Origin of the sequence: Bartonella sp. PS17NMGDW (assembly GCF_042193555.1) — a bacterium.
In the GTDB taxonomy this organism is placed as follows: Bacteria; Pseudomonadota; Alphaproteobacteria; order Rhizobiales; family Rhizobiaceae; genus Bartonella; species Bartonella grahamii.
Genome location: NZ_JBHILY010000007.1, coordinates 1 through 57,671, shown reverse-complemented (window position 1 = coordinate 57,671; position 57,671 = coordinate 1). Strand labels below are relative to the sequence as shown.

Here is a 57,671-nt window from a genome sequence, read left to right as displayed (position 1 = left end):
ATCTACTGTCAAAAATGCCAGATCAATTATACAATAACATATTGAATTAATTATGTATTTTTATGTTATAAATATTTTATAGTTAAATTGAAAGCATATTTAGATAATCTTGCTTTTTTATCTCGATATTCAAAATGACTAACCGAGAAGTTATGTACACAACCGTAAATCTTACTTCTCTTAAAATCATTTTCTTCTTCGCTATAAAACTTAATAAATAACTCAAATGGACCATTTTCATGAAAGAGGAAATTGGCTTCTTTTTTGGTAATATTGTTATTTAGAATGATATGCAGTTGAAGAATTTGGTGCACCCGACAGAATTCGAATCTGTGACCTCTGCCTTCGGAGGGCAGCGCTCTATCCAGCTGAGCTACGGGTGCTTTAAACTGATTATTAAAATCAGTTATGGTCTTTTAACTAATCATACTCTTAGCTTCAATGCTAAATTATCATTCTAATAAAAAAATTACTTGTTTGTAACTTATCTAACGATGCACTCCTCTTACTTTTCAATGATACTTTACCTTGAAATAACTTCTCTTTATTCAATGCTCTTTTTATTATAAAAAGAGCTTTTGTTACAACTTCAAAACTCTCAAAAATAAGTTACAACATACATTATAAATATCAGGATAATTTTTTAATGACTACATTACCAAGTCGCTTTCATTTTATTTCCGCAGAAACTGAGGACGCTATCAAAGCTACCCATAAATTAATTTCCGTTTATGGTCATTCTTCTCTGGAAGAAACTGATATTGTTGTTGCAATCGGTGGTGATGGGACAATGTTACAAACCGTACGAGACGTCATGAACACAGGCAAACCTATTTATGGCATGAATCAAGGTTCTGTAGGATTTCTTATGAATGAATTTCATGAAAAAAAATTGCCCAATCGTATTGCTGTCGCACATAAAAAAGAAATCCATCCCCTGCGCATGATTGCAAAATCTGAATATCAAGATTCTATCGAGGCGCTTGCAATTAATGAAGTATCCCTCTTTCGGCAATCTTATCAAGCCGCAAAAATTCGCATCACCATTGATAACAACGTACGCATGGAACAATTAAGTTGTGATGGTGTCCTCGTCGCTACACCAGCTGGATCGACCGCCTATAATTTATCAGCGCAAGGACCTATCTTACCTCTTATGGCCCCTCTTATGGCCCTCACTCCCGTTAGCCCTTTTCGCCCTCGGCGTTGGCATGGAGCTTTGCTTCCCAATACAGTAACAGTGCGCTTTGATATGCTTGAACCTGACAAACGCCCTGTCAACGCTGCTGCAGATAATATTGAAGTTAAATCTGTCCATTCAGTTACTATTTCAATGGCAACAGAAGTAACAGCTTCAATCCTTTTTGACTCAAATCATTCATGGGATGAGCGCATTTTATCAGAACAATTTCGCTATTAATGATTGTATTATGCTTTTTATGTGTATATGATTGTTATAGTTAGTTTTTTTGTGAAAACATCTTAACACTATTAAGAGTGTAGAATATTGGTTATAATTATCATTTAGATAGCGCAGTTAAAATCACAGAGCAATTGATAAAAAAATGATACCATCTTTAAACAGTTTTGATGATTTAGGTCTTTCCGCAAAGGTTATTAATGCGGTGAAATCAGCGGGATATACAGCTCCAACACCTATTCAAAGTGAAACAATTCCGCATGTCCTTCAAAGAAAAGACGTTTTAGGAATCGCCCAAACGGGAACAGGTAAAACCGCTTCTTTCGTATTGCCTATGCTCACTCTCCTTGAAAAAGGTCGTGCAAGAGCACGAATGCCCCGTACGCTCATCTTAGAACCAACACGGGAAATTGCAGCTCAAGTTGAAGAAAATTTCGACAAATACGGAATAAATCATCGTTTAAATGTTGCTCTTTTGATTGGTGGAGTTTCTTTTGAACTCCAAGATCGCAAACTTGAACGGGGAGCTGATGTTCTTATAGCAACACCAGGGCGCCTTCTTGATCATTGCGAGCGCGGTAAACTGCTCCTGATGGGCGTTGAAATCCTTGTTATTGATGAAGCTGATCGCATGTTGGATATGGGCTTTATTCCTGATATTGAACGTATTTGTAAGCTAACCCCTTTTACGCGTCAAACTTTGTTCTTTTCTGCAACAATGGCGCCAGAAATTGCAAAACTAACGAAACAATTTTTACATTCTCCTGTTTCTGTTGAAGTTACAAAAGCATCCTCAACCGCAACCACAATTACACAGCGGCTCGTCAAATCGGGAAGTAAGTCATGGGATAAAAGAGCTGTTTTGCGAGAACTTATTCATAATGAAGGTGCAGAACTTCAAAACGCTATTATTTTCTGTAATCGGAAAAGAGATATCTCTGAACTTTTTAGATCTCTCATCAGACATAATTTTAGTGTAGGTGCGCTTCATGGAGATATGGACCAATACTCGCGCATGAGCACATTAGCCGATTTTAAAGACAATAAACTCACACTTCTTGTTGCATCTGATGTTGCCGCCCGTGGACTTGATATCCCCGCCGTAAGCCATGTCTTCAATTATGACGTTCCCACACATGCTGAAGACTATATTCATCGAATTGGTCGTACAGGGCGTGCAAATCGTAGCGGAAAAGCTTTTACAATTGTCACAAAAGCTGATCAAAAATATATCAATGCCATTGAGGAAATGAGTAATGAAAAAATTGAATGGCTCAATGGAGATCTCTCAACTTTAATAGCCGATGATCAAACAGAAGATATTGTTGTAAAGAAAAAATCTTCAAAATCACCAAAGAAAACTGCTCCAAAAGAGCCTGTTGCTCACACTAAAAAATCTGTAGAAGAGAATGAAACAGAATGTATCAAAAATGCAAATGATAAAGAGAAGCCATCTGAGCAACAACGCCCACGAAAAAATAAGAATTACACGCCCCTTGGATTTGGTGATGATATTCCTGCTTTCATGCTTATAAAAACGTGTAAATAAATTCTCTCTTTACTCTCTTTAAGAGTGAAATGAACGAAATGCTTAAAAAAAAAGCCGCTCTTATTTCCTAGAGAGTCTTTCTGCTACCTTTTCACGCCCTAAAAGCTGCAAAATTTTTCCCATTTCAGGTCCATGATCCATGCCTGTAAGTGCTTGACGTAATGGCATAAATAAAGCTTTTCCTTTTCGACCTGTTTTTTCTTTTAATGCTGTTGTCCAAATTTTCCAACTTTCCTCATTCAAAGCACCTTCAGGTAAGAAATCGAGTGATTGACGCACAAATACACGATCCTCTAGTGCCACTGTATCAAAATTCTGTTCATCATGAATGATTTTCCACCACAAAACAGCATCATTGACTTTATTAATATTGTTTCTTATCGCGTTCCAGAAATATTCCGCCTTATCTCCCTCAATAGAAAGTTTTTTAAGGCGCATTTTTACTTCTTCATAGGTTAACTCATGGACAAGATGACTATTCAAAGCAAGAAGATCAGCAATATCAAATTTTGCAACGGATCTTGACGTATCTTGGAGATTAAAATGCTCTAAAAGCGCTGCTTGATTAGGATAGGGATGCACATTTTGCGATGTCCCAATCAAAACGGCAAGGCATTGAACAGCTATAGATTCAAATCCTTCTTCCCTTAGAGAACGAATAGAAAGATCATTATTACGTTTTGAAAATCCTTTTCCTAAAACTGTCGCCAATAAATTGGTATGAGCAAAAACCGGTAATTCTGCATTAAGAGCTTTAAAAATAGCAATTTGAGCGCCTGTATTTGTAATATGATCATCCCCACGAATAATATGCGTAATAGCCATATCTACATCATCAACAATAGAGGGCAATGTATAAAGATAGCTTCCATCTTCACGAATAAGAACAGGATCTGAAAGAGAAGCCAAATCAATCGTCTGCTTTCCCTTTATTGCATCATTCCAGCAAACTTCTGTTCGCTTTGTTTGTAAAGGATCACTTTCAAAATTAGGAAGAAGAAAACGCCAATGGGGTTTACGACCTTGAGATTCAAAGTTTTTTTTCTCTTCTGCTGTCAATTTTAATGCTGCACGGTTATAAATAGGAGGCAATTTGCGTGAAAGCTGGATTTTACGACGTCGCTCTAATTCTTCTGCAGTCTCATAACAGGGATAAAGAAGCCCGCGTTGTTTGAGAATTTCCGCAACTTCATCATATCGATTAAATCGCTTAGATTGGTAATAAATTGAATCTGGTTGAATACCAAGCCATTCAAGGTCAACAGCAATAGCATCGATATATTCTTGTTTAGAACGTTCAACATCTGTATCATCATAGCGCAAGATAAATGCTCCTTTATGCGCTTGCGCATAAAGCCAATTGAAAAGCGCAATACGGATATTGCCAATATGAATATAACCTGTTGGAGAGGGAGCAAAACGAACTTTAACCATAAAATAATACTCAATTTTTATCGCGAAAATGATTGACTATGGGATAGCGACGATCGCGTCCGAAATTCTTGTAACTGATTTTTACACCGGGTGCAGATTGTCGTCTTTTATATTCGGCACCATAAAGAAGCTGTTCAACTTTCTCAACAGTTTCCCGTGAATACCCACGTTTAATAATATCACAAATACTCATGTCATTTTCTATAAGAGATTGCAAGATATCATCTAGAATAGGATAAGGCGGAAGAGAATCTTCATCTTTTTGATTTTCCCGCAGCTCTGCAGAAGGCGTTTTTTCTATAATATTGGATGGAATGACAATTCCTTCTGGTCCTTTCAAATTGTGCAAGTGATTTTTATTGCGCCACTCAGCTAATGCATAAACCTGCATTTTATAAATATCCTTAATAGGATTAAACCCGCCATTCATATCACCATACAGTGTTGCATATCCCACAGCCATTTCCGACTTATTGCCTGTTGTCACTACCATTGAGCCAAATTTATTGGAAAGTGCCATTAAAATAGTCCCACGTACACGGCTTTGAAGATTTTCTTCTGTCACATCAGACGGCAACCCTAAAAAAACTGGCGCCATTGCGTTCAAAAAAGCTTCAACAGGTTGCTCAATCGGTATTATTTCATAATGACATCCTAGAAGTTGTGCACACTCTTTAGCATCTTTTAACGATTCTTGTGAAGTATAATGATAGGGCATCATAATGGTGCGAACTCTCTCAGAGCCAAGAGCATCCACCGCCATTGCCGTACACAGGGCTGAATCAATTCCTCCTGAAAGACCAAGAATAACATCCTTAAAGCGATTTTTATTAACGTAATCTCTCAACCCTAAAACACAAGCTTGATAATCGGCCGCTAATCCATTGAGAAGACTTTCATTAGGACCTGAAATACAGTGCCATCCCGTCGTTATTTTTTGCCAATGGCTCAAAGCAATATGGCTATCAAAGTGCTTCATTTGAAATATCTTTTTTCCTTCTCCATTCAAGGCAAAAGACCCGCCATCAAAAACGAGCTCATCTTGACCACCAACTTGATTAGCATAAATAATTGGTACCCCAGATCGTAGAGCTTGCGTATGAACAACATCTATACGTTTTAAGGTTTTATTACGATAGTAGGGAGATCCGTTAAGGACAAGAATAATTTCCGCTCCTTTATTACCAAGCTCCGCACAAAGTGAAGAATCATTCCAAATATCTTCACAAATCACTATTCCTAGTCCTACCCCACGATAGATAAGAGGCTCAGGTCGTGGGCCTGAAGAAAATAAACGCTTTTCATCAAATTCAGCATAATTAGGTAGATCAAACTTCAAATTTTCGGCAATGACTCGCCCTTCATCAAGAAGCATGACACCGTTGTAAATATTGCCATTGCGTCTTAATGGAAGACCAATGACAATTCCTGGTCCACCTACGGTTATCTTTGCTAATTTCTTAACAGTCTCTTCACATGTTTTTGTAAAAGCAGGTTTTAGAACAAGATCTTCCGGCGGATAAGCGCTTATAAAAAGTTCCGTGAATAAAACAAGATCAGCCCCCTCTTCTTTGGCCTTTTGATGTGCCATGGCAGCTAAAGAAAAATTCCCCTCAATATCACCAACAATAGGATTTAATTGGGCAATTGATACCCGAAAATCATTTTTCATAAGCCTTTGTATCATTTCATCAGTTTAGCAACCACAACTTTATTCTTCATCATCAGGAAATATCACTTTTTTAAAAATTCTCTTCTGCCATAATGACCTAAAAGTATATTAGGCAAATTTTTCCTACCCACCAGCAGCAATTCCTAACGAATCATTCGCACGATTTTTTTTAAGGAGTTCAGCAACAAGAAAAGCCAATTCTAACGCTTGATCTGCATTTAACCGTGGATCACATTGCGTATGATAACGATCAGATAAATCGTCTACAGAAATAGCATGCGCCCCTCCTGTACATTCAGTAACATCACGACCTGTCATCTCAATATGAATACCTCCTGGATAAGTTCCCTCTCCACGATGCACTGCAAAAAAATTCTCTACTTCTTTTAAAACATAATCAAAGGGACGCGTCTTATAACCATTGGCAGTAATTGTATTGCCATGCATTGGATCACATGACCATATAACCGCACGCTTCTCACGTTCAACGGCACGGATGAGTTTAGGCAGATAACTTTCAACTTTATCATAACCAAAGCGCGTAATGAGAGTAAGCCGCCCCAGTTCGTTTTCAGGATTTAAAATATCAATTAATTTTAAAACCTCATCAGGTTCAATGGAAGGACCACATTTTAATCCTATAGGATTTTTAATGCCGCGACAATATTCAACGTGAGCATGGTCAATCTGACGTGTACGGTCACCAATCCATAACATATGACCGGATGTTGCATACCAATTTCCTGAAGTTGAATCAATCCGAGTCAAAGCCTCTTCATAACCAAGCAAAAGTGCTTCATGACTGGTATAAAAAGATGTTTCACGCAATGAAGAATGTGTTTTGGATGTAATCCCTATAGAACGCATAAAATCAATTGATTCAGAAATACGCTCTGCCAATAATTCATAACGTTCCCCCTGCGGACTGTTAGAAACAAAACTCAACATCCATGTGTGAACATTTTCTAAATTAGCATAGCCACCTTGTGAGAAAGCACGCAATAGATTAAGTGTTGCCGCAGATTGGCGATAAGCCATAGACATCCGTTGCGGATCTGGAATACGAGAACCGGCTTCAAATTCAATGCCATTAATAATATCCCCACGATAAGCAGGAAATTCAACTCCCTCTTTGCTTTCGATATCAGAAGAGCGAGGCTTTGCAAATTGACCAGCAATACGACCAATTTTAACAACTGGTTTAGAACTACCAAAGGTTAAAACAATCGCCATTTGCAAAAATACACGAAAAAAATCACGGATATTATCAGCTTCATGTTCTGCAAAGCTTTCGGCACAATCACCACCTTGCAATAAAAAAGCTTGTCCTTTTGCAACGGCTGCTAATTCATTTTTTAAATCACGTGCTTCACCGGCAAAAACTAAAGGAGGATAGCTTCTCAGTTTTCGTTCAACATCTTCTAACATAGACTTATCCGGATAAGTCGGAACTTGTTTAATTGGCCTTGTTCTCCAGGAGTCAGGCGCCCATTCTTTTATCATTACACTCTCGCTAAAGATTAATCTTAAAGATTGGCATATCAAAAGCTTTTTACCGCAATATATGCTGTTTAACTTTCTATTTTCTTCCCATTTTCATATATATAACTTGGTTTATACATCGTTACCAATTCTTCTGCCATCGTTGGATGCACGGCCATCGTTTCATCAAAGATATCCTTCGTCAGCTTTCCTTTGAGAGCTATCCCTATAAGCTGTGCCATCTCACCAGCGTTTTCCCCTAAAATATGAGCACCCACAACAATACGGCTTTCACCATCAACAATGAGTTTCATAAGCATTTTCTCTGAACTCCCAGAAAGAACATTACGCATAGGACGAAAAACTGTACGATAAATTTCAAGACGCTTATAACAACGTACCGCATCTTCTTCTGAAAGACCAACTGTTCCAATCTCTGGCTGAGAAAAAACTGCCGTCGTAATTAAATCATAATCAGGTGTCGTGGGAATATTCTCAAACGCAGTCTTCACGAAACACATTGCATCATGAATCGCTACAGGTGTTAATTGAATATGGCCTGTTACATCACCAACAGCCCAAATATGGGGTATATTTGTTGTCATTCTTTCATCAACAACAACTGCACCAAATTCATCCACTTGAACACCTGCCCGCTCAAGTCTTAAACCCGTTGTATTTGGTACACGCCCCGTAGCCAACATAATCTGATCAGCACTAATCGTTTGCCCATTTGATAAAATAACTTCATAACAATTTTCTGCAGCCTGCACTTTAGAAATTGTTACGCCATAGAGAATAGAAATCCCTTTTTCAATCATTGCATCATTAAGCAATTGCCGCAAATCATGATCAAAACCACGAAGGATTAAATCACCACGATGGAGCAGCGTTGTTTTTACACCTAATTCATGAAAAATATTAGTAAATTCAACACCAATATACCCTCCACCAACAATGACTATTGATTTTGGGAGTTGATCAAGGTCAAAAATCTCATTAGAAGTGAGGCAAAATCCACCGCCTTCTATGGAAGTATTTGGTGCAACTTTTGCCCCTGTTGCAATCAAAATTTTTTCTGCACTTACCCGCTCACCCGTGGCAGAAAGCTCTAATGTGTGATCATCTACAAAAGTAGCACGACTTTCATAAATATGCACATTGTTATTCTCTAATCCCTTACGATACAGCCCTTCTAACCTTGATATTTCTTTATTTTTAGCCGCAACCAACTTTTCCCAACTAAAAATTGGATCCGCATATTCCCACCCAAAACCAATACTTTTCTTAAATTCTTTTACATATTGTGATGCATAAACATAAAGTTTTTTGGGAACACAACCACGAATAACACAAGTGCCCCCTATCCGATATTCCTCTGCTATAGCAACACGCTTACCGAGTCCTCCAGCAAGCCGTGCTGCACGCACTCCACCAGAACCACTTCCAATAACAAATAAATCAAAGTCAAAAGAGCCCACGAATTATTCCTTCTTATGTATCTGCAAGAATAGGCTAAGATCATTTATTATCAAATGAAAGTCTTTTTTTCTTTTGAAGAAGCATTTTTTATAAAGCCGTATTCTAAAAAGACCTACTCTCATTAAAATATTAAAAACGGCGGGAAAACCGCCGCTATTTAAAAAATCAGAAATTGCCCAGTGGTTGTCATGATATTAATCAAGCTATTTTTTATTTTCTGAAGATTCTGATTTTATAGGCATATTTGTAGGCATAGTAGACTTATTCAAATTAAGTATTTCAGACATCTCTTTTTTCACATTTTCTACAAGATCCCGCATAAGCGCAGAACGCCATACATCAAATGCTGAATAAGAATCACGTGCGATATTGGGGACTTCTGTCAAAAACTTTTTACCGGTATCAGAACTGTAGAATGCTGTTATTGCATCAAGCTCTTTTTGAGTAAAATATTTTGCATATACATGAGCAATCTCTTTTTCTAGATCAGAGCGCCTTTTAATTAAAGCAAGCGCCTGCTTATCAACAATATCAGAAATTGCCTCTGCCAAATTTGGATCATCCCTCATCAGTGCAGTTTTAAGATCGTCTACCGCATTTGGTAAAAAACTATCAAACTGATCCGTTGCGTGAATGGCACTTATAGCCTTTCTAGCTGAAGCTAAATGTTGATCGCTCACACCTTGTGCATAAGCCATTCCAATATTCACAATAAAAATAGCAATTGCACCAAAATATACGACAAAACGCTGAAAAGAAAATATTATTCTCATTTAATGATTACCCCGATCGCTAATTATAATTTTAATTCGTTTTCTATCTAAAATCTTTAAGATCTTTTTTTACTGTGCTAACATATCGTCATGAAACTGTCTTCTCTAAAAATCAAAAGATTCTAAAATTTTTGTTTGACCATCAGCCATAGCTACAATTGCACGTGAAGCCAATCCCAAAAAAAGGCCATGCTCAACAACACCAGGAATGGAAAGAAGTGCGTCCGATAATGGTTTTGGTTGCAAAATGCAGCCCCAAAATGCATCAAGAATAAAATGACCACCATCTGTTTCAAAAGGATTTTTTCCATTCATTCGCAATGCAATTTCTCCAGAAAGCCCTAAATCATCAGCGACTTTTTCGATGGCTCTGCATGTTGTATGGATACCAAATGGATTAACTTCAATTGGTAGTGCAAAAGCACCAAGTCGTTTTACCACCTTTGTTTCATCAGCAATGACAAGCATTGCACGAGATGCCGATGCTACAATTTTTTCATACAACAATGCCCCCCCTCCACCTTTAATGAGCATCATCTCAGGACCAATTTCATCTGCTCCGTCAATATCAAGATCCAATTCAGGTATTTGTTCTAAAGTGCTAACAGGCACTCCAAACTTACGACAGAGTTGTTCAGAATATCGTGAAGTAGCAACACCAGTCACTCGCAAACCATCCGCAACACGCTCACCAAGAAGACGAATAAATTCATTGACTGTCGAACCAGATCCAATACCAAGCCGCATATCATCTTCAATAAATTCAAGCGCTTTAATAGCTGCCATTTTTTTTAACTGCTGAACATCCATGAATGACTTTGCCTTTTATCCGTATAAGCAACATTTACCATCCCTATTACCACCGATAATAATGATAATAAAAGATAACCTCTTGACGCAATCTATTTAAATTTACCATCATCTTTTGCTTGAAGAGATGTTACTCGTTATAGAAATATATGATAAGAATAAAATAGAATAATCAACAATTATCTTTTTTATTTCTTTGAGAAAATTTGTTAGCATTTTTCTCATTCAATAAGAATGTTTGATTTATCTTGTGCTATCAATAGGATGCACAAAGATGTGCATCTTAATTTTTTTTGAAAAATTTAAAATGATTAGATATAAAAATCATCTGTTTCTAGAAAACTCTAGATTATTATCCCGTTTTAATGACTTTGATAAACTTACTAATTTAAATACCGCAAAATTTTATCAGAAAAGTCTTCTATTATTTTTTGTTTTGTCATTATCCAAATGTGAAGCAAAATATGATAGATTATATTTTTTTATGAATGCTGTCTGTGCATATTCCATGGTCTATGAAACCCTGGCGAAGACCAAATAATATCTCCACCTTTGGTCATCATAACGCTTCCTCGTGATAACAATTGTTGAGGCGTAAATATTATTTTTGCCTTCCTATAACATGTTGGATTACGCATTACAAATGTCTGAATGAGAATATCTGCCTCTACACACTGATCTGTTTCTCTTTGTAAAACAACTACTTTTAATCCATTCTCTAATAATGACGTACATACATGATAATCACAAATAAATTGTCCGTGCAAAGAAGGACCATATTTTGTTGGTTTAATCGTTTCATTCACACGAAATGACTTTTTCCATATGGATGTCGTGAACTTAGAAATATGGTAACGGTCAATATATAATTTTTTATCATGGATAACGCCCACGAGACGCATATTATCTGCTATAATCAGTTGTATAGGTGAATGCATTACACAAATAGAAATACCAGCCAAAATAAACAAACTAAAAAAGAGCCGGATGGGTGTTTTGCAAAAAGTCAGTCCAACCAAGCCTATACTCAATAAAACCAACGCAGATAACGGCATAAAATCAGGATTCAAATCAGGAGAAATAGCCTTGATCGCAAGCGCAATCTTTATCACAAGATCAACACCAAACCCCATAATTTGAAGGGGGAGCCATTCGAATCCTCCTAACATTGCGAGAACTGCAATTAATCCAAAAGGAATGACGAAAATTGAGATGACAGGCAAAGCAAAAGCATTACTGATAACGCTCAAAGATGCCGTATTAGAAAAATGATAAGCAGCATAAATTCCACTTGCACTCCCTGCAACAAGGGAAGAAGCACATGTTGAAAGTATCGATAAGAAAGCAAAATTTATCACTCCTCCTCCAACATAAGAGGGGGTTGTTTTTCTTTTACGAAAAAATGATCTTCCACTCCACCAATCAAAAAAAGCGATCAAAGCAGCAGTCGCAGAAAAGGACATTTGAAAGCTAGGACCTAATATTTCATGGGGTGTAATCGCCAGAGTTATCAACCCTGCAATAGAAAAATTACGCATTGTTATAGCAGAGCGATTACACAATATAGCAACCAACATAACAGCAATCATCACAAAACTTCTTTGCGCTGATATTGCTAAGCCCGACAATAACAAATAAAAAGCTGTTATCATAAACGCAACGATAGCAGCAAATTTTTTACTGGAATAATAGGAAGAAAAAACTGGAAAAAATGCTAAAAAACTACGGATACTCAAAAGAACTATGCCGCTTAACAACGCCATATGTAAACCTGATATTGATAAAATATGGGCTAATCCAGCCGTACGTAATGCTTCATTTGTCTCATTTGAAATGCCAGCACGCTGCCCTGTTATGAGAGCAGCAGCAACACTCCCCTTTTCTCCTTCAAGGGCCATACGGATTCTTTGTGTCATCTTCGTGCGTAAATTTTCAATTTTCTGTAGAATGATAGCGAATATTCCATCAGGCTGCGAAACCGATATTTTTCTTGGTTTTCCTAAATAAACGCCTTGTGCCCCAATTCTTTTAAAATAATTATGAAAACTAAAATCGTAGCCTCCTGGACGCACTGGCCCAGAAAATGCACGAATCTTAACTTTCCCATATAGTCCATCACCAATTTCTAAGCCAGATGGCAAATATCTTGCCGATAAACGAATACGATGAAGACTATGGCATAATATGGACTTTTCTGTACTCAAAACATCCAAAACTAAACGAAATCCTCCTTTGGCGCCTGACTCAATAGAAACAATTCTTCCCGTCAATGTAGTGACAATGTCACTGCTTAACATGGGTGTTGCAATACGCCACGTTTCTATTTTTGCCGCTAAAGCACCCAATATAATACAAAACAGAAATCCCACGGGAATCCATATTTTTCGATAAAAACGTGCAACATAGAATATTCCCAGAAAAATACTGACCAACGCCCCCAATTGTCCCCAACTTGGTTCCCACTCTAAATGAAAATACAAAATGATTCCTAGGGCAAAAAAGACTAAAATCAGCGAAAAAAGGATACCAAAAGAAACTTCTTTACTAATACAATCTTCTAACCATTTGCGAAAAAAAATGATTACTTCTTTTAAGAATGTCAATAAAAAAAGTTTTTGTTGGTTATAGCTACCGTTCTTTGCATCATCATATCTAGAAAAAACACTCTGCCCTATTTTGCATGGCTTTTTTCTTTCTGTAACAGATTTTTCGGATAAACCCTCTTTACTTTTATAAAACATCAGTCCCCCACTTTAACTCGCAATACGGCTATTGCACACCCCATCACTTATGCTAACATGACTTTTCTATAAAGTTCCATAAGAAATATCTTAGTTTAAAGGAAAATATTCGTGTCTGTTATTACTCGTTTTGCCCCTTCACCCACTGGCTTCCTTCATATTGGTGGTGCTCGTACTGCTCTTTTTAATTGGCTTTATGCAAAACATACCGGTGGAAAAATGCTTTTACGAATTGAAGATACAGACCGAGAGCGCTCAACAGAAGCAGCTGTAAAAGCTATTATAGATGGCTTGCACTGGATGGGGCTTAATTATGATGGCGCCCCTATTTCGCAATTTGAACGTGCTGAACGTCACCGCCAAATCGCCGAACAGTTGGTCAAAAACGGCAAAGCTTACTATTGCTATGCTTCACCTGAGGAGTTAGCTGAAATGCGTGAAAAAGCCCGTGCAGAAGGGCGCCCACCACGTTATGATGGACGTTGGCGCGACCGTGATAGTTCTGAAGCTCCTAAAGGTGTTAAGCCTGTTATTCGCATCAAAGCCCCTCAAGATGGAGAAACGATTGTACATGATCGTGTTCAAGGTGATGTCCGTTTTCCTAATAAAGATCTCGATGACTTCATTATTTTGCGTTCTGATGGTTCGCCTACCTATATGCATGCTGTTGTCGTTGATGATCATGATATGGGTGTAACACATATTATACGCGGTGATGATCATCTTACAAATGCAGCACGCCAAACAATTATCTTCAATGCAATGGGGTGGGACATTCCTGTTATGGCCCATATTCCTCTTATCCATGGTGAAAACGGTGCAAAATTATCAAAGCGACATGGTGCACTCGGTGTTGATGCCTACCGAACAATGGGATATCTTCCTGCTGCTTTGCGTAATTACCTTATCCGTTTAGGTTGGAGTCATGGTGATGACGAACTGATGTCACTGAAAGATATGATTTCTTGGTTTGACATTGAAGATATTAACAAAGGTGCTGCTCGTTTTGATCTCAAAAAGCTCGATTCCATCAACGGACACTATATGCGCATGAGTAATGATCAAGAACTTTTTGATGCCGCTCTTAATATTCTACCAGAAACCGATAGGGGAGCACAAATTATTGAAAGACTTGATGAAAAACGCCGTGTTCAATTTTTAAAAGCAATCCCGCATTTGAAAGAACGTTCAAAAACACTGTGCGAACTGATTGACAATGCCTCCTTCATTTTTACACAACGACCTTTACAACTTGATGAAAAAGCACAAATGCTCTTGGATAAAAATGGACGAACCATTTTAAACGATCTTTATCTTGCCCTGAAAGCTTGCCCCTCTTGGGATACAAAAAACCTAGATGAAACACTTCGCTCTTGTGTACAAACGCAGAATCTCAAGTTTGGATCTATCGCCCAACCACTTCGCGCAGCTCTTACAGGATGTGCAACATCACCAAGTGTTTTGGATGTTCTTATTTTATTAGGACGCGATGAAGCTCTTCATCGCATCAAGGACCAACTTATCACACCAATATGCCCATGATGTGTACTGAGTATATTTCCTCAAATAGGGATCTATAGAGATATCTCAACGCGCCCTAAAAGAGTTTTTTATGTTATATCATTGAAATACATTTTTTATTGAGTAATAATGATCAATGAGGGAATATTTTTAGATTGCATGTACTCACTTTTGGAGGCAATCTACCCTTAATATAAGTAAGAAAAGCTTCAGTTATACATCCCCCACTCTGATGAAGCAGAGTCTTAATTTTTAGAAGTGAAGGATCTGAAAGGAATACCGAATGTCTGAGAGTAACGCATATATTATTGTGAATGATAGAAAAGTAGAGCTTCCCTTGCGTAAAGGTACGATTGGACCTGAGGTCATTGAAATTGCTTCTCTCTACAAAAAAACCGATATTTTTACTTATGATCCTGGTTTTACTTCAACAGCTTCTTGTGAATCAAAAATTACTTATATCGACGGTGATAAAGGCATATTGCTTTATCGTGGTTATCCTATTGATCAATTGGCTGAGAAAGGAGACTTTCTCGAAAGTTGTTATCTTTTACTTTATGGTGAACTTCCAACACAGCAAGAAAAAAATGAATTTGATCGATGTATTATGCAGCATACCATGGTACACGAACAGTTTGCACGCTTCTTCCATGGCTTCCGCCGTGATTCTCATCCTATGGCCGTCATGGTTGCCTGCCTTGGCGCTATGTCTGCGTTCTATCACGACTCTATTGATATTACAGATCCTCACCAGAGAATGATTGCTTCTGTTCGTCTTATCTCAAAAGTTCCAACGCTTGCTGCTATGGCCTATAAATACAGTATCGGACAAGCATTTGTTTATCCACGTAATGATCTTAGTTATGCTGCAAATTTCCTCCGTATGTGCTTTGCTGTTCCTTGTGAGGAATATAAAACAAACCCTGTGCTTGCTCGGGCGATGGATCAAATCTTTATCCTTCATGCAGATCATGAACAAAATGCTTCTACATCTACGGTACGTCTTGCTGGATCCTCGGGTGCTAATCCGTTTGCCTGTATTGCAGCAGGTGTTGCATGCCTTTGGGGACCAGCACATGGTGGTGCCAATGAAGCATGTTTAAAAATGCTACAAGAAATAGGTTCTATTGAAAGAATTCCTGAATTTATTGCACGTGCAAAAGATAAAAATGATCCTTTCCGCCTTATGGGCTTTGGGCACCGTGTCTATAAAAATTATGACCCACGTGCAAAAATCATGCAAAAAACCTGTCATGAAGTTTTAAAAGAACTCAACATTCAAGATGACCCGCTTCTTGATATTGCAATAGAACTTGAAAAAATTGCCTTAAGTGATGAATATTTTATTGAGAAAAAGCTTTATCCCAATGTTGATTTCTATTCCGGCATTACATTAAAAGCTCTAGGCTTTCCAACTGAAATGTTTACTGTTCTTTTTGCATTGGCACGCAGTGTCGGGTGGGTGGCTCAATGGAAAGAAATGATTGAAGACCCTGCACAAAAAATTGGTCGTCCTCGACAACTCTACACAGGCTATGCTATGCGTGACTATGTTCCTATAGATGAACGTGCAAATTAAAAAAAGAAATCAATAAAGCTTTAGTTTACTGAAGCTTTATTGAAAATAATCCAAAAATATCCTTTGAGAATTTTTATAAAACGTGATTTTAAAACTCTTTCTACAGAGGTAACATCATCATAAAAATTAAAATTCTAAGTTTTAAATTGAGAATACTCTTCTGCAAGTTAGCCAAACATTTAGCAAAAAGAAATTGAAAATTTTACCTTATAATTCTCATTATCTTTAATGGAAGTGTATTTCCTGTCATTCCCTCGTGTTTAAAAACCTTATTGCATATTAAAATCTAGCAATGTAACAATTTTACTTTCTATCTTCTCCAGATAAAATTGCAAAAGGCTTACATTAAGTGCTTCTTTAAAATGCCAAAACTTCTTATCTCTCTTCAAGTAGATTAGAATAAAAATACTTTACATTTTGTCCTGTTAAGAGCTGAAATTTTCTTCGTATTTAAGTTAATAGTTTTCCTTTTAAATCTAACTTGTTGATTTTTTAAGTAAAATTATTAAAAATCATTATATAATCAACAAGAGGTGTACTTCTTTCCTGTATTTTTTATTCCCATACTTGATAAAAATAAATCATTTTTTTGATAATGATATCCAGCATAATGATAGCAAAATGAACACAGATAAATTTTTTACATTGCTCCAAAAGAGCTTACAGATTATAAAAATGCATGATGGTTTCATATTTGCCAGCTTATCTAATAGGAGAACATAATGAAATTATTAGCAGGAGCTCTTATAATAAGCGCAACACTGTTTACCCTATCGGCCAATTCTCAAACGCTGAAAATTGCAAGCGATGCCTCTTATCCGCCATTTAGTTATATTGACTCAAATAACGAACTTCAAGGGTTTGATATTGATATATCTTATGCGCTTTGTAAAAAAATGAATGTTGAATGTACTATTGTCACACAAGACTTCGAGGGGATGATTCCTGGTCTTCTTGCAAAAAAATACGATGCTATCGTTTCTTCCCTTTCTCCTACAAAAGAGCGCTTACAAAAAATTGATTTTACAGATCCTTACTACAGTACTGTACTCGCTGTTATCGTTACCAAAAATTCGGGGATTAAAGAAATCTCAACACAAAACTTTAGAGGTAAAAATCTTGGAGTACAATCGAATACAACACAAGCTGCATATGCGGAAGATTATTATGCCTCTGAAGGAGTGAATATCAAACTTTATCCTACAGCAATAGAAGCTAATCGTGATCTTTTAAGCCATCGGCTTGATATCATTATCTTTGATAAATTAAAAGCATTAAATTGGCTTGAAAATGAAGGAAAAGATTGCTGTATCCTCCTAGGAACTCTAGAAGAAACAAATTTTCCTGTTGCAATTGCACTCCGTCAAAATAATAACGATCTTAAAAACAGTTTTAATAAAGCAATAGAAGAAATCCGTGCTGATGGAACCTATGAAAAAATTATGAAAAAATATTTTACTTTCAATATTGATTAGATATCACTATGAGTTAAAATTCAGCCTTTATATTTAAGGAATATTTTAAACTCTTTATTGGGCATGCAAATGTAATTGGGAATTCGGCATTTTTATAAGAAAATTTACATTTATCAAAATAATTTTAATTGTTGCTCGATATCTAAACGTTTTATAGAATATAATGACAACAATAAGATTGTATTTTTATGGTATCAAAATCTAATTTTTTCTTTATGTTCAAATTGAATAGCTTTATTTTCAAGAAAAATCCTCAGTTTTTACTCATGAAATGATTCAAATCAATCATTTCATGAAAATTAAGCTATCATACAAGCAATAAGATATTTATTCTTTTTTTATCAATAAAAAAGATAATTTTTTTGATAATAATGTCCAACATAATGATCTAAAATAAACATCAATAAATTTTTGAATTGCTCCAAAAAAGCTTACAGATTATAAAAACATAGTGATTTCATATTTTCCCGCTTATCCAATAGGAGAACATCATGAAACTATTAGCAAGAGCTCTTATAATAAGCGCCGCACTATTCACCCAATTGGCTGATGCGAAAACATTAAAAATTGCGAGTGAAGGCACCTACCCTCCCTTTAGTTATATTGACTCAAATAATAAATTGCAGGGACTTGATATTGATATATCTTATGCACTTTGTAAAAAAATGAATGTTGAGTGTACTGTTGTCACACAAGATTTCGAGGGAATGATCCCTGGACTTATTGCAAAAAAATATGATGCTATCATTGCCTCCCTTTCTCTCACACAAGAGCGCTTACAAAAAATTGACTTCACAGATCCTTACTACGATACAGCACTGGCTGTTATTGTTACCAAAGCTTCGGGAATTAAAGAAATCTCAACACAAGACTTTAGAGGTAAAAATCTTGGTGTACAATCAAATACAACACAAGCTTTCTATGCAGAAGATCATTATGCTTCTGAAGAGGTGAAAATTAAACTCTACCCTTCCACAATAGAAGTGAATCGTGACCTTTTAAATCATCGACTTGATGTGATTATTGTTGATAAATTACAAGCATTAAATTGGCTTAAAAATGAAGGAAAAGATTGCTGTCTCCTCCTTGGAACTCTAGAAGAAACAAAATTTCCTGTTGCAATTGCACTGCGTCAAAATAATAATGATCTTAAAAATATGTTCAATAAGGCGCTAAAAGAAATCCGTTTAGATGGAACTTATGAGAAAATTATGAGAAAATATTTTACAAGTGATATCTATTAAATATCAATATGATGTTTAAATGAAACCCGCTAGTTATTTCTAAAAAATATTATCTAACTCTTTCATGAGGAACACAAGAATGATTGAAAATTTAGCATTGCTATCATTTAGCAATGGTGGATGGGGAGCGGTTATACTTTCTAGTGCAGGAATGACATTGTCATTGGCATTATGTTGTGGACTTCTAGGACTTCCTCTAGGTCTTCTAAATGCAGTGATGATTCGATCCAATATTAAGATGGCCAAAGCGATGGCACGCCTCTTTTCAACGGTATTTCGTGGACTACCAGAGCTTTTAACTTTGTTTTTAGTTTACTACGGGTTACAAAGCCTTATTCAAAATGTCTTTGACTATTTTAATTTTGAAATCATGTTCAGTATCAATGCTTTTGTTGCTGGTGTTCTTGCGCTTAGTATGGTTCTTGCAGCTTTTTCTTGTGAGGTTTGGCTTGGAGCATTTAATATTTTTGATAAAGGCCAATATGAAGCGGCTAAAGCTTTAGGCCTTTCACAGTCAACCACATTTTTTCGTATTGTCTTCCCTCAGCTCATCCGAAATGCCTTGCCAGGACTTTCTAATAATTGGCTTACTTTACTGAAAGATACATCCCTTGTTTCAACCATCGCACTTATTGACCTCATGCGACAAACGAATTTAGCTGTCGCTGCTACCAATAAACCCATGCTATTTTATTTTGTAGCATGCTTACTCTATTTGTTATTTTCAGCGGTTTTTGCTGCAATCTTACGCCATTTGGAAACATACACTCAAATAGGCTATAAAAAGGTGCTACGTCAATGATTCCTGAGTGGCTTTATTTCCTTTTCAATCCTGATCTTTTAAGTCATTATGGACCAAAATTTATTAATGGCTTTATTGTTACTGTTGAGCTTGTTTCTATTTCTTGTTCTCTTGGTTTTTTTCTTGGTATGCTTATTGCTTTTGCACGTCTATCAAAAAATACATTTTTACAGTATTGTGCAAACGCTTATGTCTATTTTTTCCGTGGCTCTCCTTTATTAGCTCAACTCTTCCTTTTTTATTATGGACTTGGTTCAATGAACGACTTCTGGCAGCAAGTTGGTTTGTGGTGGTTTTTTCAAAACGCGTGGTATTGTTGTCTTTTTATTTTTACTCTCAATTCTGCTGCCTATCAATCTGAGATCTTTAAAGGAAGTTTTCTATCCGTAACAACTGGGCAACGTGAAGCATCAAAAGCTTTAGGTCTAAGTAACTCTGTCACATTTTTTAGAGTTATTCTTCCACAAGCAATGATTGTAGCATTACGCCCCCTAGGAAATGAGTTGATTTTAATGATTAAATCCAGTGCTCTTGCCTCACTTATTACTGTTTATGATTTAATGGGGGTTGCTAAACTCACTTATTCACGGACTTTCGATTTTCAAGTTTACGTTTGGGCTGCTCTTATCTATCTCTTTATCGTTGAACTCATTCATCGTTTTATTGTTTTTATCGAACAACGCCTCACTCGATATTTACGGTAAATAAAAATGATCATAAAAAACTTCACAAACAAAAATGTTGAATTAATCAAGTTATTCATCAATGAAAGAATAAAATAAGATGAATTTGAAAAGTAATAAATCGATCTCTCCCTGTAAAAACCCTGTGATCTCTATTCGAAATCTAAATAAATGGTATGGAAACTTTCAGGTCCTACATGATATCAACTTTAATGTTCAAGCTGGTGAACATATCGTTATTTGTGGACCATCGGGATCAGGAAAATCAACATTAATCCGTTGTATTAATCAATTAGAACAAGCACAAAAAGGTTCAATCTGTATCCATAATGTTGATATCCATACCGCTCCTATACAACAGCAAAAAAATGTTCTTCGTAAGATAGGAATGGTCTTTCAGAACTTTAATTTATTTCCCCACATGAGTGTTATACAAAATTGTATTTTAGCACCTATGACAGTTCAAGGACTTTCCAAACAACAAGCACAAGAACGGGCAATTCGCTACTTAACGCATGTTGGTATTGAAAAACACTGTGAAAAATATCCTTTACAACTTTCTGGTGGGCAACAGCAACGTGTTGCGATTGCCCGTGCACTTTGTATGGAACCTGAAGTCATGCTTTTTGATGAACCAACCTCTGCTCTTGATCCAGAAAGTGTGGGAGAAGTTTTAGACGTGATGGCTCGATTGGCCGATACAGGGATCACAATGCTTTGTGTTACCCATGAAATGGGCTTCGCACGTAAAGTCTCAGAAAGAATACTCTTTCTAGAAAATGGAAAAATTATTGAAGATACAGCCTCTGAAGAATTTTTTACTAATCCTAAAAGCCAACGTGCTTGTAATTTTCTTGCTAAAATTAAATATTAATTATTAACATATTGCTTTATTTATACAATTTTATTCCTGCTTTTTAAAAGAGTGATAATTGTTTGTGCGCCAACAACCCCCGATGGTACTTCAGTTTTCATTTTCTGTTCTACCATCTCAAAGGCATCGAGTTGTGCCTGTCGTATTAAAGGATTAAACAAAAGTTGTTCTACTTGTCTTGCTAACATGCCTGGGCGTAGAAATTCATCAAAATATTCCGGTACAATAGGCTTATCAGAAATAATATTGGGAAGAGCTGCACTCCATAAAATTATTTTAGGGAAAAAAAAGAATTTAGAAAAACGATCAAGTTTATAGCAAAGGACCGTTGGAATTTTAGCTAATGCTAATTCAAGCGAAACCGTTCCAGATGCTGCAAGTGCAACATCTGCTTGTGCAAAAGAACGCCATTTTGCATCTTCACCAACTACAATTTCCACTTTGCTTTTCCAGCCTTGTACAAAATCACGAATTTTATCCGCTAAACGTGGTAAGGTTGGTAAAATAATACGTAAATGAGGAATACGTTGTACAAGAATCTCTACTGTTTCTCGAAAAATAGGCATCAAAGAACGAATTTCTAAATTGCGTGATCCTGGTAAAATAACTAATGTAGGCGATGATGTTTGTGTATCGATCAAATTTCTTTGTTCTAATTGGCATTTTTTTTCTGACTGAACTATCAAAAGGGAAGGATATGTCAAAAGACGATGTCCAACATAAGTCGTGGGAGGACCACCCAAATCTTGCATAATCTTTTCTTCAAAAGGAAAAACCGCTAAAACATGGTCAACAAACTTGCGCATAGCTTTAGCGCGCTCTGGACGCCATGCCCAAACGGTTGGTGCAACATATTTAATGATAGGAATAGAAGGCGCTAAAACGCGCACCTTTTTTGCAACACGATGCGTGAAATCAGGACTATCAATAATAATGAGGCAATCAGGTTGTTCTTGTGCAATAAATTTGGATAAATTGCGAATATGTAGCAACAATGATGGTAGTTTTTTCAACACCTCCTTTAAACCTATTAAAGCAATATCATGGGAATCAAAAAAGCTTTTTAAACCTAATGCCTTTAAATGCCTCCCCCCAACACCAATCAAATGAATATCGCATCCTGTTTGTTGTGATAAACAAGAAATTAAATCGGACGCAAGTAAATCACCAGATTCCTCCCCTGAAACCACAGCAATCTTTAAAAAACAATTATTCATGACCAAACTTTTCAAATGTCTCTATAAATAGAGAATATTTGTTGGCTTTTTCTATTGTTGTTTTCACCGATAATATTAGACTTCTATTTGCCTCCACCGCAACACCAGATAAACCACTCTTTGCAATATTCATTATTGTCGCGGGCCCAATTGATGGTAAATCAACGCGATTATCCTGTTGTGGTTTTGCACATTTTACAAGAACGCCACCTTTAAGGGGAATTTGCCCTCTTTCTCGCATTTCACAAACACGCCACAACATATTATCAGTTCCCTCAGCGCCCTCCAGTGCAACCACCCTTCCTTGGACAACGACAACGGCTTGCCCGATATCTAATTGACCTAACAGCTTTGCTGCTTCTGCTGCTAAAAAAATATCTTTTTTTTCTTTTCGCGTAGCACGCCGCACTGTTAAATCAAACTCTACGGGAGCCAAAAGATCTGCGACTATCTCGTGAGCACCAACAACACGAAAACCATACGTTTCAATAATCCGTATAAAAGCTTTTAATAACGCATCATCCCCTCTCTTCAAAGCTCCGATTAACTTAGGGAGAGCTAAAAATGTTGTCCAGTCCAGTCGCAATTGTTTAAGAAGTGGGCGCTTTTTCACACCACCTGCCAAAACAACATTATAAACTCCAGCCTCTTTTAAGATTTTAACGAGTCGCGCTAACTCCACAATTGATAGCTCGCAATGCTCATAGCGATAAAGAACAGAATCTGCCTCACCACGCAAAAGAACAAGAAAAGGATTCTCTCCATTCTTCTCAAGAGCCTGCGCAACAGTAATCGGTAGAACACCATTTCCTGCTATAATAGCAGTACGGCCGGAAAGAAAACTTCTGGCTCCCCACATAGGCATTTTTAATCCTTACGTTCTTTTACTCTATCACCTTCAAATTTTGGTGTACAATAAAAACGTTTTCCTTCTTCCTTAATAAAATTAACTATATCAAGAACAGACTGAGAAGAAGAATAGAAAGAAGCAACATCACTGACACGCTCTTTAAATGGTTTGCTATGATCAAAAAGCATGGCAACCGCATGACGGAGTGCATGAATATCTTGACGCTCAAGTCCTGCACGCTTCATGCCGGTAATATTGAGGCCAGCAAGTTTTGCCTGTACCCCAACAGCTGTTCCATAGGGAATGAGATCACCAACCAATGCCGATACACCACCAATAAATGCATGATGCCCAACACGAACAAATTGATGCACAGCAGCACCCCCACCAATAATCACATAATCACCAATAATAACATGGCCAGCTATCATCACATTATTTGCGAATGTTACATGATTCCCTACATGGCAATCATGAGCAATATGCGCATAACAAAAAAATTGGCAATTATCACCAACAACTGTCATTCCTACACTCGAATCGGAACCCCTATGCATTGTTACGCCTTCACGAATCGTGCAGTTTTCACCAATCGAAAGAGTCGTAGCCCCTCCCTTATGTTTATTATTTTGCGGATCTGCTCCCAAAACTGCATGAGAAAATACTTTACTCTTGGCTCCTAACGTTGTCTTCCCCATTATCACAACATGACTCATCAAACTGCATCCATCACCAATAACAGCATCTGAACTAATATGACAAAACGGTCCAACTTGTACATTCTCACCAAGCTGCGCTCCATTCTCCACAAGAGCAGTTGGATGGATTTTCGTACCGGACATTTTTAAATTCCCATCAAATATCTTTTATTCTTGTTCGACAATCATCGCAGCAATTTCTGCTTCAGCGACGCGGACATCTTCTACTTTTGCAACGCACGAAAAACGTCTCATACCAGACCTTTTTTTCAAAAGCTGAACATGAATCTTGAGTTGATCACCAGGCATAACCGGCTTACGAAATTTCGCATTATCAACTGTCATAAGGTAAACTAAATTTGTTTGCTTATTGCCTAAATTTAAAAGTGCTATTGCTCCTGCCGTTTGTGCCATAGCTTCTAAAATCAAAACTCCAGGCATAACAGGCTTCGCGGGAAAATGTCCCGTAAAATGCGGCTCATTAATCGTTATATTTTTAATACCAATAGCTCCTTGTTCACCATCAATATCAACTATACGATCGATTAATAAAAATGGATAACGGTGCGGCAATATTGATAATAGTTTTTCAATATCGACAGCCTCTAAGTTTTTAGTCTTTTCACTGCTGATCATATCAGCGTTTCTCCTTTTTAACTTTTCCCATACTGCGCAACGTCGCTACTTCACGAAACCATTGTTTAAATGGTCGTGCTGGACTACCTCCCCATTTTTCGCCATCCGGAATGTCATTCATAACACCACTACGAGCAGCAATCTGAACACATTTACCTATTATGATGTGATCGGCTACTCCGACACCTCCGCCAAGCTGAGACATATCCCCTATCGATGTACTTCCCGCAATGCCACATTGAGCGGCAATAAGACAATAGCGGCCAATTTTTACATTGTGGGCAATTTGGACAAGATTATCAATCTTGCTTCCTTCACCAATAACAGTATCTTGAAATGTCCCACGATCAATTGTCGTGTTCGCACCAACTTCTACACCATCCTCAATAATAACGCGACCAAGCTGTGGAATTTTCTCGATTCCAGAAACGCCCCCAACATAACCAAAACCATCTTGCCCAATGCAAACACCAGGATAAAGCTGAACCTTATCACCTATTATAGAACACTGAACTGTTACCTTAGGAGCAATATAGCAGTCACATCCAATACGGCAATTTTCACCGATAACAGCTGTGGATGAAATAAGAGTTCCTGCACCAATCTCAACATTTCTACCAATAACAGCTCCCGCTTCAATACACACATCATGTGCCAACTTAGCCGTTGGATGAATATGCGCATGCGATGAAATCCCCTTGGGTCCCAACCAAGGCATTGGCTTGACAGAATCTGGAAACAAAATACGACCAATCTGAGCAAAGTCACGCTGTGGTGTGGATGTTACCAAAATTGCCATAGTTTCGGGAACTTTAAAAACAATCTCATTCGTACAAAAAACAGCAACAGCGGAACTGTCCAGTAAAGCATCAGAAAACTTCCGATGCTCTACAAAAACAAGAGAACCCTCCACAGCACTCTCAAGTGAAGAAAGAGTATTGATAACTTTATGAGAAAACTCTGGATTAAGAAGCTTTGCACCCGTCAACTCAGCAACATTTGCAACTGTCAATTGCCGGGACGGCGTAAAAAAAAATGTATCCGCCATCAAAACACTTTCTCTCCCAGCTTAAGCTATTCTCTTCAAGTTTTTCCTTCTTAAAATCGCTCAAATCAGAACTTTGTAGAAATACCAAAATTCAATTGTTGCAAACGATCACCTTCCTGCTTCGTTATTGGCCAAGCATAATCAAAACGCAAAGGACCAAACGGAGAATCCCACATCAAACTCACACCTGCGGATGAACGCCAAGCACTTTTGGTATTGGTAACAGGCGGTTCACCCTTAAAAACGGCTTTATAATTATTGCCATAAAGCGTGGCAATATCCGCAAATAAAGCACCACGCAACCCGAACCCTTCAGGCACAACAGGAATAGGAAACTGTACTTCAGCAGTCGCATTCATATATGTCGTTCCCCCCAAGAAATAAACCTCACCCTTACTGGAGACCTGACGCGGACCAATTCCATTATATTTGAACCCTCGAATCATATCAGTATTTGCTTTAAACATATCGAAAATACGAACACCGTCTCGGCCCATTCCGTGGATATAACCACCCCCAAAGGAAAGCAAACCAACAATATCCTTCTGATCAGAAAGAGTCTTGTACATCATCGCCTTACCCGTGGTCTTCAAGAACTTTGCACTTCCACCAAGCCCTGCATATTCCTGAAGAAGATGCACATACCACCCATCATGGGGGGATCTCATATCATCAATCGTATTATAGGTGAAACCATAACTAATTGATGAACGTTTCCAAGGGCTTTGTTTTGCAGCTTGAACAATTGCACCAGAATATTTCCCATATAATGCTATTACGTCACTCTCTTTGTCAAAATCATACTCTCCGCCAAAATCATATTCTTCCTGCACGTAAGAATAAGCTAAATTAGCAGATAATTGATTATTAATAGGTAACGAAAACCGCAGCGATCCACCTGTCTGTCGTACATCATAAGCTTTATCAGCACGATAAGTACTACGAAAAACATCAACACCAGCAGATAAACGATACCCTAAGAAATAAGGATCAACAAATGATAAATTATAATTACGAGATTTTTCTTGCCCTGCACCCAACCCTAAACGAACATATTGACCACGTCCCCCAAGATTACGTTCAGTAACAGAAACTTCAAGGGACATACCAGGACTCGTTCCCCCTGTTGTATACCCTCCAGAAAGAGAGAGATCTCCTGTTGAAGCTTCAACGACATCTATTACCAAAATAACTTGGTCAGATTGATCTGTGGGAACCATTGAAATATTAACAGCTTTGAAGAAACCTAAACTTTCTAGACGACGTTTTGCCCGCTGTAATAAAGTTTGATTGTAAGCATCCCCTTCGTTCAAATCAATCTCACGGCGAATGACGTAATCACGCGTTTTCTCATTGCCACGTATATCAATACGCTGAATATAAGCACGTGTACCCTGTTCAATATTATATAAAATTGAAATTGTATGATTTGCTAAATTACGATTTCCTCGCGGTTCAACTTTAGCAAAAGCATATCCCGAATCAGCAACCTTGTTATTAATAATTGCAACAGACTGTTCAATATCTTCTGCACTATAAACATCACCTGGCTGGGTTTTAAGCACCCTTTTCACAGATTGAACGTCAATTCCATCAACATCACTTTCAACCTGAATATCACTAATTTTATAGCGCACACCCTCATCAAGAACGAAAGAAATTTTATACCTATTGCTTGCTGCATCAAAAATCGCTTTAGAAGAGACTACACGAAAATCTGCATAACCACGATTATAATAAAAGCGACGTAAAGCTTCTTCATCAGCAGCGAGACGCTCTTCACTGTAAACATCACCTCCCAACAACTTCGAAAAAATTCCTGAAGTTTTTGTTGAAATCACATCACGCAAACGGCGACTTCCAAAGACACTATTTCCCTTAAAAGTGATATCACCAATCTTTGTTTTTTGCCCTTCAACAACATTAAATACCACATTAACCCGCCCTTTTCCAAGGTTAATCGTTTGAACGTTGACAGTGATATTATTACGACCAAGAGTTTTATAAGCTTCACGAATTGTATTTATATCAGCAGAAAGCTTAGCAGAATTAAAAGGCTCATTCGGTTTTAAAGAAATAAACCGCTTAAGATCTGGGTCTTTAAAAGATTTATTTCCCTGAAACAATATCTGATTGACAACCTCATATTCTTTTACGAATACAACCAATTTATCACCTACCGGATTTATTTTAACATCATAAAATAAACCCAATTCGAAAAGATTCTTCACAGCATTATCAACATCAGCACTGGAAACCCCTTGTCCAGCCTTAATCCCGATATTGTCTCGAATTGCCTGAGAACTTACAAACTTATTCCCACGAACCTCAATAGAACGGACTACAGACGCTTGTATTTCTCCAACCGCAGCAATTGACATAAAAACCGTTGCTGGGGCAATCATCCCCATTTTTAACACCAATACAGATGCTGCATTTAAAAACTTTGAATTTGTAGTCATTGGCTTTTTTACCTTACTCTTGTTCCTTGGACATGATGCCTTAAAAAGCTAACTGCCATAACAACCTCTTTACAGCGAGACTTTTCATTCCTTAATTACTCATTATAATGTACGACGCCACAACATTTTGCAGACATGGTAAACAACCTTCAATTTGTTTTCGCTATTATTACTCAATTTATAAAGCGTTTTCCATAATTTAATTAGCTAAACCAACAAAAATAATCATTAAAAAAGACAAAGATCATAAAAAGGAGAAGAATGGAAAAACCTAAACGAAAAATAATTCCCTGGATTTTAGCAGATATTTCCCTCCCAGTAATGACCTCAATGACATGCAATAAAAGATGCCCACCATCAAGCGGTAGAATCGGAAAAAGGTTAATAAGCCCAACACTTATTGAAAGAAAAGCCGCTAAATTCAACAAAGAGACAAAACCTGTCTCGCTCACTTTCCAAGCAATTTTAACGGTTTTAGAAGGTCCACTTAGCCGACAACGGTCCTCTTTTCCTCCTATTAAACGACTCATAAAAAGAACGGTTTGAGTGACGATAAACACAGTACGGTCTGACGCTTCTCTTACGGCTGTTACAAAACCATAGCGAATATGTTTTATATAAGTTGGATCTAAATGTGCAGGATTATTTAAATCAATAGGAACACCTACACCTATCATAGCACTTCGTGTTCGATTACCAAATCCATCATCTCGCTCAACGATTTTCGGAGTAATCACCGTTGTAAAGAATCGCCCCATGCGTTCTATTTTAAACTCTATGGGTTCTCTTCCGTGAAAAGCTACATAATTCATCAAATCTTCAAAACTTTCAACCCGTCGTCCATCCATTTCAACAAAACGATCACCTAATTCCAAACCGGACTGAAGAGCAGGGCTATCTTTTACCAAAGAACCAATAACGGGCTCAATGGCTACACGACCATAGATAAAGAAAAAAAATGTTAGAATAACAACAGTAAAAAGGGCATTGAAAAAAGGACCGGCAAAAACAGTTGCTGCTTTTTTCCAAGCATGCGCACTAGCAAATGAACCGTCAACAATCAGAGATGATTGGGATGATACCGTATCATTTTTTTCCTCATCCCCAACAAACTTTACATACCCTCCTACGGGGATAAGCGCTAAACGCCACTTCGTGCCATGCTTATCTGTATAACTCGCTATTTCTGGCCCAAATCCAAGCGAAAAAACTAACGCCTTAATACCACACCACCGACCAATGAGATAATGCCCAAATTCGTGCACAAAAATGATAATCATAATGATGAAAAGAATACTCAAACTTCTTAAAAGAAAATCACCCATAGTGACGATATAATTTAAAAGTCCCAAACTACCTTCTCCCAATTAGATCATACTAAAAAGATTAAAAGGTGCATCCATATCAGACATAAATGAACCAATTAAATAAAGAAGAAAAGCTGCCCCTACCAATCCATCTATACGATCCATAAAACCACCATGTCCAGGCAATAAAGAACTAGAATCTTTAACAGAAAACCGTCTTTTGAGCCATGATTGCCCTAAATCACTCAATTGTGAAACAATTGACAAAACAAGTGTAAGGAGAGGCACAAAAAAACTTGCTAAATTTATATCAAAAAATCCAAAAGCAACCCATATACCACCGAAAACTCCGACAAATGTACCACCAAGTGCTCCTGACCATGTTTTATTAGGAGAAAATTGTGGTGCTAATTTAGGTCCCCCTAATGCACGTCCGATAAAATACCCGCCAATATCTGTTCCCCACACTATCGTAAATAAGAAAATAACAACTTGGAACCCCAACATTTCATGATCCCGTAGAAAGCATAAAGCAACAACAGGAAAAGATGCATATAAAAAACCACAAAAAACCCAACCACTCTTTTTTATAGATATAATAGCCAACACCGCAGCCAAAACGATTAAAACACAAAAAATCAATGAAGCAGATACACTCAACACTAAAAAAAAGCCAAAGATCAAATAAAAGCTACTTGCTAATATTTTTTGTAAAATACACCATTTCTCTTTAGTAATACTCATCCACTCATAAAGAACAAAACCGCCAATACACCATACAAATAAAAAAAAGGAGATCCCTCCCAACCATGTTAGATACAATGCAATAAAACCAAACACAAAAGCTGTCAGAACACGATAAACCAAATTAGACAAAACAACATCCAAACAATAAAAATAGAAAATACAAGCTCTAAAATTGACGTAAGAAAAACCTCCCTACGCAATATTTTTATTTCATACTTGTATAAATTTCCCTTATAATTTATCATAAACAATTCAGTTTACCAAGATAGCGCTTATAAGACAAATAATCAATGAAAACAGCTTCGAAAATCTCCGTCAAGATTGATCCTAAAGTATTTTTTTAATATTTTCTCAAATATAAAATGAAAAAGCAGCTACCTATCCCCATATAAATTAACTAATATAGGTTTCATATAAAAACACTTCTCTATCAAATATTCGTCGTAAAAAAACGAATTACACCATATAGCATCTGCTTCATCGATTATACTCAGATGTTTTATAATGGAAAATAAGGAAAGGTTAGGCTTGTTTTTTTGTGTTATATTCTTTCCCCAACCCTCATCTTAGAATATTTAAATAATTTCTAAGAATGCTTTCATTATGCTGTTTAACAAAGACATGCTAAACTGAAAGCCCTCACCATGCTGCTCAATAGCGTCTTCCAGCAAAGGACATGATTTACCACGCAGATTAAAAAATTAAAACATCTGCCCTTTCGAATCAATCTCTCCCATATCAAAATGATAAAATACCTTCCTGCATCACACCTCGCTATCACAGAGCACACCACTTCCCTTATCTATAGAAACAATTTACAGGCTGGGAGTAAACATCCTTTTCTAACAACAAAATCGTCTTAAACGTGCATAATTTCAGATTCTTTTACGGCTAAAATTTTATCAATATCAGCAATCGTTTCATCTGTGAGTTTTTGAACTTTTTCAGACAAACTATGGGCTTCATCTTGTCCAATTTCACCATCTTTTTCTAACTTTTTCAAATTGTCCATACCATCCCGACGAACATGACGTGTAGCAACACGCGCTTGCTCTGCATAGTGATGTGCAATTTTTACAAGTTCTTTACGGCGCTCTTCATTCAACTCAGGCAAAGGAATACGTAAATTCGTACCATCAGTTATGGGATTTAAACCAAGACCAGAATCGCGAATAGCGCGCTCTACAGCTCCTACCATCGTTTTATCCCATACAGAAACAGAAAGCATCCGAGGTTCGGGAACAGAAATATTAGCAACCTGATTTATGTGCACAACAGAACCATAAGATTCAACGGTTAACGGCTCTAATAAACTGGCCGATGCACGTCCAGTCCGCAAACCACCTAATTCATGTTTAAAAGCCGTAATAGCACCATCCATGCGACGTTTCAGATCATCCATAATTGATGTAACATTCATATTTCTGTCTCCTTCAATTGTCCTTTGAAGCTTACCCTTATTCCGATACTATTGTAAAGCGTCCTGTTCCATTCAAGACCTTAGCCAAACCGCCCTTTTCATGAATGGAATACACAATAATCGGTACATTGTTCTCACGTGCTAAAGTAACCGCCGTTGAATCCATAACAGATAATCCCCATTGTAACACTTCAACATGTGTTAATTGGTCAAAACGTTTAGCCGTAGGGTCTATCTTTGGATCTGCTGAATAAATACCATCAACTTGTGTTCCTTTAAGAAGGACATCCGCACCAATCTCAGCTGCACGCAAAGTAGCAGCAGAATCAGTGGTAAAAAATGGATTTCCTGTACCGCCCGCAAAAATAACAACTTTTCCCTGATTCATATAAGCTATTGCTTTACGTTGCGAAAAACTTTCACAAATTTGTGGCATAGCAATCGCAGAGAGTACAACAGTTTCAACCCCTAATTTTGTCAAAGATGTTCGCAATGCTAAAGAGTTGATAGCAGTTGCAAGCATTCCCATATGATCCCCTGTCACTCGGTCTCCACCATGTGAAGCAACAGCAACGCCACGAAAAATATTTCCCCCACCGATAACAACTGCAACTTCTATCCCCATTGTGCGCACTTCTGCAATATCAGCGGCAATACGGTCTACAACAGAAACATCAATGCCAAAACTCTGCCCCCCCATAAGAGCTTCACCAGAAGCCTTTAAAAGAATACGTTTATACGGAAGTGCTAATGCCATTAATAATCTCCCCAAAAGCACATTTACTTTTTGCTTTTGACATCACGAAGGGCATCACTTTTTCACGTGACGCCCTCTCAACAATTATATTGTTTCCATCAGAGATTCTACAACCAACAATATGATTTTAAATCTCTAACCAAGAGTTTGCAATAACTAGCCTTTTACAGCAGCAGCAACCTCTGCAGCAAAATCAGACTCCTCTTTTTCCACACCTTCACCCAATGCAAAACGAATAAAGCCTGTAATTTTTGCTGGTGCACCAATTGATTTCTCAGCATCCTTTAAAGCTGCCTCAACAGTCATATCAGGATTCATAACGAAAGCTTGAGAAAGCAAAACAACCTCTTCAAAAAACTTACGCATACGTCCTTCTACCATTTTTTCAATGATATTTTCAGGCTTTCCAGACTGACGTGCTTGATCTGAAAAAATTGCTTTTTCACGCTCAACAGCAGCAGCATCAACATCTTGTGCTGTAAGTGCTAAGGGATTGGTTGCCGCAATATGCATTGCAACTTGCCGACCAAAAGCAAGAGCAGCCTCTTTATTTCCTGTTGTTTCAATCGCAACCAAAACACCAAGCTTACCAAGACCATCAGCTACACTATTGTGTATATAAGTCGCAACAACACCATTCTCAACAGACAATTTAGCGGAACGACGAAATGTCATATTTTCGCCAATTGTACCAATTGCATCTTTAATCGTAAGCTCTACAGTTTTCTCAGAACCGGGATAAAGAGAAACAGAAACAGATTCAACATCACCTGGCGTATCCAAAGCAGCAATTGCTATATTGCGCACGATGTCTTGGAATCCGGCATTGCGTGCAACAAAATCTGTTTCAGAATTAACCTCAACCAAAACCGCATTTAAATCTTTTGATACGACTCCGATTAATCCTTCAGCCGCTGTACGACCAGCCTTTTTATCTGCTTTAGCTATTCCTTTTTTACGAAGCCAATCAACAGCAGCTTCCATATCACCACTGGTTTCAGCTAGAGCGGCTTTACAGTCCATCATACCAGCGCCAGATAGTTCTCGAAGTTCTTTTACTTGTGCAGCAGTAATGCTCATATTTGCCTCTTTATTTTGTAATAGTGAAAGCGTGCACCCCCCCTCTGCACGCCTATAACTTCTTCTTTAGACAATAAAAGTACCTTAATTAGGCGTTTTATATTATTCAGAAACTTCTGAAACCGCATTTTCTTTCAAAATAGGCTCCACAGGCGCATCAACTTGAGCTCCCAAATCAATACCCATTGCTCCTTGCTGGCGTGCAATACCATCAAGGGCAGCACGAGCAAAAAGATCGCAATAAAGAGAAATTGCACGCGAAGCATCATCATTACCTGGTATCGGATGCGTTACGTCATCAGGATCGCAATTGGTATCAATAATAGCAATCACTGGAATACCTAAACGTTTTGCTTCTTGAAGGGCAATATTTTCTTTATTCGTATCGATGACAAATATAAGATCTGGAACAGATCCCATATCTTTAATACCACCAAGCGCACGATTAAGCTTTTCACGATCACGTTCAAGATTTAAACGTTCTTTTTTGGTAAAACCTTGCGCCTCAGCAGCAAGAATTTTGTCAAGCTTTCGCAAACGATGTATCGAATTGGAAATCGTTTTCCAGTTTGTGAGCATGCCACCAAGCCAACGTGCATTAACGTAATACTGGGCAGAACGATTCGCCGCATCAGCGATAATGTCAGATGCTTGCCTTTTCGTACCAACAAAGAGAATACGACCACCACGCGCAACAGTATCTGAAACAAGTTTAAGCGCTTGGTGTAAAAGCGGAACGGTCTGAGCAAGGTCAATAATATGGATATTATTACGCTGACCATAGATATAGGGAGTCATTTTGGGATTCCAACGATGAGTCTGGTGACCAAAATGCACACCTGCTTCTAAAAGCTGGTGCATAGTAAAATCGGGTAGTGCCATAAATCTTATCCTTTCCGGTTCAACCTCCGCGGAAAAAGCAGGAAAACCTACTACCGGCGGATGCTTGCTAGAATTTTCTCACAAATTATTTGCAAACACCCAAACTCCGCGTGTGGAATAGTGCAAACATACTAATATTTGATTCTTTTTCAAGTCATTTTCTTTAATCATTTAATATTTGCATTTTCACATTGATTAAGATCTTTTCCAAGTTCCAAGAATTCGAGACTGTTCAATTTTGCACGCACTGAAAAAGTTCCATAATCTATATGAAGATCACGCATGATACCATTCTCATGTAAGAGAAAACTGCTACGATAAACCGGCAAACCATCTTTATTTTCTCCATCATCAAAATAAGAAATTGTAACAGGCCAATATTCGTCTTCATCCAATTTTCTCACTTTTTCCGTTTCGCTATCAGATAAAAGCGCCTTCTTTTCCCCTATGACGATACTTTCTTTTATAACTTTATCTGCTTTATTTGTCCCATCAAATACAGTAACATTGTAAAAATGATGCCCTGCTTTTGCATGGCGGATAATATTTTTTAGTTGCATCATTGGAAATTCAGCCATTGCAAGCTTATACTCTTTTTCCTTTGGCTTTTTTAAGGTAACTGTAATACCATCTTGAGTACGCTCCGCGACCCCCTCAGCACGATGCGCAACCTCTTCTCCCTCTTGATCTGTAATATTAAAACGAAATGTACGGCTGTCTCCTGTTTCATAACTCGTCGTCTGTTGATCCGTTAAACGTACCGGCATATCTTCAATGTGAACACGACTAATAAAACGAAAACGTGTGCTATAGCCTTGGCATGCCGAACCAGTAAGCTCGTAAACCATTCGCCCTGACATCGCAGAAATTGTCATGTCATGAGAAACGCTATCGAGATGAAAATCATAAATTGCTCGATGAGGCACAATAAAAATAGGCTCTTCAGCTCTCGCTGTACATAAAAAAACAATATATAAAATTATTATAAATAATGATCTAATCATTCCCAAATTCCAAACTTTATCCCCGTTGCATAACATCATACAATAAGGCAAAAAAGGCTAATTTCTCAATTAACCACACATTTCCTTAAATCAAAAAATAGATTATACAATGAATGTATTATAGAGCAGCTATGGAGTTTAAATTATGACCAATATGATTGAAAAAAACTTAGAGGAATTCGGAATCACTCTTCCTGAAGTAATCTCCCCCCTTGCCAATTACATCACCACTTCACAAAGTGGCAATCAACTCTTTATTTCTGGACAACTCCCTCTTATTAATGGAAAACCAATAGCCATCGGTAAAGTTGGTGCAACTGTGAATACCGAACAAGCCCAAAAAGCATCCGAAGCTTGCGCTCTCAATATTCTCGCTCAACTCAAGGCAACTCTAGGTGACTTAAATAAAATAAAACGTGTGGTAAAAATTACTGTTTTTGTGGCTGTAGATTCTCATTTTACCGATATTCCTTTTGTTGCCAATGGAGCTTCTAATTTATTTGTCAATATTCTTGGTGACATTGGAAAACACGCCCGTTCTGCTATTGGTGTTGCCTCTCTTCCTATGGATGTTCCTGTAGAAGTTGAAGCCATCATAGAAATCTAAGCCTTCATTAAGACAGAGCCCCATCCTAAATATAACTAAAGTCAAAATACTTCTTTGTCTTACACTCTGATAAACTTTGCATTTTTTCGTTTTTAATTAAAATCTTAAACTTATAATAAAAGGAAATATTTGTATGAAACAAGCTTATGACAATAACAATATTTTTGCTAAATTGATTCGCAATGAAATCCCTTCTGTTCGTGTCTACGAAGATGATGATGTTATTGGATTTATGGATATCATGCCACAGGCACCAGGTCATACGCTGGTCATTCCTAAAAAAGGCTCTAGAAACTTACTTGATGCGGATACTGAAACATTATTTCCCGTTATTAAAGCTGTTCAAAAAATTGCAAATGCCGTCAAAAAAGCCTTTCAAGCAGATGGCATAACTGTCATGCAATTTAATGAATCAGCTAGTCAACAAACCGTTTATCACCTCCATTTTCATATTATACCACGTATGGAGGGAATAGAACTTACCCCTCATAATAATATGATAACGCCTACAGAAATACTTGAAGAGAATGCAAAAAAAATCCGTGCAGCCTTATAACACACTCTTAAGTTGTTGTGCTTTTTTTTCCTACACGTTTTTTTGTAAAATTTTCCATTTTACTTTTCTTTGAACTTGCAGATATATCGGAAGATGAAATTTCCAACTGTAAGCTTTCTTTTTTGCAATTTGATTTTTGTGTCAATACGCGAACAATGCCACCGTTGCGTAACTTTCCAAATAAAATTTCATCAGCTAATGGCTTTTTAATATATTCTTGTATAACACGCCCTAATGGGCGTGCTCCCATCTGAGAATCATATCCTTGATTGGAAAGCCATAAAGTTGCAGAAGGGCTTAATTCAAAACAAATTCCCCGATCAGCTAATTGTGCTTCAAGCTGAAAAATAAATTTTTGCACTATCTGATTGATGATTAAATGAGATAAAGGGGCAAACGGAATAATTGCATCTAACCGATTACGAAACTCTGGTGTAAATAACCGATTGATTGCTTCTATATCCTCACCATCACGATGTACCTTCCCAAATCCAATAGCTGATTTTGCCATATCTGAAGCACCAGCATTGGTTGTCATAATCAAAATAACATTGCGGAAATCAATTTTCTTACCATTATGATCTGTTAATCTACCATAATCCATTACCTGCAATAAAATATTAAATAACTCTGGATGTGCTTTCTCAATCTCATCTAGCAATAGGACTGCGTGAGGCTTCTGATCAACAGCATCTGTAAGAAGACCTCCTTGATCAAACCCTATATAACCTGGAGGAGCTCCGATTAAACGTGCTACCGTATGCCGTTCCATATATTCTGACATATCAAAACGCAATAATTCAATGCCTAAAGATGATGCAAGCTGTTTTGCAACTTCAGTTTTTCCTACACCTGTTGGTCCTGAAAATAAATAACTTCCTATTGGTTTATCCGGTTCGCGTAAACCTGCTCGCGCCAATTTTATGGATGAAACTAAGACGGAAATTGCCTGATCTTGCCCATAAACAACATGTTTGAGTTCTCTTTCAAGCTTACTCAATATCTTCTGATCATTCCGAGAAACTGTTTTTGGTGGAATTCTTGCAATTGTAGCAACAGTAGCCTCAATTTCTTTAACACCTATACTCTTCTTGCGTTGTTTTTGTGGCAAAAGCTTTTGCGCTGCGCCACTTTCATCAATAATATCAATTGCTTTGTCAGGTAACCTACGGTCAATTATATAACGTGAAGATAATTCTACAGATGCCTTCATCGCCTGATCTGTATATTTAATCTGATGAAAATCTTCAAAGTAAGGCTTCATCCCCTGCAAAATCTTAATCGCATCTGTAACAGAAGGTTCATTAATATCAATCTTCTGAAAACGACGCTCTAAAGCACGATCTTGTTCAAAGAATTTGCGATATTCTCTGTAAGTCGTCGAACCAATACATCGCATAGTTCCAGAAGATAATACAGGTTTTAAAAGATTTGCTGCATCCATATTTCCCCCTAATGTCGCTCCTGCTCCAATTAAGGTATGAATTTCATCAATAAATAAAATAGCATCTGGATACAGCTCAAACTCTTTAATAACTTGCTTTAAGCGTTCTTCAAAATCACCGCGATAACGTGTACCAGCAACAAGCCCCCCCATATCAAGAGAAAATATTGTTGCATTTGATAAAACTTCAGGCACTTGCGCATCAACAATGCGCTTTGCCAATCCCTCAATTATAGCGGTTTTCCCCACTCCAGGATCACCAACCAAAAGCGGATTGTTTTTTGACCTTCGACATAAAATCTGAATCATGCGTGAAATTTCTATTTCACGGCCAATTAATAAATCAATTTTTCCATTAAGTGCTTTACAATTGAGATCAACACAATAATTCGTTAAAGCACTTGTTCCTCTTTCATCATTATCCGAAATCTGCTGATCTAATTGCTCTTCAAGTCCTTCAAGTAACATGGATAACCCATCATCACGCGTGATACCATGCGAAATAAAACGTACAGCATCATAGCGTGTCATGCCCATTTCTTGAAGAAAATATGCTGCATGGCTTTCACGTTCAGAAAAAATTGCAACAAGAACATTTGCCCCCGATACTTCATCTTTTCCAGCTGATTGTGCATGAATCACCGCACGTTGGATAACACGCTGGAAAAAAGCTGTAGGCTTAGTATCCTCATCAGCTCTAATATGTTCATCTAACTCTGAGCGAAGATAATTGGTTAAGCGCTCTCGTAATTCCTCCACATCTACTTGGCAAGCCTGAATAACGGAATTTGCATCAGCATCATCTAACAGCGCAAGTAGAAGATGCTCTAATGTTGCGTATTCATGCTGTGCCTGAGTAGCAATTGTTAATGCACGATGCAAAACCTCTTCAAGACTAGGTGTAAAAGATGGCATAATTCCTCACTTCCATTCCATTACACATTGTAACGGATGTTCATTTTGACGCGCACATTCCCTCACTTGTAATATTTTCATTTCAGCGACTTCATAAGTATAAGTTCCACATTCTCCTATCCCACTGTGATGAACATTTAACATTATTCGCGTTGCCTCTTCGAAACTTTTTTTAAAAAAGCTCTTCAAAACGAAAACAACAAAATCCATAGGTGTGTAATCATCATTAAGCAAAAAAACTCGACATAATTTAGGTTTTTCGAGTTTTGCTCTAGCCTTAAGCGTTATAACCGCACCATGCCTAATTTCATCCCAATTCTTGCCCTTTTCATTATGCATAATATGAGCTGTAGAGTTTATTATAAGCATCTGTCCCATTATCGTTTTCCATGCAGCACATTTTTATCAATTTTAAATTCTTTCATAATTATTGCAATACCTGTATGTGTTAGAAAGAGATTCCCTCTATGGTTAGACTTCAATCACTCACTTATAAAATAACTTCTGTAAACAAATTAGTAATACCATTCGTCTAAACTGCATCAACAAATTACAGAAAAGGAAGCTTTATAGAAGTTTTTTAGGATAAATGGAGAAATAGGATACTGCAAGTGTATATTAATTATCAAAAAATTATGCGCTACTGTAAAACAATAGCAATTTCTTTTGTTGTGTTAGCTTTTTCTTACTGTTGGGCATCAGCCACACCTCAAGGAGCCTATCCTGATAAGTATGCGGCTATTGTTATAGATGCTACTACGGGAAAAACTCTATTTCAAGCCAATGCAACACTGAAACGTTATCCTGCTTCTTTAACAAAGATGATGACATTGTACTTACTCTTTGAAGCTATGCAGATGCGTCGTGTGACACCAAATACACCAATTCCTGTTTCACATTATGCAGCAATGCGTCCACCGACAAAAATTGGCTTTAAAGCAGGCCAAACAATTTCTGCAGAATCAGCAGCTAAAGCACTCATTACAAGATCCGCAAATGATGTTGCTGCTGCCATTGCAGAATATCTTGGAGGTAGTGAAAAAAAATTCGCTCAAATGATGACAGTAAAAGCTCGTAAACTTGGCATGAAACATACACATTTCGCGAATGCTTCAGGGCTTCCGGATGTGCACAATTATTCTACAGCACGAGATATAGCGACTTTGTCATTAGCTTTACGTAAACATTTTCCAAAACAATATAAATTGTTCAAAACAAAAAGTTTTAATTTCCGTGGACATAAAATTAACAGCCACAATAAACTCGTTAAAATAATGAAAGGTGTCGATGGAATTAAAACAGGATACACACAAATGTCAGGTTCTAATTTAGCAACTTCAATGCGTCTCGATGGGCGCTCTGTTGTCGCTGTTGTTCTGGGAGGTAAATCGTCTACTGCACGTGACGAGCATATGGCTAGCCTATTGAACCAATATTTGCCCAAAGCAAGCCAAATGAAAAGTGGTGAACGTTTAATGGCTTCTGTACGCTATCACTTACCGACTGGTGCCAATACTCCTATACCGACCATTAAAGCTGATTCAAGTAATTTTGACGATGAAATTTCGACTATGTTGACAGCATTTGCAGAACAACCTAAAAACTCCAATATCGCAATAACGGCTGTAAATAAAGTAATTATACCAATACCAAACCCTCAAAAAACTATACCGGTTGAGACTCATAAAATTGTAACAGCCTCTTTGTCCACAAATGCCGGATGGGCTATCCAAATTGGTTCTCTTCCTAGTGAAGAACAAGCGAAAACTTTACTTTTAAAAGCAAAAAATATAGCTTTTTCTACTTTAAAGCACGCATCTTCGCACATGCAACTGTTTGAAAAAAGTGGGCAGCGTTATTATCGAGCGCGCTTTACAGGGTTTCAATCAAAAAAAGCTGCATTTGATGCTTGCTCTACATTAAAGAAAGCAAATTTTAACTGCTATACTGTAGCCTACTAAAAATTTTTGAATTCTGCGTTAAGGATAGTATTATGACAGATAATGCTTTTGCTTCATTCCATAAAAAAGAAATTTTATTGAAGCAATCATCCCTCCTTTCATTGCGTTCTCTTCACGATGCTGCCGCAAAACTTACTGGTTTAAAATATAATTCGACTGCATTAGATACACAATCTCTTGTTAACCTTCTCATTTGCCAAACAATACGCAACCGTCGTCTCATAATGCCTCCTGTACGCATTCATTTACGCGTTGCTAGCCAAACTGGTAATGTGCCTATTAAAATCCGTCTAGGAGCAACAAATATTTAATTTTACAGACCATCTCTAAAAAATTATTTTATTATTAACCATTATCTACAGCCTTAGCCCCCCTTTGATAAAGATACTTTTTTCTTAAATTATGGAATTGTGCTGAAAGCTTTTCCAACTATCCAGTACCTCCAAGCTTTCAATAAAACCATTATTAAGGACATAAAAAACACCCAATATTTTTGCACTTTTGGATTTAATATAAAAATTATCCTTGATATCTTTTTGGAAAAAATAAATAGCTTTATTGGATGAAAGCTTATCATTTTAGGAGTTGTTGTAAAAGTTCAATAAAGGAAGTCCCTCTTAATAACGCTCCCCCCTACAACATAAACGCTGTAAAAAATAATCTAACTCCTCTTACTTTTATTTCTTTCGACAGACAAAGCAAACTGGAAAATACAAATACTATCGATGAAAAAACGTAAAAGAAATTATCAGATTAAATATCATTTTAACGATTTCCATAAGATTTTAATTTATAATTTATTTTTTGCATATTGAATAAGAGGTTTTCGTAAAATTCTCTTATTTTTCTTCTTATATTGAATCAGTCAAAATCGTTCGCTTGCTCATCACGAGCAAGATTGGCATTAAACTATTAAAAAAAAGGATGATAGTGCTGCTTTTCTCCCTCTATAAATAAAGATGCTAATACTCTATAGATTTTATACCATTCATGGGAAACTTACATTATACTATTCATATCCAAGATACTGATTTATAAAGATAGTTCATTATTTTTCATGTTAGATGAGAATCTCGAATATCGTAAGATTCTCTCATTTGAAATTTGTTTATGTTGAATCAATCAAAACTGTTCTCTTGCATGTTATGAGCGAGATTAGTGTGTGGTGTGAAACCGTACAAAAAAACTCAAAATGCCTATAATGAACCGTTTCAAATACCAAGGGCTTTGGTCCCCATACAGGGGGGGCTGGTAAAGTGTGTAATCGTGCCAGCGCACTCTTTTTATTAAGCATAAAGATCGTGGTGCTCAATGAATCTACCATTATACCATTCACGAACATCACCGTGAAATGGGATTAGGTGCCTTAAGAAATATTTCTTAAAAAAAGCACGTGAATTGGCAACACAATGACGTTCTGTTTTACATGAGGGACGTGCCCCCATTAAAGAACGAGAAAAACAGAAGCGTGAAATAATGCGTAATCTTCATCATTTAACAGATAGTGCTTTAGATTCTTTTGAAAAAAATAAAGCTAAATTAAAGGATGGTGGTACAGAGAAAAGCTGATTTCTAGCCCTTTATTCTTTCCCAATAAGATCGCCTCCCCATTTAAAATATTACGCCAACAAAGGTATACGCAATATATTCACTCAAATCTGGATGCTCTCTCCAATCTGACATACAAAAACTAAAAACAGCAGAAGAAAATATTAAACCACTTTAATTTTGTCTCAAACATATAGATTTAAACAACTAACCGCTTCGTATCACCACACTTCAAAGGACAGTACTCCATAAGGCTTATAGGCAGTATTCATCACATACTCTCAAAAGACTAATGCATAAAACCTTAATTACCATAGCCCCAAGTAAGCTGTTTTTAAGGCATCACGGGCTGGTCTAAATATCCCCCTTGATCGCCTCCCTAAACTAAAAAATGAAGCTCCCTATTAACTCAGTCTGCAAACAATACTCTGTAAATCCCCCCCTTCTCTTAGTCCTCCCCCAGCTAGCTTCCCAACAGCATGCGGTTCACATCACTACACCTTAAAAGACACTGTTTTAAAAACAGTGTTTTACAGTACAACAGGATAATAATTTAAATACCCAAATGCGCTTAAAACAAGTCTACTCACTAAACGCATTATTTATCCAAATAAACATGATCTACCTAATCATTGTCATCACTTAGAACAGCCAATATTCATCAAATTTGAATCATTCCTCTGTTTCTTTTACGCGTCCAGATAGTTGCATAGCTCTAGAAAGATCATTAACTGCATTTAAATGCGTCTGAAGCAATTCACTATTACGCTGTAATTTTTCTTGTAAATCAGACAACAAACTTTCAACTTCATGCTCAATATCTTGATTCATGTAGCGCTTCACATCGCTCATGGATTTATTAAGATCACGCAAACCACGTATTTTACATAAATTTATTTCTTCGTAATCTGGAACACCACTGCTCTCTAGCATATTGCTTTCATAATCAACAACTTGAGCTAATCCTTTAACAGCAGCAACAAATTTTGTCATCGCCCAATCACGATCAATAAGATTATTATCAAGAACTTTTGCTTTTGATGCAAAACTATCATCACCATATTGCACTACAGACATTTTTACTTCCCCTTCAACACTCTTGTTCAATCTTTCAAATGAGGGAGATTAAACAGGTTCTCTTCAATGCTGATACACTCAATAAAGCTCGTGGTGCGAACATCGCTCAAACAACAGCACGACAATCCTTCAAAGCGTATACCACTTCAACTTTCAACGCATTCTCTCAAGTATTTTTCTTGCTTTGCTCCAAAACCATCATTGCGGCTATACTAATTCACCAAAACGCTATAAACTTAAACCTTACGCAGTAATATTGAAAATCCTACATTTGCTCTGTCTATTTTGGTCTATTTCGCCTTGCCAATTTCCTTTGCCTATTTCGTCACCAGCACGCCTTCAACAGAAAACAACAACGCTCTCACGAGAACTTTGTCCATAAAAAGACCACCTGCCGACAAAAACCCACAGCATATCTTGCAGCATATCAAAGACTTAAGCTCATTAAAAATCTCAGCATTTTAACGATAGCAGCATCTTACCCTCCATAACCTTATGGCTTTCTCTGCACCTAAACTTGCATACCTTCCGGCACCCCATAAGATGGCACCCTACAAAATTAGTTTGCACCCATTCAAAAAGACACACCCCCCCCGTACTCTTTCTGCACACATGCAGTATTTCGCATAAAAAACAAAAAGAACGCTCTTTTGAACAGATCAGCCATACAGCAATATAAAAAAAGACATCTTAGAATAGCTAAACAGCCATCAATCTCCCTTTTTTTAATTATCATTCGCTTTTCTTTGCAATGAACGACTATATAAGATTTTTTGAACCTTTTCAAGAGTTTCTTAGCCAATCAAGTTCGATACGTCTTCAATCGCATATTCACGCGCTTGTTTTAAAGAAACATCTCTTAAGTGTACCCAAGCCTATTTCGCGCCGTGGCCCATGAATAATATAATGATAAATCCCCCATGACGTGTATAAAATCCATTGAGCACTGTCCATCTTTACGCTTAATAAAAGAAGCAAGCCAGCACCCATCACATATTTTGCTAGCCCCTCATGTTGCGATATCCTTGACATTTAAGTGCGGTTCAAAAAGCATGCCTTTCTTGTACAGTTTCGCTCCGCATGGACCCTCCCCACTTGTAACTGCAAAAGACATGGTTTTGGTTGATTAAACCTCGAACAGATTTGGAATGAAAAAATTTACGGTATTCAGGACTCTAATTCAAATTGAATAACGATAGATTATCATTATCTATCAAAATATTATCCAATGCATAATGCTTAACGCTCCCCACATTGATATTTTCAGAATTTCCACAGCATCTTCCTATAGATTATTTCACTCCATAACACAGTTTTCTCTTAATATCGCGGCTTTACATGTGCTACTGGTATAAAAACATAGAAACAATCATTTTATAATAAAGGTACAATTTTTGTTACGAACTTTCTCTCATTTTCAATCTTCTAAATGCGGCTCTTCTCTTTCATAATCATCCCATCTCAAATCTATTCCATGTTGAATAAATTAAAATCACTTGCTTGCACATCACAAAAAACACCCTGATGTGTTGATAAAATACACTAAAAGAAAAATGCGTCTTATGAACCTTCTCAAATGCCAAGGGCTATAGTAAACATTGAAAGCAAGCGTACGAGATGACAGTGACTTGCTCTTTCATAAGTGTAAAGATGGGAGCATTCTATAGATTTTATATTATTTCACGAGAACTTTACTGTTATACCATCTACGAGTGTCATCGTAAAATATTTGTCGTGTGCATTGAGAGATATTTTTTTACACGTACATAAATGTACAATACAAATATATTAATATACAACATAAGTATATTTTGTTTGGAACGTTCTTTTCTTTTGTGCAAAACATGCCCATTAGAGCAACATTAACCAATCTTGCTATGAAATAAACGATCAGAAAACATTTTTGTCTTCTTCCGCGCACCTTAAAGCACCAAGATCTTAACTCAATCTGCTCTGTACGCAGTCTGAATTTTTGTCAAGCGATCTTCTCTTGACTTTCCACTCATGTGATTCACTTAAACGAAAGGCTCAATAAATAAACCTACGAAATCAATTAATATTCTCTTTAAAACTTTCTTTTTAGGATTTACAGTGCTCCAATTCCTCAAGCCTTTATAAAAAAGGAAAGATTCTAAGCTTGCCTAATATATTATATCAACATATACTACAGATTGTAATATATTGTTATTCATAAAATCACCTCAAAAAGAACAGAAAGAGGTTTTTATGACTGATCTCGTAAAAGCCGCTGTGCTTTATTCAACTTTGATTATCACCATGAATGCTTTTGTTGTTATTTTAGTTCTCGTAATAGAAATATACTAAGCATATTCTCTTGGCTTTTTGTAATTTTCTCAAACGATCATCTTAATTTTACATAAGATCAAAGCAAAATTTTAATTCTACAGATAAATCACACACCCAATTTCAAACATCGCTTGCAACTATTTAAATGTTAACTCTGCTTTTTGTATGCATTTTTAACCATCAGTTTCCGTCTTTTCATGCTACTTGAATCTCAACTTCATTCCCGCCTTAAAGAACTAAATTTTCTACCAAATCCGATCTGTAAATAATTTGTCTCCTCATTGAGTAAGTTCCTCTTGCTTCTTCCCTTCAGGGCATATCACAATTCTAAAGGAATATTTCAAGAAACTTTTGATAAATCCATTGAACACCATCATCATACACTTGCGAGGGAATAAACCAGCACCATCACACACTTTTCCAGCACCAAATGTTGCAAACAAAACCTTTAGTACTTGAGATAGTTCAAAAAATCATTTTTACTTCTTTCTTCAACAGTTTTTATCCACACGGACCCTCCATGCTTGTAACGTGCAAGTAGATGATTTTAATTGATTCAACCTAGAACAGATTTTGACGAGATCCTTATTCAACATAAAATAATTAAATTATTTTTATAAATCAAAGTATTATTCAAAAAACATTCATCACACACTCGAGAACAAAAAAAAACTCATACATAAAGTTTTACATAAGCTCCACTGCTCAACATGATAATATTACAACACAATTAAGATAAAAAAATAACAAGGGAAAACCTTGCAAACTCAGAAAAGAGAGGGAAAAAATGAAACGGTGGGAAGAGCGCTCAATTCCTCACACATCCAGCAAAACCGTCCTAGAAAAACTGCCTCACGTCTTAACTAATGTTATAATATTCTCAAATCAAAAGCAATTTTTTAAAAATAGTTTGAGAAAAACATTTGAATATAAAACGATAATAATTCCATTCAGAATGTTTTTCTCTTTATTAAAATAGAGAAAAGTAAATTCAAAACAGATGTTTCCTCCCAATTTTTTTCGAAATTAGCCGCAACGCTTAAAGCCGGTCTTAGTGTGATGAAACATTTATTTGTGATAAAGTCAGCAAAACACCCCAAAGGTAAATTTAATCTCATGTTTTAAATACATGCAACCAAGACATTAAACAATCAGCGCATAATTTGAAAAATTAGCAGTAACACGTAGCAACTCATTCGGATGCAATACTATCACAATTAAAAGCACTTTTTGGCTAGACAAATGACAGTATAGCATCCGTTTACATAAAGAGTACAGATCGTAAACGACTAATTCTTGAAGCCATAAAAAGACTCTCTAAAAGTTAGAGAAAATCTAAAAAACAAAATAGAATCAATAACTAGCAAATTCCTTATTGATAGAGTAATTTATTGAATTTTAAGTTTTTAATTAATGCCAAACATAAGTTCCATATAGGCTTGTCTGGCATGTTGACAATTTTTAGATTTCTCTATAGACGATCGATCCATCTTTTCACATTTTTTTGCCCACTCTTCGAGTAATGTATTATCTTTCTTGAATTCCGCTACGCTGTAATTTTTTTCGCAACCAGCAACGACAAGTCCAGTACAAACCAGCAATGCTGTGATAATAATTTTATTCATGATTTAATTTCCCTCCTTTTTATCTTCAGTTTTTTTCTCGTCATCGTGTACAAAGCTCGTACCAGGCCAATCACGGGCATGAACTTCACGATACGCTTTATCTGCGTTCTTACAATTTTGAGAATCTAAACTCCCTGATATCATACATTTCATTGCCCATTGCTCGAGTAATTTAGGATCTTTCTTAAACTCTGCTACGCTATAAGTTTTTTCACAACCAGCAACGACAAATCCAATCCAAACCAGCAATGCTACAATAATCGCTTTATTCATCAATAAATTCCCCTTCTTTTAGATTGATAAAATTTGGACATAAATTAGGGTCTCAAAAAAAGTTCTATATATGCTTGTCGAAGGTTTTTACAATTTTGAGAGGTTTTGAGCGGTGAATCGTCCTTCTCGCATTTCTTTGCCCATTCCTCGTATAATTTTTCATTTGTTTTGAATTCTTTTACGCTATAAGTTTTTTCACAACCAGTAACAGCAAGTCCAGTACAAAGCAGCACTGCTGTAATAATGACTTTATTCATGATTTAATTCCCTTCCTTTTTATCTTCAGTTTTTTCTTGGTCGTCCTTTCCAGAGCCGAAAACTCCCCATTTTTTACGAGTTTCTAATTCAGCTTTTTCTGCGTTTTTACAATTTTGAGAATCAAAACTCCCTGCAATAAAACATTTCTCTAACCACTGATTGAGTAATTTAGGATCTTTCTTAAAATCTGCTACGCTATAGTTTTTCTCGCATCCAGCAACAGCAAGTCCAGCACAAAACAGCACTGTTGTAATAATGGCTTTATTCATCAATAAATTCCCCTTTTTTCAAATTTACAAAGTTTAGGACACAATTTAGGGACCCATTAAATTTGTACATGCAGTTCATTGTGCATTTTCAAAAATTTTAAAATCAACTTCTGTACGCAATTTTTTCCAACCTATGATGATAAATCGCGTACAAAGAAAAACACCGCTATCAATATATTTTTATGATTTAATTGTTGTCCTGCTTTTTTTCAGTTTCATTCCCCTTTTTGCCACTTTCACGAAGTTGCTTTGCAAGATTTCTATAATGCTCTTGAAAAAGTTCAATATCGGCTTGCATGACATTTTGACAACTCTTGGTTGCAAAAGCAGATCCTCCCATTTTATCGCATTTCTTTCCCCATTCTTGCATCAATTTTTTATCTTTCTTAAATTCCTCAACACTGTAGTTTTTTTCGTGAACCAACAGTAACAAGCCCCGTGCAAAGCAACAGCGCTGTTATAATGATCTTGTTCATGATTTAACCCCTCTCTTTGTTTTATATTTTATTAACAATATCTTTGGATTCACATCCCCTCCTATATTGTGACCTTGCGTCTAACTTTCCTTTGCAAATACGCACACTTGCAACGCAAACATGTTAAATCATGAAAACTGCTTTTATTTATCAGGCTTGCATTTGTAGCATTATCTGCACGGCTGCTCTTTGTATTTGAAGTATTTAAACTTCAGCAGTAATTTTGATATCTTGGCATTTTTCAAAAACCACTTCATCATGAGAAGTCGCACAAAATCTTATCAAAAATTCGTAATGCCTATATCCATTGCAAATTCCCTGCAAACGAAAGAATACACCTTTTAACCAACTGATTGCGCTCTTATCATTTCTTAAACCACCGGAAAAGAAAGAAAACTTTAAGTCCCCCTGCACTTTTTAAATGCCAATAGAAATGCTAAAAAAGCGATCTTATACATTCCAATTGAAGCAAAAAACCTATTTCCTTGCGTACCATTACGACTGGCATTAACTATTTAAGACTATAAAATCATATAAATGTAAGAAATACTGTCTATAATATGCTCAATGACTTCTTGTGTTTATTAGGAATAAATTATAGCGTGCCAATATCAGTAAATTTTATGTATTTTTTTATCCCCCCTTTATAAACATGAATATAATTTAATAAAATGAATTGCTGCATAACAAAAAAAAATAATCAACGCTACTCTTAATTACATTATTTACGCATGTATTAAGTAAAATAAACAAAAAAATAATCTGACGTTTAAAATCATTATCAAGACAATCTTTTTAGAAGAGTACACTTATCTATTCATCTAACAGATAAGATCACAAGAAGTATGATGATTATCACATTTATAGGGAAAATTTTGAAACGGAGAATTTTTCGCAAACGCATCGCTCTTTCATGAGATGATACAGAACCTTATGAAAAACAACTTAAATGAAGCAGCCCTCGTGAAAAAAGAAAGGCGCTTGTATTATTAACTTCGTATAAAAACAACCGATATCATCTCTAGAAAAAGCATTCAAACCAACGAAAACTTATTATCATATATCATTTTTTACACTTTTCCGTATTTTTGTGAAAGCAATTCGCGCACCTCATCGGCTATTTTAGTTCCACGACTTGCACAACTTACCTTAATCAATCGATGCAAACTTTCTGGTATATCAATCGTGAGGCGCTTCATACCTCCACTCATGCTCCCTTTGGGGCTCCCTACCCATGCATCCGCCGTTAAAGGAATTGATTTATTCGTTGGTTTCGTGCCGATTTTAATTTTTTTATTCATCGCGCTAACTCCTTGATTTCCGCTGCAACAGCTTCAATCTCTGCTGTTGCTGGTCCTTGCTTATCAACTTCATAAACCGCCTTCCCCTGTGCTGCTGCTTCTGCAAAAATCACGCGCTGCGCAACGCTAGAAGAAAGAACATGCACGGGGTATATGCCAAGAGCTTCGTTCACATCACGCCCTATCGCTGTATTGACTATTTTACGATTGATAACAAAAGCAGATTTAAGATTTTCTTTATAAACACGTGCTTCGTCAATCAGCTTTACAATTCCATCTGCTGCCCAAATATCATAGGGACTAGGCAAAACAGGTATAAGCACCAAATCCGAAGCCATAAGAGCACTACGAGCAAGATCAGTCACACGCGGAGGACCATCGATAATAATATGATCATAACCATGACCAATCTGTGTAATCTCTTTGTGAACCGTTGCACGTGGTAAACCAATAACCGAAAACAAAGGTGCATCTTCACGCGCAGCAGCCCAATCCAATGCGCTCCCCTGTGGATCAACGTCAATAAGCAATACCCGTGCACCGGTACGCGCAAAACTGGCCGCAAGATTAACACTCAACGTAGTTTTTCCTACGCCTCCCTTTTGATTCAAAAGTCCAATGATCATTTATTACGCCTTTCAGCATTATCGTTTTTACGATTATACAGAAAGTAATAAAAGAAGCAAGCATCCAATACGTGAAAAATAACCATTTCTCCTATTTTTAGGATAAAATGACAGCCCGCAATTTTGTCTTTATAATATTCTTTTAGCATGAGCAAAAACATTATGAAGATGATGCTCTTGAGAATAATAAAAATAAATTTAAACAAGAGACACGCTCTTCTTCCCCCACCCTAAAACGAAGATTCTTAAATCCATATCAATCTGTAAACAATGCTCTGTAAATGATCCAGCTTATTATCTCGCGCCTGCCTTTTGAGCTTCTCCCTTCATGCAGTCCACTTAATGCAACGCTACAAATGAACTCCACTCTGAATATACAACAAACTATAAGGAGCATTCGTTGTCTTGCACGTTGAATGAGAGAGCCGAAATCAGGAAGATTCTCTCATTTCATGCCCTCTTATATTAAATCAATCAACATCATATTTCTTGTACGTTACAAGCAGGGCTGGCGTGTGAGTAAAAACTATACAAGAAAGGATTTAAAATGCTTCTTATGAACCGTCTCAATAGCCAAGGACTTTAGTATAACATTGGGGGCTGGCAAATATAAAAATGGTGCCAGCTTACTTCTTCATAAGCGTAAAGAGGGTGGTGATCCATGAATTTTATACTCTTTACGCTCAACAGGGTAAAATGGGCTTAAGAGAAATAAAGATACCTCTATAGCAAGCGTGTGAACAAGCAACACAATGGAATGTCTATGCTGGGTAAACACAATGGATCATCCATAAAAACCAAACAGCCGTCTTGCATAAGGTTGAATAACGAACATGTTGCGAAGTGAAATATGTTGCATCTTACAACTCATTTTCCCCAAATAGATTTTCTCGACAAAAAGAATATTTTTGTTAAGATGCCATTGAAAAACTTACCTTCATTATGTTCTTTTATATACCAGACCAGAGGGTATCGTGAAGATCGTGCAATTGAGAATAAAAAATGAATTTACAACAAATTGAACCTGATATTTTTATCAGCGCCCAAATTAGCATAGAAAATATCAAAACATTGGCACAAGCTGGTTTTAAAACAATTATCTGTAACCGCCCCGATCACGAGGAACTTCATCAAACTGACTTTTCTAGCATTAAAACGGTCGCAAATGAATATGGCATAAAAGCCTATCACATTCCCATTTCTCCTCCAACTATAGAAAAGTCAGCTGTTGAAGCCATGCAAACAATTTTAAAAACAGCCCCCCTCCCTCTTCTTGCCTATTGCCATCACGGAGCACGCTCGCTGCATCTTTATCGTTTGGCACGTCTTTAAACATAGGTTTCATACACTTCCTCATCGCCTTAAAAGATGAAGAATCTTAAATACACATCGATCTGTAAAAATAATCTGTCAATAATCTTTGTCTTGCACTTTCCACTCAGGATTCCCACTTCATAAAGCTCTACAAGCAAACTTTGCTATTAAATATACAACAAGCATGCACACCTGAAGCCACAAAAATGCATGAAAATTCATATGATGATCAAGGAAATTTATTTTCACCTCACCTTTTATCACTGCTTCACCTTCTTTGTCTCTTCCTTTACCAGTACGAGCTCATTCGTACGCCACAGACACCTAAAACAACAGTAAAACCACTAAGAAAACCCCCATATTCCGTATAAAAGGCATGCAGAATATTTTATAAAAAAGCTGTAAGCTATAATCTATGGTTAATTTCAACACATTGATTTATAACAATTAATTATTTTTCACGTTGAGTGAGAAACCCTAATACCGTAAGATTATCTCATTTTAAGTCTATTTATAGTGAATCAATCAAAAGCGTATTTCTTGTATGTCACAAGCAGGAAGAGTTCGTGTGAAATAAAACGAGTTAAGAAAAAATCCCTCTCATAAACGCTTTCAAATAGCCAAGGCTGTACAACACTGAAGGCTTGTCAATTAACGGATGATACCGGATTGCTATTTTATTAGGCATAAAGATGATAGCGCTCAACGGCGCTTGCAAGATACCATTCATGAGTGCCATCGTGAAAATGGATATGGAAGCGTTGAGAGATATTTCTTTAAAACAAGCGCGTAAATTAGCAAAACAAGTATATTCCAGCATTTTATTTTACCTATGGGGCTTGATCCTATTCAAAAAACAACAATACATTATTGGCGTTGCGTTTTCATATCCTTACAAGACTGCCTTCCCGCTACATTATAGGTGTTATATTTGTGAAAGACAAAGGAGATATATGGACAATTCGTTGCTTGAGAATTTGAAACATTTACGTATTAGGACAACAAAGTTGTACCTTTATCATCAAAAGCATTAGAAATTTTGAAACAAGTACACCTGCTTTCTCGCAATGATTTCTTTTTATCTGCAATCAATCGTAGTCTCCTTAATGTGAATTTCCTGTCACAACATACGAGAGAAACAAGACTTAAAGCATTTTACATCAGCTTCATTCTCGTTTACGTAATTGGTTAGCACAAAACAGCTGCTGTCCACCGCTCTACTTCACAAGACTCAACAAACGAACTTTTTTAAATATTCATCATATGATATCAAACATCACATACGTAAGGTTTTAGATAAGCCCAATATCATTATAAAAGAGTCATCGATTAAATTTTATCAAACTATAAGCTTAAAATCGCAAGAAATTTAAAAAACAGCCTTTCTCCCTCTTCACGTCTATTATTGCCAAATAGGCTGGGGCTTATTCTTTACTGCATCTTTTATGATGGGTTTTAACCGATCAGAAAGAAACAAGCAGTAAACTTTTGAATGACAAGAAAAGCCATAAAATGAATTTTGAAAAAGATAATGCCAAAATCAGATATTCAGATATTCGATTCTTCCTCTCAACAACGGAAAAAACATATATTCCACGATGTTTTGGAATATATCTTTGTGATTATAATCACTTTAAGTGCTATTTTTACGGCTCTTCTCTCTTTTTCAGATAAGTTTAGGGCATATTTTTAAAAGTAAGCAGCCTATCCAACTTTGATAATGGTTGTGCTGTCTTTAGAATTTCTTTTGCTTTTTTTTCATCACGGTGCATTTGTGCAATCAAGGGTTCAAGCCCATCAAATTTTTCTTGTCCTCGCAAAAACTGCAAAAAAGAAACGGTACAGCTTTCCCCATAAAGGTCGTCATTAAAGTCAAACAAATAGGTTTCCAAAAGTGGCGCGCCATCTTTAACAACCGTTGGACGACAACCAAAGCTTGCAACACCATCATACAAAACACCGTTCGCACGACGTAAACGCACCGCATAAACACCATGAGCCAAGCGAACTTGGGAAGGCAACATTTGATTAGCGGTAGGAAATCCCAAAAGACGTCCAAGTTTATCGCCTTGAATAATATTGGAGCATACCCGATAGTGATACCCTAACAAATGAGCCGCTTTTTCTACGTTCCCTTGTGAGAGAAGCTGTCGAATAAAACTAGAGGAAATAATCAACTGTTTTGAATCTTGAAGACGAGAAACACAAGGAACTTGCACAACCTCAAATCCATATTTTTTTCCCCTTTGGCAAAGAAGATGTGAATTTCCACTTTTCTGATGACCAAATTGAAAATTTTCCCCTGTCACCACAACTGAAACATCAAAAACCTGTTTTAAAATCGATTTGATAAATTCATCCGCTGAAAGCGTGGCAAAGTGCGCATCAAAGGGCTGTTCAATCACGCCATTAAAGCCAAGGACTTTAAAAATTTCAGCTTTTTCAGCTGCCTCTGTCAAACGATAGACAGGAGCTGAACGTTGAAAAAAACTTCTTGGATGTGGTTCAAAGGTTAAAACAACTGCTGGTTTCTTTTTTATCTGCGCGAAATCAAGCGCTTTTTGCAACACCATCTGATGTCCGCAATGAACACCATCAAAATTTCCAAGTGCCAACACGGCTCCCCGCCAAGCCGAGGGAAACATGTGAGTCCCCTGAAAACGCAAAAAATTAGCCATTACTGAAGTGCCCACATGATTGCTTGTGGTTTATAACCATGACGTTCAAGAAAAGAATGCAAAGCTTGCTTATCCACCACACCATTTTGCGCATAATCATAATGATGAATCCCCCCCATAATATAAAGGGCATCAAGACCAAAATGAGCTGCCCCCTTAATATCTGTCAAAAGACCATCACCGATAGCTAAAACTTGACTTTTTTCCACAATTCCACGAATGTTTTGAAGTTTTTCAAAGGCACACTCATAAATAGGCGCGTGAGGTTTTCCAGCAATGCGTACTTCCCCCCCTAATTGTTGATAAAGACGCGCCAATGCACCAGCGCACCAAAATTCTTTATTTCCATAATGGACAATCACATCAGGATTAGCACAAATAAAAGGTAAATTCCGCGCCCGCATGCGAAGAAACATCTCCTCATAAGCAGAGGGTTCTTCGTCAAAATCTTCAAGAAAACCGCTACAGACGACAACAGAAGCCTCCCATTCTTCAACAAATTCACACTCTAACCCTTCAAACAGCACCAAATCACGTTGTGAACCAATAAAAAAAACTTTACGCGGAGCAGTCCGAATGAGATCGCGCGTTACATCCCCTGAAGTGATAATGGCATCATAATAGTCACGATGAACATTCATGCTTTGTAATTGAGCAGCAACATCTTCCCGTAGCCGAGGAGAATTGGTTAATAAAATAACACTTTTTCCCATTTGTCGAATTTTATACAATGCTTTCAACGCTGGTTCAAATGCATGTACACCGTTATGCACAACACCCCACACATCACAAAAAACAGCATCATAATGCGTTATAATAGTCTCAATATGGGTAAGTTCATTCATGGTGCACCTATCTTTATTTATCATTTAAAGCTGTCTTTTATTTCAAAACTACTTACCGAAAGATAATACTTGTGTCATCTGCTTTCTCAAACCATATTCCAACTTTGCATCGCTTATAGCAATCATAAGAAATGATAAAATAAATAAGTTATCGTTAAGTTGTGCAAAATTCTAAAACGCTTTATATCAAAAGCTTATCATTCCACAATGCTCATTTTTCTCATAAAAACTTTAATTCTAACAATAACTGCGTTGATACAGTTTTTTATCTAAAACACGCACATTCTTAAAAACGAACAAAAAAACTCCTTAAAAAAACGCTTCCCTAAGTATAGAATTATTAATTTATAATAATAATTTATTATTCATACATAATGAGAAACCAAAATATCTTTTCTCATTTCAAATCTGTTGATATTGAATCAATCAAAACTATTCGCTTGCACATTATAAGCAGGATGAGCGTATAAATAAAAACACGTGAAGAGAGAAAAAATAGCTTTTATCCTCCTTTTCAAAGGTAAAAACTGTCGTAATATTTTAAACTGACAAAGAGTATGTGCCCTCCAAGCATCTTTTTTTTCAGTAAAGATAGAAATATAGCTTTTATCCCATTCATCGAAGCTTTTACGTTATACACTTTACGAAACGCCATTCGTGAAATGGGCGCTAACATTGAGAAATATCTTCTCAAAACAAACATGTGAATATACAACAACCAAATCTATTCTGTTTTGATTTTATTTTGCATGAGGGCTCTTTACTCATAAAAGGTTTCCCCTATCATCATGATATCTCAGACGCATCAAAACAAGCCATTTTGGTTATTGATTAAGAACAGCACCATAGGCGGTGCCTTGAGCTTAAAAACCAAGGTTTACCTTTGTAAAAAGCGGATCTGAAAACATGAGTTTAGTAAGCGAGTCTTAAAAAGTTGAAAGGCAAACAACCTCTCATTTAAAAAATCTATCCATCTCAAGAAAAACTATTTTTATTGCCAATCTCCTAAAATTACTTTACTAATTAGAAAATGTTTTGGTCGTATACGCAACGACCAATAGGGCCTTGAAAACCCGAAACCCTAGCGTAACATAAACCCACTGTGTGGGTATCCCGGAATTCCGGGAGATTTTGCTATGTCCAGGTGCCCCAAGCACTAAAAGCAAAATGCTGACTAGGGTTCAGTGTTTTCAAGCTCCCGGAATACCAATGCGAGGGCGCTCGCAACCGGAGGGGGAAAATGCAAACTCAAAATCTTAATATTGATCTTTTTGTAGGCAAAAAAAATTCGCTTTAGGCGAAAAATGCTAAAAATGTCTCAAAAAACATTAGGGCATCATTTAGGTGTCACTTTCCAACAAATCCAGAAATATGAAAAAGGCTTAAACCGTGTGAGCGTAGGACGTTTAAAGGAAATTTCCGATATATTGAATGTCCCTATTGCCTTTTTTTACGCTGATATCATCAAAAAAGAACATACCCCGTACCATTATGATGAAATCGCCTCGAGCAAAGAGGAATATTTGCTTTTAAAAAGTTTTAGAATTCTTACATCTGTCAAACAAAAAGCAATTTTAAAATTAATTTCTGATCAAAATTAAAACCTTTAAAAACATAAGTATAGGGTGCTACACGCTCTGTTCTTGCCTTCCTTCCCACACACCAAAGGATGCAAATCCCTCCTCAAACTGGTTGATACACAATCCAACTTCTCAAAAACAGCTCCCTCTCGGCTTCACATTTCATATGGTTCCTTTCACAAAATTATACAAGAAAGCCCTCTCTTGAATATTCACTACACTCTCTTATCAAAACACCCCATGCATAAAGTTTTTATACCTTACACCACACCTCAAACGATGATGTTTTTACAGCACAACAGAATAAGCATTCATGCGGATTTTAAAAAATTAGCCCCTTCTTCGCTGTGGACGCTCCATTT

General features: G+C 36.8%; 46 protein-coding genes, 1 tRNA gene and 2 pseudogenes. 16 read left to right on the top strand and 33 right to left on the bottom strand.

The window, feature by feature from the left end; all coding sequences use genetic code 11:
• Positions 1–306: 306 nt before the first annotated feature.
• Positions 307–383: transfer RNA gene (locus ACFIJK_RS06110), tRNA-Arg, on the bottom strand.
• A gap of 263 nt (positions 384–646) precedes the next feature.
• Here ACFIJK_RS06110 and ACFIJK_RS06105 point away from each other — a divergent pair.
• The gene (locus tag ACFIJK_RS06105; protein ID WP_375627214.1) at positions 647–1,420 is read left to right on the top strand and encodes an NAD kinase; all 774 of its coding nucleotides are present in this window, start codon (positions 647–649) and stop codon (positions 1,418–1,420) included.
• A 145-nt stretch (positions 1,421–1,565) separates the two neighbouring features.
• Entirely contained in the window at positions 1,566–2,969 is a 1,404-nt protein-coding gene (locus ACFIJK_RS06100; protein ID WP_375627212.1) for a DEAD/DEAH box helicase, read from the top strand.
• A gap of 60 nt (positions 2,970–3,029) precedes the next feature.
• Here the strand turns inward: ACFIJK_RS06100 and gltX (ACFIJK_RS06095) are convergent, their stop codons facing one another.
• The 7 genes from gltX (ACFIJK_RS06095) to ACFIJK_RS06065 all read right to left on the bottom strand — a co-directional run bounded on the left by gltX (ACFIJK_RS06095) (position 3,030) and on the right by ACFIJK_RS06065 (position 13,363).
• On the bottom strand, positions 3,030–4,403 hold the full coding sequence (gltX, locus tag ACFIJK_RS06095) for a glutamate--tRNA ligase (protein WP_375627210.1): 1,374 nt from the start codon (positions 4,401–4,403) through the stop codon (positions 3,030–3,032).
• A 10-nt stretch (positions 4,404–4,413) separates the two neighbouring features.
• The gene (locus ACFIJK_RS06090; protein WP_375626229.1) at positions 4,414–6,075 is read right to left on the bottom strand and encodes an NAD+ synthase; all 1,662 of its coding nucleotides are present in this window, start codon (positions 6,073–6,075) and stop codon (positions 4,414–4,416) included.
• A gap of 123 nt (positions 6,076–6,198) precedes the next feature.
• On the bottom strand, positions 6,199–7,578 hold the full coding sequence (locus tag ACFIJK_RS06085) for a class II 3-deoxy-7-phosphoheptulonate synthase (protein WP_375627207.1): 1,380 nt from the start codon (positions 7,576–7,578) through the stop codon (positions 6,199–6,201).
• A gap of 68 nt (positions 7,579–7,646) precedes the next feature.
• Complete coding sequence (gene gor / locus ACFIJK_RS06080) at positions 7,647–9,038, bottom strand: glutathione-disulfide reductase (RefSeq protein ID WP_375626232.1); 1,392 nt, start codon at positions 9,036–9,038, stop codon at positions 7,647–7,649.
• A 204-nt stretch (positions 9,039–9,242) separates the two neighbouring features.
• Positions 9,243–9,812, bottom strand: a complete 570-nt coding sequence (locus tag ACFIJK_RS06075; RefSeq protein ID WP_375626233.1) for a DUF2059 domain-containing protein — start codon at positions 9,810–9,812, stop codon at positions 9,243–9,245.
• A 105-nt stretch (positions 9,813–9,917) separates the two neighbouring features.
• Positions 9,918–10,622, bottom strand: coding sequence for a ribose-5-phosphate isomerase RpiA (gene rpiA / locus ACFIJK_RS06070; protein WP_375626235.1), 705 nt, complete (start codon positions 10,620–10,622; stop codon positions 9,918–9,920).
• A 482-nt stretch (positions 10,623–11,104) separates the two neighbouring features.
• Entirely contained in the window at positions 11,105–13,363 is a 2,259-nt protein-coding gene (locus tag ACFIJK_RS06065; RefSeq protein WP_375627204.1) for a ComEC/Rec2 family competence protein, read from the bottom strand.
• A gap of 111 nt (positions 13,364–13,474) precedes the next feature.
• Between ACFIJK_RS06065 and gltX (ACFIJK_RS06060) the strand changes: the two genes are divergently transcribed.
• The 7 genes from gltX (ACFIJK_RS06060) (at position 13,475) to ACFIJK_RS06030 (ending at position 21,541) form a co-directional block, all read left to right on the top strand.
• Positions 13,475–14,905: a glutamate--tRNA ligase gene (gene gltX / locus ACFIJK_RS06060; RefSeq protein ID WP_375627201.1), complete on the top strand. Its 1,431-nt coding sequence runs from the start codon at positions 13,475–13,477 to the stop codon at positions 14,903–14,905.
• A 262-nt stretch (positions 14,906–15,167) separates the two neighbouring features.
• Positions 15,168–16,463, top strand: coding sequence for a citrate synthase (gltA, locus tag ACFIJK_RS06055; protein ID WP_375627199.1), 1,296 nt, complete (start codon positions 15,168–15,170; stop codon positions 16,461–16,463).
• 722 nt (positions 16,464–17,185) lie between these two features.
• The gene (locus tag ACFIJK_RS06050) at positions 17,186–17,938 is read left to right on the top strand and encodes a transporter substrate-binding domain-containing protein (protein WP_375626242.1); all 753 of its coding nucleotides are present in this window, start codon (positions 17,186–17,188) and stop codon (positions 17,936–17,938) included.
• A 491-nt stretch (positions 17,939–18,429) separates the two neighbouring features.
• Positions 18,430–19,182: a transporter substrate-binding domain-containing protein gene (locus ACFIJK_RS06045; protein ID WP_375627197.1), complete on the top strand. Its 753-nt coding sequence runs from the start codon at positions 18,430–18,432 to the stop codon at positions 19,180–19,182.
• Positions 19,183–19,261: 79 nt separating this feature from the next.
• On the top strand, positions 19,262–19,984 hold the full coding sequence (locus tag ACFIJK_RS06040; protein WP_375627195.1) for an ABC transporter permease: 723 nt from the start codon (positions 19,262–19,264) through the stop codon (positions 19,982–19,984).
• A complete protein-coding gene (locus tag ACFIJK_RS06035) occupies positions 19,981–20,688 on the top strand; it encodes an ABC transporter permease (RefSeq protein ID WP_375620077.1) in 708 nt (235 codons plus the stop codon). The genes ACFIJK_RS06040 and ACFIJK_RS06035 overlap by 4 nt, the downstream gene beginning before the upstream one ends.
• Before the next feature lie 79 nt (positions 20,689–20,767).
• A complete protein-coding gene (locus ACFIJK_RS06030) occupies positions 20,768–21,541 on the top strand; it encodes an amino acid ABC transporter ATP-binding protein (protein WP_375627193.1) in 774 nt (257 codons plus the stop codon).
• 20 nt (positions 21,542–21,561) lie between these two features.
• Here the strand turns inward: ACFIJK_RS06030 and lpxB are convergent, their stop codons facing one another.
• From lpxB to ACFIJK_RS05965, 13 genes are all read right to left on the bottom strand, one after another.
• A complete protein-coding gene (gene lpxB, locus ACFIJK_RS06025; protein WP_375627191.1) occupies positions 21,562–22,758 on the bottom strand; it encodes a lipid-A-disaccharide synthase in 1,197 nt (398 codons plus the stop codon).
• Positions 22,751–23,623 carry an LpxI family protein gene (locus ACFIJK_RS06020; RefSeq protein WP_375627189.1) on the bottom strand — a complete coding sequence of 291 codons (873 nt, stop codon included), beginning with the start codon at positions 23,621–23,623 and terminating at the stop codon, positions 22,751–22,753. The genes lpxB and ACFIJK_RS06020 overlap by 8 nt, the downstream gene beginning before the upstream one ends.
• A 2-nt stretch (positions 23,624–23,625) precedes the next feature.
• Positions 23,626–24,450: an acyl-ACP--UDP-N-acetylglucosamine O-acyltransferase gene (gene lpxA, locus ACFIJK_RS06015; RefSeq protein ID WP_375627187.1), complete on the bottom strand. Its 825-nt coding sequence runs from the start codon at positions 24,448–24,450 to the stop codon at positions 23,626–23,628.
• 24 nt (positions 24,451–24,474) lie between these two features.
• Positions 24,475–24,942: a 3-hydroxyacyl-ACP dehydratase FabZ gene (gene fabZ / locus ACFIJK_RS06010; RefSeq protein ID WP_375627185.1), complete on the bottom strand. Its 468-nt coding sequence runs from the start codon at positions 24,940–24,942 to the stop codon at positions 24,475–24,477.
• A 1-nt stretch (position 24,943) separates the two neighbouring features.
• On the bottom strand, positions 24,944–25,990 hold the full coding sequence (lpxD, locus tag ACFIJK_RS06005; RefSeq protein ID WP_375627183.1) for a UDP-3-O-(3-hydroxymyristoyl)glucosamine N-acyltransferase: 1,047 nt from the start codon (positions 25,988–25,990) through the stop codon (positions 24,944–24,946).
• Between the two features lie 65 nt (positions 25,991–26,055).
• The gene (bamA, locus tag ACFIJK_RS06000) at positions 26,056–28,452 is read right to left on the bottom strand and encodes an outer membrane protein assembly factor BamA (RefSeq protein ID WP_375627181.1); all 2,397 of its coding nucleotides are present in this window, start codon (positions 28,450–28,452) and stop codon (positions 26,056–26,058) included.
• A gap of 203 nt (positions 28,453–28,655) precedes the next feature.
• Positions 28,656–29,804, bottom strand: a complete 1,149-nt coding sequence (locus tag ACFIJK_RS05995) for an RIP metalloprotease (protein ID WP_375627179.1) — start codon at positions 29,802–29,804, stop codon at positions 28,656–28,658.
• A 15-nt stretch (positions 29,805–29,819) separates the two neighbouring features.
• Positions 29,820–30,635, bottom strand: a complete 816-nt coding sequence (locus tag ACFIJK_RS05990; RefSeq protein ID WP_375626262.1) for a phosphatidate cytidylyltransferase — start codon at positions 30,633–30,635, stop codon at positions 29,820–29,822.
• Between the two features lie 730 nt (positions 30,636–31,365).
• On the bottom strand, positions 31,366–31,926 hold the full coding sequence (gene frr, locus ACFIJK_RS05985; protein ID WP_012755044.1) for a ribosome recycling factor: 561 nt from the start codon (positions 31,924–31,926) through the stop codon (positions 31,366–31,368).
• A 37-nt stretch (positions 31,927–31,963) separates the two neighbouring features.
• A complete protein-coding gene (pyrH, locus tag ACFIJK_RS05980; protein WP_012755043.1) occupies positions 31,964–32,683 on the bottom strand; it encodes a UMP kinase in 720 nt (239 codons plus the stop codon).
• Positions 32,684–32,839: 156 nt separating this feature from the next.
• Positions 32,840–33,763, bottom strand: coding sequence for a translation elongation factor Ts (gene tsf, locus ACFIJK_RS05975; RefSeq protein WP_375627177.1), 924 nt, complete (start codon positions 33,761–33,763; stop codon positions 32,840–32,842).
• 102 nt (positions 33,764–33,865) lie between these two features.
• A complete protein-coding gene (gene rpsB / locus ACFIJK_RS05970; protein ID WP_375626266.1) occupies positions 33,866–34,645 on the bottom strand; it encodes a 30S ribosomal protein S2 in 780 nt (259 codons plus the stop codon).
• Positions 34,646–34,812: 167 nt separating this feature from the next.
• The gene (locus ACFIJK_RS05965) at positions 34,813–35,649 is read right to left on the bottom strand and encodes a cell envelope integrity EipB family protein (RefSeq protein ID WP_273788136.1); all 837 of its coding nucleotides are present in this window, start codon (positions 35,647–35,649) and stop codon (positions 34,813–34,815) included.
• 145 nt (positions 35,650–35,794) lie between these two features.
• Between ACFIJK_RS05965 and ACFIJK_RS05960 the strand changes: the two genes are divergently transcribed.
• Positions 35,795–36,256: a RidA family protein gene (locus ACFIJK_RS05960; RefSeq protein WP_375626268.1), complete on the top strand. Its 462-nt coding sequence runs from the start codon at positions 35,795–35,797 to the stop codon at positions 36,254–36,256.
• Positions 36,257–36,389: 133 nt separating this feature from the next.
• Positions 36,390–36,812 (top strand): HIT family protein, encoded by a 423-nt coding sequence (locus ACFIJK_RS05955; protein WP_375626270.1) that lies wholly within the window; start codon positions 36,390–36,392, stop codon positions 36,810–36,812.
• Between the two features lie 7 nt (positions 36,813–36,819).
• Here ACFIJK_RS05955 and clpA read toward each other — a convergent pair whose 3' ends face one another.
• Positions 36,820–39,171, bottom strand: a complete 2,352-nt coding sequence (clpA, locus tag ACFIJK_RS05950; protein ID WP_375627174.1) for an ATP-dependent Clp protease ATP-binding subunit ClpA — start codon at positions 39,169–39,171, stop codon at positions 36,820–36,822.
• A gap of 6 nt (positions 39,172–39,177) precedes the next feature.
• The gene (gene clpS, locus ACFIJK_RS05945) at positions 39,178–39,549 is read right to left on the bottom strand and encodes an ATP-dependent Clp protease adapter ClpS (RefSeq protein WP_375627172.1); all 372 of its coding nucleotides are present in this window, start codon (positions 39,547–39,549) and stop codon (positions 39,178–39,180) included.
• A gap of 233 nt (positions 39,550–39,782) precedes the next feature.
• On the opposite strand from clpS, the gene ACFIJK_RS05940 reads away from it, so the two are divergent.
• From ACFIJK_RS05940 to ACFIJK_RS05930, 3 genes and pseudogenes are all read left to right on the top strand, one after another.
• On the top strand, positions 39,783–41,132 hold the full coding sequence (locus tag ACFIJK_RS05940) for a D-alanyl-D-alanine carboxypeptidase (RefSeq protein ID WP_375626275.1): 1,350 nt from the start codon (positions 39,783–39,785) through the stop codon (positions 41,130–41,132).
• A 32-nt stretch (positions 41,133–41,164) separates the two neighbouring features.
• Positions 41,165–41,443: a hypothetical protein gene (locus ACFIJK_RS05935; protein ID WP_375626277.1), complete on the top strand. Its 279-nt coding sequence runs from the start codon at positions 41,165–41,167 to the stop codon at positions 41,441–41,443.
• Between the two features lie 881 nt (positions 41,444–42,324).
• Positions 42,325–42,686 (top strand): annotated as a pseudogene (locus ACFIJK_RS05930) (integrase); the annotation flags it as partial.
• 666 nt (positions 42,687–43,352) lie between these two features.
• Here the strand turns inward: ACFIJK_RS05930 and ACFIJK_RS05925 are convergent.
• The 8 genes from ACFIJK_RS05925 to parA form a co-directional block, all read right to left on the bottom strand.
• Complete coding sequence (locus ACFIJK_RS05925) at positions 43,353–43,757, bottom strand: flagellar protein FlgN (protein WP_273788300.1); 405 nt, start codon at positions 43,755–43,757, stop codon at positions 43,353–43,355.
• A gap of 3,713 nt (positions 43,758–47,470) precedes the next feature.
• A complete protein-coding gene (locus ACFIJK_RS05920; protein ID WP_375627169.1) occupies positions 47,471–47,689 on the bottom strand; it encodes an EexN family lipoprotein in 219 nt (72 codons plus the stop codon).
• A gap of 3 nt (positions 47,690–47,692) precedes the next feature.
• A complete protein-coding gene (locus ACFIJK_RS05915; RefSeq protein ID WP_375627167.1) occupies positions 47,693–47,962 on the bottom strand; it encodes an EexN family lipoprotein in 270 nt (89 codons plus the stop codon).
• Positions 47,963–48,006: 44 nt separating this feature from the next.
• Positions 48,007–48,219, bottom strand: a complete 213-nt coding sequence (locus ACFIJK_RS05910; protein WP_375627165.1) for an EexN family lipoprotein — start codon at positions 48,217–48,219, stop codon at positions 48,007–48,009.
• A 3-nt stretch (positions 48,220–48,222) separates the two neighbouring features.
• Positions 48,223–48,489 carry an EexN family lipoprotein gene (locus ACFIJK_RS05905; protein WP_375627163.1) on the bottom strand — a complete coding sequence of 89 codons (267 nt, stop codon included), beginning with the start codon at positions 48,487–48,489 and terminating at the stop codon, positions 48,223–48,225.
• Between the two features lie 187 nt (positions 48,490–48,676).
• The gene (locus ACFIJK_RS05900) at positions 48,677–48,913 is read right to left on the bottom strand and encodes an EexN family lipoprotein (RefSeq protein ID WP_375627161.1); all 237 of its coding nucleotides are present in this window, start codon (positions 48,911–48,913) and stop codon (positions 48,677–48,679) included.
• 1,122 nt (positions 48,914–50,035) lie between these two features.
• The gene (locus ACFIJK_RS05895; protein WP_015856697.1) at positions 50,036–50,266 is read right to left on the bottom strand and encodes a plasmid partition protein ParG; all 231 of its coding nucleotides are present in this window, start codon (positions 50,264–50,266) and stop codon (positions 50,036–50,038) included.
• Entirely contained in the window at positions 50,263–50,892 is a 630-nt protein-coding gene (gene parA, locus ACFIJK_RS05890) for a ParA family partition ATPase (RefSeq protein WP_015856698.1), read from the bottom strand. Before parA ends, ACFIJK_RS05895 begins: the two co-directional genes overlap by 4 nt.
• 1,002 nt (positions 50,893–51,894) lie before the next feature.
• On the opposite strand from parA, the gene ACFIJK_RS05885 reads away from it, so the two are divergent.
• Positions 51,895–52,224, top strand: coding sequence for a TIGR01244 family sulfur transferase (locus tag ACFIJK_RS05885; RefSeq protein ID WP_375627158.1), 330 nt, complete (start codon positions 51,895–51,897; stop codon positions 52,222–52,224).
• A gap of 1,658 nt (positions 52,225–53,882) precedes the next feature.
• Here ACFIJK_RS05885 and ACFIJK_RS05880 read toward each other — a convergent pair.
• Both ACFIJK_RS05880 and ACFIJK_RS05875 read right to left on the bottom strand, forming a co-directional pair.
• The gene (locus ACFIJK_RS05880; protein ID WP_375627156.1) at positions 53,883–54,884 is read right to left on the bottom strand and encodes a bifunctional riboflavin kinase/FAD synthetase; all 1,002 of its coding nucleotides are present in this window, start codon (positions 54,882–54,884) and stop codon (positions 53,883–53,885) included.
• Positions 54,884–55,729 (bottom strand): TIGR01459 family HAD-type hydrolase, encoded by an 846-nt coding sequence (locus ACFIJK_RS05875; protein ID WP_273788305.1) that lies wholly within the window; start codon positions 55,727–55,729, stop codon positions 54,884–54,886. Before ACFIJK_RS05875 ends, ACFIJK_RS05880 begins: the two co-directional genes overlap by 1 nt.
• 1,240 nt (positions 55,730–56,969) lie before the next feature.
• Here ACFIJK_RS05875 and ACFIJK_RS05870 point away from each other — a divergent pair.
• A pseudogene (locus tag ACFIJK_RS05870) lies at positions 56,970–57,330 on the top strand (helix-turn-helix domain-containing protein).
• Positions 57,331–57,671: the final 341 nt, after the last annotated feature.

Coding starts and splice junctions, on each gene's coding strand:
- ACFIJK_RS06105 (WP_375627214.1), top strand. CDS start 647: ATGACTACATTACCAAGTCGCTTTCATTTTATTTCCGCAGAAACTGAG.
- ACFIJK_RS06100 (WP_375627212.1), top strand. CDS start 1,566: ATGATACCATCTTTAAACAGTTTTGATGATTTAGGTCTTTCCGCAAAG.
- gltX (WP_375627210.1), bottom strand. CDS start 4,403: ATGGTTAAAGTTCGTTTTGCTCCCTCTCCAACAGGTTATATTCATATT.
- ACFIJK_RS06090 (WP_375626229.1), bottom strand. CDS start 6,075: ATGAAAAATGATTTTCGGGTATCAATTGCCCAATTAAATCCTATTGTT.
- ACFIJK_RS06085 (WP_375627207.1), bottom strand. CDS start 7,578: ATGATAAAAGAATGGGCGCCTGACTCCTGGAGAACAAGGCCAATTAAA.
- ACFIJK_RS06075 (WP_375626233.1), bottom strand. CDS start 9,812: ATGAGAATAATATTTTCTTTTCAGCGTTTTGTCGTATATTTTGGTGCA.
- rpiA (WP_375626235.1), bottom strand. CDS start 10,622: ATGGATGTTCAGCAGTTAAAAAAAATGGCAGCTATTAAAGCGCTTGAA.
- ACFIJK_RS06065 (WP_375627204.1), bottom strand. CDS start 13,363: ATGTTTTATAAAAGTAAAGAGGGTTTATCCGAAAAATCTGTTACAGAA.
- gltA (WP_375627199.1), top strand. CDS start 15,168: ATGTCTGAGAGTAACGCATATATTATTGTGAATGATAGAAAAGTAGAG.
- ACFIJK_RS06050 (WP_375626242.1), top strand. CDS start 17,186: ATGAAATTATTAGCAGGAGCTCTTATAATAAGCGCAACACTGTTTACC.
- ACFIJK_RS06045 (WP_375627197.1), top strand. CDS start 18,430: ATGAAACTATTAGCAAGAGCTCTTATAATAAGCGCCGCACTATTCACC.
- ACFIJK_RS06040 (WP_375627195.1), top strand. CDS start 19,262: ATGATTGAAAATTTAGCATTGCTATCATTTAGCAATGGTGGATGGGGA.
- ACFIJK_RS06035 (WP_375620077.1), top strand. CDS start 19,981: ATGATTCCTGAGTGGCTTTATTTCCTTTTCAATCCTGATCTTTTAAGT.
- ACFIJK_RS06030 (WP_375627193.1), top strand. CDS start 20,768: ATGAATTTGAAAAGTAATAAATCGATCTCTCCCTGTAAAAACCCTGTG.
- lpxB (WP_375627191.1), bottom strand. CDS start 22,758: ATGAATAATTGTTTTTTAAAGATTGCTGTGGTTTCAGGGGAGGAATCT.
- ACFIJK_RS06020 (WP_375627189.1), bottom strand. CDS start 23,623: ATGCCTATGTGGGGAGCCAGAAGTTTTCTTTCCGGCCGTACTGCTATT.
- lpxA (WP_375627187.1), bottom strand. CDS start 24,450: ATGTCCGGTACGAAAATCCATCCAACTGCTCTTGTGGAGAATGGAGCG.
- fabZ (WP_375627185.1), bottom strand. CDS start 24,942: ATGATCAGCAGTGAAAAGACTAAAAACTTAGAGGCTGTCGATATTGAA.
- lpxD (WP_375627183.1), bottom strand. CDS start 25,990: ATGGCGGATACATTTTTTTTTACGCCGTCCCGGCAATTGACAGTTGCA.
- bamA (WP_375627181.1), bottom strand. CDS start 28,452: ATGACTACAAATTCAAAGTTTTTAAATGCAGCATCTGTATTGGTGTTA.
- frr (WP_012755044.1), bottom strand. CDS start 31,926: ATGAATGTTACATCAATTATGGATGATCTGAAACGTCGCATGGATGGT.
- pyrH (WP_012755043.1), bottom strand. CDS start 32,683: ATGGCATTAGCACTTCCGTATAAACGTATTCTTTTAAAGGCTTCTGGT.
- tsf (WP_375627177.1), bottom strand. CDS start 33,763: ATGAGCATTACTGCTGCACAAGTAAAAGAACTTCGAGAACTATCTGGC.
- rpsB (WP_375626266.1), bottom strand. CDS start 34,645: ATGGCACTACCCGATTTTACTATGCACCAGCTTTTAGAAGCAGGTGTG.
- ACFIJK_RS05965 (WP_273788136.1), bottom strand. CDS start 35,649: ATGATTAGATCATTATTTATAATAATTTTATATATTGTTTTTTTATGT.
- ACFIJK_RS05960 (WP_375626268.1), top strand. CDS start 35,795: ATGACCAATATGATTGAAAAAAACTTAGAGGAATTCGGAATCACTCTT.
- ACFIJK_RS05955 (WP_375626270.1), top strand. CDS start 36,390: ATGAAACAAGCTTATGACAATAACAATATTTTTGCTAAATTGATTCGC.
- clpA (WP_375627174.1), bottom strand. CDS start 39,171: ATGCCATCTTTTACACCTAGTCTTGAAGAGGTTTTGCATCGTGCATTA.
- clpS (WP_375627172.1), bottom strand. CDS start 39,549: ATGGGACAGATGCTTATAATAAACTCTACAGCTCATATTATGCATAAT.
- ACFIJK_RS05935 (WP_375626277.1), top strand. CDS start 41,165: ATGACAGATAATGCTTTTGCTTCATTCCATAAAAAAGAAATTTTATTG.
- ACFIJK_RS05925 (WP_273788300.1), bottom strand. CDS start 43,757: ATGTCTGTAGTGCAATATGGTGATGATAGTTTTGCATCAAAAGCAAAA.
- ACFIJK_RS05920 (WP_375627169.1), bottom strand. CDS start 47,689: ATGAATAAAATTATTATCACAGCATTGCTGGTTTGTACTGGACTTGTC.
- ACFIJK_RS05915 (WP_375627167.1), bottom strand. CDS start 47,962: ATGAATAAAGCGATTATTGTAGCATTGCTGGTTTGGATTGGATTTGTC.
- ACFIJK_RS05910 (WP_375627165.1), bottom strand. CDS start 48,219: ATGAATAAAGTCATTATTACAGCAGTGCTGCTTTGTACTGGACTTGCT.
- ACFIJK_RS05905 (WP_375627163.1), bottom strand. CDS start 48,489: ATGAATAAAGCCATTATTACAACAGTGCTGTTTTGTGCTGGACTTGCT.
- ACFIJK_RS05895 (WP_015856697.1), bottom strand. CDS start 50,266: ATGAATAAAAAAATTAAAATCGGCACGAAACCAACGAATAAATCAATT.
- parA (WP_015856698.1), bottom strand. CDS start 50,892: ATGATCATTGGACTTTTGAATCAAAAGGGAGGCGTAGGAAAAACTACG.
- ACFIJK_RS05885 (WP_375627158.1), top strand. CDS start 51,895: ATGAATTTACAACAAATTGAACCTGATATTTTTATCAGCGCCCAAATT.
- ACFIJK_RS05880 (WP_375627156.1), bottom strand. CDS start 54,884: ATGGCTAATTTTTTGCGTTTTCAGGGGACTCACATGTTTCCCTCGGCT.
- ACFIJK_RS05875 (WP_273788305.1), bottom strand. CDS start 55,729: ATGAATGAACTTACCCATATTGAGACTATTATAACGCATTATGATGCT.